The 55,738-nt window shown below is 72.6% G+C and carries 54 protein-coding genes and 1 pseudogene; 36 read left to right on the top strand and 19 right to left on the bottom strand.

Annotated elements, in window-relative coordinates:
- Positions 1-141 precede the first annotated feature (141 nt).
- Together ABT300_RS07950 and ABT300_RS07945 are read left to right on the top strand one after the other, a co-directional pair.
- Complete coding sequence (locus ABT300_RS07950) at positions 142-1,659, top strand: glutamate-cysteine ligase family protein (RefSeq protein WP_351673190.1); 1,518 nt, start codon at positions 142-144, stop codon at positions 1,657-1,659.
- Positions 1,660-1,970: 311 nt separating this feature from the next.
- Positions 1,971-2,771 carry a CPBP family intramembrane glutamic endopeptidase gene (locus ABT300_RS07945; protein WP_351673188.1) on the top strand — a complete coding sequence of 267 codons (801 nt, stop codon included), beginning with the start codon at positions 1,971-1,973 and terminating at the stop codon, positions 2,769-2,771.
- A 23-nt stretch (positions 2,772-2,794) separates the two neighbouring features.
- Here ABT300_RS07945 and ABT300_RS07940 read toward each other — a convergent pair whose 3' ends face one another.
- A complete protein-coding gene (locus ABT300_RS07940) occupies positions 2,795-3,604 on the bottom strand; it encodes a PhzF family phenazine biosynthesis protein (protein ID WP_351673186.1) in 810 nt (269 codons plus the stop codon).
- A 381-nt stretch (positions 3,605-3,985) separates the two neighbouring features.
- On the opposite strand from ABT300_RS07940, the gene ABT300_RS07935 reads away from it, so the two are divergent.
- The 8 genes from ABT300_RS07935 to ABT300_RS07900 all read left to right on the top strand — a co-directional run bounded on the left by ABT300_RS07935 (position 3,986) and on the right by ABT300_RS07900 (position 12,181).
- Positions 3,986-6,703, top strand: a complete 2,718-nt coding sequence (locus ABT300_RS07935) for a winged helix-turn-helix domain-containing protein (protein ID WP_351673235.1) — start codon at positions 3,986-3,988, stop codon at positions 6,701-6,703.
- 229 nt (positions 6,704-6,932) lie between these two features.
- Positions 6,933-8,561, top strand: coding sequence for an MFS transporter (locus ABT300_RS07930; RefSeq protein ID WP_351673233.1), 1,629 nt, complete (start codon positions 6,933-6,935; stop codon positions 8,559-8,561).
- Between the two features lie 64 nt (positions 8,562-8,625).
- Entirely contained in the window at positions 8,626-9,147 is a 522-nt protein-coding gene (locus ABT300_RS07925; RefSeq protein ID WP_351673184.1) for a hypothetical protein, read from the top strand.
- A gap of 184 nt (positions 9,148-9,331) precedes the next feature.
- On the top strand, positions 9,332-9,529 hold the full coding sequence (locus ABT300_RS07920; protein ID WP_351673182.1) for a DUF8691 family protein: 198 nt from the start codon (positions 9,332-9,334) through the stop codon (positions 9,527-9,529).
- A gap of 42 nt (positions 9,530-9,571) precedes the next feature.
- Complete coding sequence (locus ABT300_RS07915) at positions 9,572-10,264, top strand: HdeD family acid-resistance protein (protein WP_351673180.1); 693 nt, start codon at positions 9,572-9,574, stop codon at positions 10,262-10,264.
- 136 nt (positions 10,265-10,400) lie between these two features.
- Positions 10,401-10,832: an SHOCT domain-containing protein gene (locus tag ABT300_RS07910; RefSeq protein ID WP_351673178.1), complete on the top strand. Its 432-nt coding sequence runs from the start codon at positions 10,401-10,403 to the stop codon at positions 10,830-10,832.
- 42 nt (positions 10,833-10,874) lie between these two features.
- On the top strand, positions 10,875-11,303 hold the full coding sequence (locus ABT300_RS07905) for a DUF7144 family membrane protein (RefSeq protein WP_351673176.1): 429 nt from the start codon (positions 10,875-10,877) through the stop codon (positions 11,301-11,303).
- Positions 11,304-11,341: 38 nt separating this feature from the next.
- Positions 11,342-12,181 (top strand): class II glutamine amidotransferase, encoded by an 840-nt coding sequence (locus ABT300_RS07900; protein ID WP_351673174.1) that lies wholly within the window; start codon positions 11,342-11,344, stop codon positions 12,179-12,181.
- Positions 12,182-12,241: 60 nt separating this feature from the next.
- Here the strand turns inward: ABT300_RS07900 and ABT300_RS07895 are convergent, their stop codons facing one another.
- A complete protein-coding gene (locus ABT300_RS07895) occupies positions 12,242-13,024 on the bottom strand; it encodes an SDR family NAD(P)-dependent oxidoreductase (RefSeq protein WP_351673231.1) in 783 nt (260 codons plus the stop codon).
- Positions 13,025-13,296: 272 nt separating this feature from the next.
- Here ABT300_RS07895 and ABT300_RS07890 point away from each other — a divergent pair, with 272 nt between their 5' ends.
- Positions 13,297-13,935, top strand: coding sequence for a PadR family transcriptional regulator (locus ABT300_RS07890; protein WP_351673172.1), 639 nt, complete (start codon positions 13,297-13,299; stop codon positions 13,933-13,935).
- An 82-nt stretch (positions 13,936-14,017) separates the two neighbouring features.
- Here ABT300_RS07890 and ABT300_RS07885 read toward each other — a convergent pair whose 3' ends face one another.
- A complete protein-coding gene (locus tag ABT300_RS07885) occupies positions 14,018-14,446 on the bottom strand; it encodes a type II toxin-antitoxin system Rv0910 family toxin (protein WP_351673170.1) in 429 nt (142 codons plus the stop codon).
- Positions 14,447-14,762: 316 nt separating this feature from the next.
- Between ABT300_RS07885 and ABT300_RS07880 the strand changes: the two genes are divergently transcribed.
- From ABT300_RS07880 to ABT300_RS07870, 3 genes are all read left to right on the top strand, one after another.
- Complete coding sequence (locus ABT300_RS07880; protein ID WP_351673168.1) at positions 14,763-15,467, top strand: Clp protease N-terminal domain-containing protein; 705 nt, start codon at positions 14,763-14,765, stop codon at positions 15,465-15,467.
- Positions 15,468-15,651: 184 nt separating this feature from the next.
- Positions 15,652-16,650: an EamA family transporter gene (locus ABT300_RS07875; protein ID WP_351673166.1), complete on the top strand. Its 999-nt coding sequence runs from the start codon at positions 15,652-15,654 to the stop codon at positions 16,648-16,650.
- Positions 16,651-16,936: 286 nt separating this feature from the next.
- Positions 16,937-17,953: a DMT family transporter gene (locus ABT300_RS07870; protein WP_351673229.1), complete on the top strand. Its 1,017-nt coding sequence runs from the start codon at positions 16,937-16,939 to the stop codon at positions 17,951-17,953.
- 21 nt (positions 17,954-17,974) lie between these two features.
- On the opposite strand, the gene ABT300_RS07865 is transcribed toward ABT300_RS07870, so the two are convergent.
- Together ABT300_RS07865 and ABT300_RS07860 are read right to left on the bottom strand one after the other, a co-directional pair.
- Positions 17,975-18,604 (bottom strand): FMN-binding negative transcriptional regulator, encoded by a 630-nt coding sequence (locus tag ABT300_RS07865; protein WP_351673227.1) that lies wholly within the window; start codon positions 18,602-18,604, stop codon positions 17,975-17,977.
- Positions 18,604-19,287, bottom strand: a complete 684-nt coding sequence (locus ABT300_RS07860) for a pyridoxamine 5'-phosphate oxidase family protein (protein ID WP_351673164.1) — start codon at positions 19,285-19,287, stop codon at positions 18,604-18,606. Before ABT300_RS07860 ends, ABT300_RS07865 begins: the two co-directional genes overlap by 1 nt.
- 35 nt (positions 19,288-19,322) lie before the next feature.
- Between ABT300_RS07860 and ABT300_RS07855 the strand changes: the two genes are divergently transcribed.
- Positions 19,323-20,654 carry an aminotransferase class I/II-fold pyridoxal phosphate-dependent enzyme gene (locus ABT300_RS07855; RefSeq protein WP_351673162.1) on the top strand — a complete coding sequence of 444 codons (1,332 nt, stop codon included), beginning with the start codon at positions 19,323-19,325 and terminating at the stop codon, positions 20,652-20,654.
- A gap of 272 nt (positions 20,655-20,926) precedes the next feature.
- Here the strand turns inward: ABT300_RS07855 and ABT300_RS07850 are convergent, their stop codons facing one another.
- Positions 20,927-21,982, bottom strand: coding sequence for a DMT family transporter (locus tag ABT300_RS07850; protein ID WP_502977891.1), 1,056 nt, complete (start codon positions 21,980-21,982; stop codon positions 20,927-20,929).
- A gap of 38 nt (positions 21,983-22,020) precedes the next feature.
- Here ABT300_RS07850 and ABT300_RS07845 point away from each other — a divergent pair, with 38 nt between their 5' ends.
- Positions 22,021-22,923, top strand: a complete 903-nt coding sequence (locus ABT300_RS07845; RefSeq protein ID WP_351673158.1) for a LysR family transcriptional regulator — start codon at positions 22,021-22,023, stop codon at positions 22,921-22,923.
- An 89-nt stretch (positions 22,924-23,012) separates the two neighbouring features.
- Here ABT300_RS07845 and ABT300_RS07840 read toward each other — a convergent pair whose 3' ends face one another.
- Positions 23,013-23,480, bottom strand: coding sequence for a pyridoxamine 5'-phosphate oxidase family protein (locus tag ABT300_RS07840; RefSeq protein ID WP_351673156.1), 468 nt, complete (start codon positions 23,478-23,480; stop codon positions 23,013-23,015).
- A 136-nt stretch (positions 23,481-23,616) separates the two neighbouring features.
- On the opposite strand from ABT300_RS07840, the gene ABT300_RS07835 reads away from it, so the two are divergent.
- Positions 23,617-24,279 (top strand): cysteine hydrolase family protein, encoded by a 663-nt coding sequence (locus ABT300_RS07835; protein WP_351673154.1) that lies wholly within the window; start codon positions 23,617-23,619, stop codon positions 24,277-24,279.
- Here ABT300_RS07835 and ABT300_RS07830 read toward each other — a convergent pair.
- The gene (locus ABT300_RS07830; protein WP_351673152.1) at positions 24,266-24,784 is read right to left on the bottom strand and encodes a Rieske (2Fe-2S) protein; all 519 of its coding nucleotides are present in this window, start codon (positions 24,782-24,784) and stop codon (positions 24,266-24,268) included. The two genes, ABT300_RS07835 and ABT300_RS07830, sit on opposite strands and share 14 nt — an antisense overlap.
- 190 nt (positions 24,785-24,974) lie before the next feature.
- Between ABT300_RS07830 and ABT300_RS07825 the strand changes: the two genes are divergently transcribed.
- The 7 genes from ABT300_RS07825 (at position 24,975) to ABT300_RS07795 (ending at position 31,144) form a co-directional block, all read left to right on the top strand.
- Positions 24,975-25,730: a HipA family kinase gene (locus tag ABT300_RS07825; protein ID WP_351673150.1), complete on the top strand. Its 756-nt coding sequence runs from the start codon at positions 24,975-24,977 to the stop codon at positions 25,728-25,730.
- Complete coding sequence (locus ABT300_RS07820) at positions 25,727-26,143, top strand: DUF3037 domain-containing protein (RefSeq protein ID WP_351673148.1); 417 nt, start codon at positions 25,727-25,729, stop codon at positions 26,141-26,143. Before ABT300_RS07825 ends, ABT300_RS07820 begins: the two co-directional genes overlap by 4 nt.
- 155 nt (positions 26,144-26,298) lie before the next feature.
- Positions 26,299-27,060 carry a 3-oxoacyl-ACP reductase FabG gene (gene fabG / locus ABT300_RS07815; protein ID WP_319171396.1) on the top strand — a complete coding sequence of 254 codons (762 nt, stop codon included), beginning with the start codon at positions 26,299-26,301 and terminating at the stop codon, positions 27,058-27,060.
- A gap of 30 nt (positions 27,061-27,090) precedes the next feature.
- A complete protein-coding gene (locus tag ABT300_RS07810) occupies positions 27,091-27,852 on the top strand; it encodes an SDR family oxidoreductase (RefSeq protein ID WP_057580630.1) in 762 nt (253 codons plus the stop codon).
- A 236-nt stretch (positions 27,853-28,088) separates the two neighbouring features.
- Positions 28,089-29,669: an ABC transporter substrate-binding protein gene (locus ABT300_RS07805; RefSeq protein ID WP_351673145.1), complete on the top strand. Its 1,581-nt coding sequence runs from the start codon at positions 28,089-28,091 to the stop codon at positions 29,667-29,669.
- A gap of 93 nt (positions 29,670-29,762) precedes the next feature.
- Positions 29,763-30,446, top strand: coding sequence for a uracil-DNA glycosylase (locus tag ABT300_RS07800; protein ID WP_351673143.1), 684 nt, complete (start codon positions 29,763-29,765; stop codon positions 30,444-30,446).
- A gap of 215 nt (positions 30,447-30,661) precedes the next feature.
- Positions 30,662-31,144 carry a hypothetical protein gene (locus ABT300_RS07795; protein ID WP_351673141.1) on the top strand — a complete coding sequence of 161 codons (483 nt, stop codon included), beginning with the start codon at positions 30,662-30,664 and terminating at the stop codon, positions 31,142-31,144.
- Between the two features lie 175 nt (positions 31,145-31,319).
- Here ABT300_RS07795 and ABT300_RS07790 read toward each other — a convergent pair whose 3' ends face one another.
- On the bottom strand, positions 31,320-31,790 hold the full coding sequence (locus tag ABT300_RS07790) for a hypothetical protein (RefSeq protein ID WP_351673139.1): 471 nt from the start codon (positions 31,788-31,790) through the stop codon (positions 31,320-31,322).
- 111 nt (positions 31,791-31,901) lie between these two features.
- Positions 31,902-32,414, bottom strand: a complete 513-nt coding sequence (locus ABT300_RS07785) for a DinB family protein (RefSeq protein WP_351673137.1) — start codon at positions 32,412-32,414, stop codon at positions 31,902-31,904.
- Between the two features lie 126 nt (positions 32,415-32,540).
- Between ABT300_RS07785 and ABT300_RS07780 the strand changes: the two genes are divergently transcribed.
- The gene (locus ABT300_RS07780) at positions 32,541-33,452 is read left to right on the top strand and encodes a Gfo/Idh/MocA family protein (protein WP_351673135.1); all 912 of its coding nucleotides are present in this window, start codon (positions 32,541-32,543) and stop codon (positions 33,450-33,452) included.
- On the opposite strand, the gene lnt is transcribed toward ABT300_RS07780, so the two are convergent.
- The 3 genes from lnt to ABT300_RS07765 form a co-directional block, all read right to left on the bottom strand.
- A complete protein-coding gene (lnt, locus tag ABT300_RS07775) occupies positions 33,370-34,947 on the bottom strand; it encodes an apolipoprotein N-acyltransferase (protein ID WP_351673133.1) in 1,578 nt (525 codons plus the stop codon). The genes ABT300_RS07780 and lnt overlap by 83 nt on opposite strands.
- A gap of 155 nt (positions 34,948-35,102) precedes the next feature.
- Positions 35,103-35,570, bottom strand: a complete 468-nt coding sequence (locus ABT300_RS07770; RefSeq protein WP_351673131.1) for a nuclear transport factor 2 family protein — start codon at positions 35,568-35,570, stop codon at positions 35,103-35,105.
- A gap of 217 nt (positions 35,571-35,787) precedes the next feature.
- A complete protein-coding gene (locus ABT300_RS07765; protein WP_351673129.1) occupies positions 35,788-36,381 on the bottom strand; it encodes a DUF4291 domain-containing protein in 594 nt (197 codons plus the stop codon).
- 178 nt (positions 36,382-36,559) lie between these two features.
- On the opposite strand from ABT300_RS07765, the gene ABT300_RS07760 reads away from it, so the two are divergent.
- Positions 36,560-38,032 carry a hypothetical protein gene (locus ABT300_RS07760; RefSeq protein ID WP_351673127.1) on the top strand — a complete coding sequence of 491 codons (1,473 nt, stop codon included), beginning with the start codon at positions 36,560-36,562 and terminating at the stop codon, positions 38,030-38,032.
- An 88-nt stretch (positions 38,033-38,120) separates the two neighbouring features.
- Here the strand turns inward: ABT300_RS07760 and ABT300_RS07755 are convergent, their stop codons facing one another.
- A complete protein-coding gene (locus tag ABT300_RS07755) occupies positions 38,121-40,181 on the bottom strand; it encodes a restriction endonuclease (RefSeq protein WP_351673125.1) in 2,061 nt (686 codons plus the stop codon).
- Positions 40,182-40,435: 254 nt separating this feature from the next.
- Entirely contained in the window at positions 40,436-41,263 is an 828-nt protein-coding gene (locus ABT300_RS07750) for a DUF6585 family protein (RefSeq protein ID WP_351673123.1), read from the bottom strand.
- A gap of 274 nt (positions 41,264-41,537) precedes the next feature.
- Between ABT300_RS07750 and ABT300_RS07745 the strand changes: the two genes are divergently transcribed.
- Both ABT300_RS07745 and ABT300_RS07740 read left to right on the top strand, forming a co-directional pair.
- On the top strand, positions 41,538-42,497 hold the full coding sequence (locus tag ABT300_RS07745) for a DUF5829 family protein (protein ID WP_351673225.1): 960 nt from the start codon (positions 41,538-41,540) through the stop codon (positions 42,495-42,497).
- 13 nt (positions 42,498-42,510) lie between these two features.
- On the top strand, positions 42,511-42,819 hold the full coding sequence (locus ABT300_RS07740; protein ID WP_351673122.1) for an immunity protein CdiI family protein: 309 nt from the start codon (positions 42,511-42,513) through the stop codon (positions 42,817-42,819).
- A gap of 67 nt (positions 42,820-42,886) precedes the next feature.
- Here ABT300_RS07740 and ABT300_RS07735 read toward each other — a convergent pair whose 3' ends face one another.
- The gene (locus tag ABT300_RS07735) at positions 42,887-43,066 is read right to left on the bottom strand and encodes a hypothetical protein (protein ID WP_306954120.1); all 180 of its coding nucleotides are present in this window, start codon (positions 43,064-43,066) and stop codon (positions 42,887-42,889) included.
- A 225-nt stretch (positions 43,067-43,291) separates the two neighbouring features.
- Positions 43,292-44,167: an undecaprenyl-diphosphate phosphatase gene (locus tag ABT300_RS07730; protein ID WP_351673119.1), complete on the bottom strand. Its 876-nt coding sequence runs from the start codon at positions 44,165-44,167 to the stop codon at positions 43,292-43,294.
- A 360-nt stretch (positions 44,168-44,527) separates the two neighbouring features.
- Here ABT300_RS07730 and ABT300_RS07725 point away from each other — a divergent pair, with 360 nt between their 5' ends.
- The 3 genes and pseudogenes from ABT300_RS07725 to ABT300_RS07715 all read left to right on the top strand — a co-directional run.
- Positions 44,528-45,775, top strand: coding sequence for a Gfo/Idh/MocA family protein (locus tag ABT300_RS07725; RefSeq protein ID WP_351673117.1), 1,248 nt, complete (start codon positions 44,528-44,530; stop codon positions 45,773-45,775).
- Positions 45,772-46,701 (top strand): DUF6807 domain-containing protein, encoded by a 930-nt coding sequence (locus ABT300_RS07720; RefSeq protein ID WP_351673115.1) that lies wholly within the window; start codon positions 45,772-45,774, stop codon positions 46,699-46,701. Before ABT300_RS07725 ends, ABT300_RS07720 begins: the two co-directional genes overlap by 4 nt.
- 43 nt (positions 46,702-46,744) lie before the next feature.
- Positions 46,745-47,255 (top strand): annotated as a pseudogene (locus ABT300_RS07715) (cupin); the annotation flags it as partial.
- Between the two features lie 158 nt (positions 47,256-47,413).
- Here ABT300_RS07715 and ABT300_RS07710 read toward each other — a convergent pair.
- Positions 47,414-48,253: a TVP38/TMEM64 family protein gene (locus ABT300_RS07710; protein WP_351673113.1), complete on the bottom strand. Its 840-nt coding sequence runs from the start codon at positions 48,251-48,253 to the stop codon at positions 47,414-47,416.
- Between the two features lie 49 nt (positions 48,254-48,302).
- Here ABT300_RS07710 and ABT300_RS07705 point away from each other — a divergent pair, with 49 nt between their 5' ends.
- From ABT300_RS07705 to ABT300_RS07695, 3 genes are all read left to right on the top strand, one after another.
- Positions 48,303-49,037 carry a DNA alkylation repair protein gene (locus ABT300_RS07705; RefSeq protein WP_351673111.1) on the top strand — a complete coding sequence of 245 codons (735 nt, stop codon included), beginning with the start codon at positions 48,303-48,305 and terminating at the stop codon, positions 49,035-49,037.
- Between the two features lie 338 nt (positions 49,038-49,375).
- Positions 49,376-50,545, top strand: a complete 1,170-nt coding sequence (gene tuf, locus ABT300_RS07700) for an elongation factor Tu (RefSeq protein ID WP_351673109.1) — start codon at positions 49,376-49,378, stop codon at positions 50,543-50,545.
- 154 nt (positions 50,546-50,699) lie between these two features.
- Entirely contained in the window at positions 50,700-51,491 is a 792-nt protein-coding gene (locus tag ABT300_RS07695) for a spermidine synthase (protein WP_351673223.1), read from the top strand.
- Positions 51,492-51,551: 60 nt separating this feature from the next.
- Here the strand turns inward: ABT300_RS07695 and ABT300_RS07690 are convergent, their stop codons facing one another.
- On the bottom strand, positions 51,552-52,586 hold the full coding sequence (locus ABT300_RS07690) for a DUF8017 domain-containing protein (protein ID WP_351673107.1): 1,035 nt from the start codon (positions 52,584-52,586) through the stop codon (positions 51,552-51,554).
- Positions 52,587-52,840: 254 nt separating this feature from the next.
- Between ABT300_RS07690 and ABT300_RS07685 the strand changes: the two genes are divergently transcribed.
- On the top strand, positions 52,841-53,278 hold the full coding sequence (locus ABT300_RS07685; protein ID WP_351673221.1) for a DUF4442 domain-containing protein: 438 nt from the start codon (positions 52,841-52,843) through the stop codon (positions 53,276-53,278).
- A gap of 790 nt (positions 53,279-54,068) precedes the next feature.
- Positions 54,069-55,738: RICIN domain-containing protein (locus ABT300_RS07680; protein ID WP_351673105.1), on the top strand; the 1,670-nt coding region annotated here is incomplete at its 3' end.

Raw genomic sequence — 55,738 nt, 5'->3', positions numbered from 1 at the left:
TTCCGGTGGCTTCGGGTCGGCGTGACGGCTGATGCCTCCCGTCGGGGACGTTATCGATCGGCAGGGCTGGGCATCATTGCACCTGACCCCGGGACCACCGGCGGCCGCGCCGTCGGCCGCCACGCGAGGAAGGACGCTTCGATGGGGGAGAAGGTCGTGGCAGGCGCGTTCGACCTGTCCGATCGTCAGGACTACCGGGACAAGCTCCGGAAGTGTCTGACGGGGCTCGAGCGGCTCCTGGCCCAGAAGCGCTTCGATCGGCCCAAGAACTTCATGGGTCTCGAGATCGAACTGAATCTCGCGGGTGCCGACGGCCTGCCGAAAATGCTGAATGGCGAGGTGCTGGAGCGCATCGCGAGCCGTGATTTCCAAACAGAACTCGCCATGTTCAACCTGGAAGTCAACATAGCCCCACACCGATTGGACGGCCGGGTATTCGATCGACTTGCAGAGGAAATCAGTACGTCACTGGCATATGCCCACCGAAAGGCGGGCGAGGTCGACGCGGGAATCGTGATGATCGGTATTCTGCCGACTCTCGACCGTGACGACCTGGTCTCGTCGAACCTGTCGGACGTCGATCGCTACACCCTTCTCAACGACCAGATCGTGGCCGCCCGCGGAGAGGACTTCGCCCTGGAGATCGACGGGGTGGAGCGGCTGTCGTGCACCTCGAAGTCGATCGTGCCGGAGGCGGCCTGCACCTCCGTGCAGCTGCATCTGCAGGTGACGCCGGGCCGTTTCGCCGCCGTGTGGAACGCGGCGCAGTCGGTCGCCGCCGCGCAGATCGCCGTCGGCGCCAACTCGCCCTTCCTGTTCGGCCACGAGCTGTGGCGGGAGTCGCGGCCCCCGCTCTTCCAGCAGGCGACCGACACCCGGCCGCCGGAGCTCCAGGCGCAGGGCGTACGGCCGCGGACGTGGTTCGGGGAGAAGTGGATCAGCTCGGCGCAGGAGCTGTTCGAGGAGAACGTGCGCTTCTTCCCGCCGCTGCTGCCGATCTGCGACGACGAGGAACCGCTCGACGTCCTCGACGCGGGCGGGGTCCCCTCGCTCGCCGAACTCGTCCTGCACAACGGCACGATCTACCGCTGGAACCGGCCCGTCTACGGCATCGCCGACGGCGTCCCGCACCTGCGCGTGGAGAACCGCGTCCTGCCCGCCGGACCGACGGTGACCGACGTGATCGCGAACGCGGCCTTCTACTACGGCGTCGTCCGGGCGCTGGCGGAGGAGTCCCGGCCGGTGTGGTCCCGGCTGCCGTTCGAGACGGCCGAGGCCAACTTCGACGCCGCGTGCCGGCACGGGATCGAGGCCCGGCTGCTGTGGCCGCGGCGCGGGCGGCTGGGCGGCCTGGTCGAGGTCGACGCGGTGAGCCTCGTACGCGACGAGCTGCTGCCCCTGGCCGAGGCGGGGCTGGACGCCTGGGGGATCGAGCCGGCCGACCGCGATCTGTACCTGGGAGTCATCGAGGAGCGGTGCCGGCGACGGACCAACGGCGCGTCCTGGCAGGTGGCGACCTTCCACCGGGCGGTGGAGGCCGGTCTGTCGCGGGACGCCGCACTGGCGGCGACCACTCGGCAGTACGCGGAGCTGATGCACGCCGGCGAGCCGGTGCACACCTGGCCAGTGGGGCTGCCCGAGCTTGCGCCGAGCGCCTGACGCCTGAGCCGGCGACGGATCGAGCGCCCGATGCCCGGGCGCCCGACACCTGCGCGGTCGAGCGGCTGACGCCCGAGGACGGGGGTCGCTGCCGCCTGCCCCGCACGGATCGGGCAAGCTGTGACCTCCCACGACGGTGACGTCCCTGCTGGGCGGCCGACGGCGGCACCGCGCCGCACGGCCCGCGAAACGCAGGGGCGCTCTGTACGGGGCGCCCGTCCCTCGTCGTCCTGCCCCGCCGGCCCTCACAGCTTCGTTCGAGAGCCTGGCGGGGCGGCGCCGGGATGCGGGGTCGGCAACCGGAGGCAGGTGTGCAGGTGGAGGCAGGGTCGTTGGCTGATTCTTTTCCGCGGGAACAGCTCTCGCGACGGATTTTCCGTGACGAGACGCTGCTCGTCCTGGGGCTCTCGCTCGGTGCGAGCGGTGTGTCCGCCCTGATCAGTTTCGTCGGCTCGGTCACCAAGCCGGGGGGCCTGAAGGACCAGGCGGCGACCCTCAACGCCTCCGCAGCGCCTGGCCGGCCATGGCTCGACCTCGCCTGGCAGCTGTTCGGGATCGCCACGGCGCTGGTCCCGGTGGCCCTCGTGGCGCACTTCCTGCTGCGCGAGGGCCAGGGTCTGCGCACGCTCGGCTTCGACCGCACCCGGCCCTGGCCGGACCTCGGCCGCGGGGCCGCCGTCGCGGCGGTGATCGGCAGCACCGGCATCGCCTTCTACCTGGCGGCCCGGGGACTCGGCTTCAATCTGACGGTGGTGCCGGAGGCGCTGCCCGACGTGTGGTGGAAGTACCCGGTGCTGGTGCTGTCCGCGCTGCAGAACGCGATCCTCGAAGAGGTCATCGTCGTCGGGTATCTCCTGCGCAGGCTGGGCCAGTTGGGGTGGACGCCGGGCACCGCGCTGGTGGCCAGCGCCGTGCTGCGCGGCTCGTACCACCTCTACCAGGGCATCGGCGGGTTCATCGGCAACATGGTGATGGGCGTGGTGTTCGTCTACCTCTACCGGCGCTGGGGCCGGGTGGGGCCCCTGGTGGTGGCGCACTCGCTGCTCGACATCGGGGCCTTCGTGGGATACGCGCTGCTGGCGGGGAAGGTGGGGTGGCTGCCCACGGCGTGAGCCGCGAGCCGTGAGCCGCGAGCTCAGACCAGCAGCTCGCCCTCGATGACGGTGACCGCGCGACCGGTCAACAGGGTGCGGTCCCCGATCAGTTCGGTCCGCACGCGGCCGGAGCGCGGGGAGGCCTGCAGACCGGTCAGCGCGGTGCGGCCGAGGCGACCGGACCAGTACGGGGCGAGAGCGGTGTGAGCGCTGCCCGTCACCGGATCCTCGTCGATGCCGACGTTCGGGAAGAAGCAGCGGGAGACGAAGTCGTATCCCCGGGCGGGGTCCTCGGCGCGGGCGGTGGCGATGACGCCCCGGCGCGAACAGGCGGCGAGGGCCCTGTGGTCCGGCCGGAGGGCGCGCACCGTCTTCTCGTCGGCCAGCTCGATCAGCAGGTCGCCGACGTGCGGGCCGGTGTCGAGGCAGGCGAGCGGTTCGGCGCCCAGCGCTCCGGCCAGGGCCGCCGGGACGTCCACCGAGGTCAGCGGGGCGGTCGGGAAGTCCAGGGTGATCGAACCGTCGTCGGCGGGCGTGGCCACGAGGACGCCGCTGCGGGTGGCGAACCGGACCGGTCCGGCGTGCACGCCCGTCGTGTGCAGGACATGAGCCGTGGCCAGCGTGGCGTGTCCGCACATGTCGACCTCGGCGGCGGGGGTGAACCAGCGCAGCGCCCAGTCCGCGTCGCCGCCCTCGGGGAGGGGATGCGCGAACGCCGTCTCGGCGTGGTTGATCTCCAGGGCCACGTCCTGGAGTCGGCCGTCCTCGGGGAAGGCGTCCAGGAGCACGACCCCGGCCGGGTTGCCGGCGAAGGGGTGTTCGGTGAAGGCGTCGACGATTCGCATCCGCATGCCGGTGACGTTACGAGGCGGGCGGCGTCGCCGGCCAAGGCCAATCCGCGGTGGGTGGCCCGGTTTCGGTGGGCCGGCGGCCGGGAGGGGGCGGCGACCGGCCCTGCGGGCCGCCCCTGGCCCTCCGCCCCTCTGGCCCTCCGGTCGTGCGGCCTGGGGGCCCTGCGCTCCCGCGGCCCTGTGGCCCCGGGGCCGGCGCGGCGGGGGCGTGGCCGGGCCCCGGCACCGCACCCCTACCGTTTGGCGTCGTCGCAGGTCAGCCGCATCGTCGGCGTAGGGCTCCGCACCTGGCCGCGAGGCTCTCGTGGAGCGCCCGCGGTGCATCCCTGGGATGCTGGGAGGAGCGTTACGCGTGACCTGACGACCTGGGCGGTGAGCGCCATGGCCGGGCTCGAGGAGAGCGATGCGCGACCGACGGGGCCCTTCGTGCCTGCGGGCCCCTACGCCGATCCCCAGGGAGACCCGTTCCTGCGCACGCGGTTCGTCGTCCCGGCCCGTCCGGTGACGTTTCTGCGGCGCGAGCGGCTGGCCGGACACCTCGACGGGGCTCTTCAGACGCCGCTGACCATGGTCAACGGCGCGGCGGGCGCCGGAAAGACCCTGCTGGTCGCCGACTGGGCCGCGGCACGCGAGCATCCCGTCGCCTGGCTCACCACCGACGCTGCGGGACAGGGCCCGGGGATGCTGTGGGCGTACCTGCTGGAGGCCCTGCGCGCCGCCGGAACCGAGCTCCCCGCCGAGATCGGCTGCCCCGCGGACGCGAGCCGGGTGCCCGCCGCGCTGCTGGCCCGGCTGGCCGCCGAGCTGAGCGCCCGGGACCGTCCCGTGATCGTCGTGCTCGACGAGTACGACCGGGTGGTCGACCCGGAGATCGCCGAGCAGCTGGAGTTCGTCCTGCGCCACGCGGGCGGAGGCCTGCGCCTGATCCTCGTCACCCGCACCGAGCCGCTGCTGCCGCTGCACCGCTACCGGGCGGCCGGCGAGCTGACCGAGATCAGGGGAGCGGAGCTGGCCTTCACCGGCGAGGAGGCGGCCGAGCTGCTGGCACTGCACGGGCTGCGGCTCCCGGCGCACGCGGCGCAGGCGCTGGTGGACCGCACCCGGGGCTGGGCCGCGGGGCTGCGGCTGTGCGCCCTCGCCGCGCGCGAGAGCACGGATCCGGAGACGTACCTGAAGAAGTTCGAGGCCGACCGCACGGCGGTCGCCGACTTCCTGCTGGCGGAGGTGCTCCGGCGGCAGCCTCCCGAGACGCAGGACCTGCTGCTGCGGGTCAGCGTCCTCGACCGGTTCCGTCCCGGCCTGGTGAACGCGCTGACCGGGCGTGCCGACGCCGAGCCCATCCTGGCCGGGCTGCATCGGGAGAACGCGTTCGTCGAGCACCTGGAGCGCGACTGGTACCGCCTGCATCCGCTGTTCGCGGAGATCCTCCGTGCCCATCTGCGGATGCGCTCGCCCGGCCTCGAGCCCGAGCTGCACCGGCGGGCCGCGCACTGGCTGCGCGGCTCCGGATCCCTCGCCGCGACCCTGAACCACGGTGCGGCCGCGGGCGACTGGGAGTTCGCCGCGGGCGCGCTGGTCGACGACCTCGCGATCGGCTGGCTCTTCACCGGACTGCGCGTCGACGCGCTCGCCGCGCTGTTCGCCGGGATGGGGCCGGAGGCGGCGAGCCCCGCCGCCCACCTCGTCCGCGCGGCACGCGAGCTGTCCCTGCACGAGCTTGAGCGCGGCCAGGCGCATCTGCGTCACGCGGAGCGGACGCTGGACGAGGTCGGGCGCGGGCTGCTGGACGGGGCACGCGCCGGGGCCGATCCCACGGAGGAGCAGCCCGAGCTGGCGGCGGCACGGTTGAGCTGCGCCCTGCTCGAGGCGCTGGCCGCCCGGCTGACCGGTGCGCCCGCCCGGGCCGAGCTGGCCGCTGCGGCGGCCGACACGCTCCGCCACGAGGTCCCCGCCGAGCTGCTGGAGAAGCACCCCGAGCTCACCGCACTGCTGCTGGCCCACCTGGGTTCGGCGCGGCTGTGGGCCGGGCGGTTCGAGGAGGCGTGCGCCGCCCTGACCAGCGTGGCCGGTTCCGCCGCGGGGGCCGCCACGGCACTCGCGCGCGAGGACGCCCTGGGCCGACTGGCCCTGATCGACTACCTCGACGGCTGGCCCGGCAGGGCGGAACGCAGGGCGCGGGCCGCCGCGGCCGAGACCGAGCGGTACGGCCTGCCCCAGTCGTCCGGCTCCGGCATGGCGAGGCTGGTCCTGGCCGCCGTGGCCGTCGAAGGCGACGACCTGGCCCGGGCCCGGACGCTGCTCGACGAGACCGCCGAGTCGCCCTCCGCGTGGTGCGACCCGGTCATGGAGTCGGTCAGGGCGATCGCCGCCGCCCGGCTGCACCTGGCCCGGGGCGACACCAGGGCGGCGCTCGCCGTGGCGGAGCCGGCCGTTGAGGCCGCCGTGCCCTCGCCCTGGGCGCAGGGGCAGACAGCGCTCGTCGCGTCCGCCGCGCATCTCGCCGAGGGGCGTCCCGAGACGGCGGTCGACGTGCTCCTGGCGGTCCCGGAGGCGCAGCCGGCCTGCGAGGTCGCCGCCGCCCGCGCCCAGCTGGCCGCCGGACGGCCGAAGGCGGCGATCGACCTCCTCGACGCCGTGCGCCAGGAGGGACGCTTCGGGCCGGCGGTGATCGTCCGGGCCCTGCTGGTGCGGGCGCAGGCGGCCAGCGAGGCGGGGGACGCGGCCGCCGCGCACACACTCGTCGGCCAGGCCCTGCGCGAAGCACGCCGCGACGGCCTGCGCCGGCCCTTCGCCGAGGCCGGACCGTGGATCCGCCGCTTCCTCGCCCCGGCGTCGCTGCGGGGGACGGCAGGAGACTGGCTCCACCCGGGTGCGCCGCCCTCCGGCGACCGGCCGCCGCCGCTGGTGGAGGAGCTGAGCGGACGCGAACGGGACGTGCTGCGCAGGCTGGCCCTGACGATGTCGACGGAGGAGATCGCCGCCGACCTGTACGTATCCGTGAACACGGTCAAGACGCACCTCAAGAGCGCCTACCGGAAGCTGGCGGTCAACCGCCGCAACGAGGCGGTGCGCCGGGCCCGCGAACTCGACCTGCTCTGACGGCGAGGCTGACCCGGCGGGGCCGGGCGGGGCCGGGCGGAGCGCGGCGAAACGAGGGCGGCCGGCCGTGGCGAGGGCGGGCGGCCGCCTGCGGCGAGGGCGGTGGCCGGCGCGGGCCCGTCGACTGCTCCCGGGGACGGACGGCGTCGCCGGGCAGTCGACCCCGGACTCGCCCGTGGTGGGTGAGGCGAGGGCGGGGCCGCCCGGCTTCCATGAACCTGTGGACACCGTGACTCGCTGGCGCGCTCTGATGGTCCTCGGCACCGCCCAGTTCCTGATGGTCCTGGACACCTCCGTCATGAACGTCTCGATCAGTCAACTGGTCGAGGACTTCGACACCGAGGTGACGGCCATCCAGGCGGTCATCACCCTGTACGCCCTGGTGATGGCGGCCTTCATGATCATCGGGGGTCGGCTCGGCGACATCCTCGGCCGGCGCCGGCTCTTCCTCCTCGGCCTCGTCGTCTACGCCACGGGCTCGGCCCTCACCGCTGCCGCGCCCACCCTGTGGGTCCTCACGCTGGGCTGGTCGGTCATCGAGGGACTGGGCGCCGCGATGGTCCTGCCCGCCATGGCGGCACTGGTCGCGGAGTCCTACCGGGGGCGGGACAGGGCCGTCGCCTACGGGGTGATCGGCGGGCTCGCCGGCGCCGGGATCGCGGTCGGTCCGCTGCTGGGCGGCTGGGTGACTACGTACCTCACCTGGCGTCTGGTCTTCGCCGGCGAGGTCGTCGTCGTGCTCGTCGTGCTGTGCTTCCGCAAGGCGGTCACGGAGTCGCCCCGAACCGGAACACGACCGCGTCTGGACGGCGTCGGCGCGGTGCTGTCGGCGGCCGGGCTGGCGCTCGGGGTGCTCGGCGTCCTGCAGAGCGGCACCTGGGGCTGGCTCAGGCCCCGTAACCCGCCCTTCACCGTGCTCGGATTCTCGCCGACCGTGTTCGTCGTCGCGGCCGGAGCGGGTGTGCTGGCCGCCTTCGTGCACTGGGAACGGCGCAGGGCGGCCCGGGGCGCCGATCCCCTCGTCCACCTCGCGCTTCTGCACCGGCCCGTGCTGAGATCGGGCCTGCTGTGCCTGCTGAGCCAGAACCTCATCCTCCTCGGCCTGTTCTTCACGATCCCGCTGTATCTGCAGGTCGTGCAGGGCTTCGACGCCTTCGAGACGGGCCTGCGGCTGCTCCCCGTGTCGATCGCCATGCTCGTCGCCTCCACGTGCGCCGCCCGGCTGGGCCGGGTCGCGGGAGCGCGGCGGGTGGTGCGACTCGCGCTGCTGATCCTCGCCGGGGCCGTCGTGTGGCTGCTGGCCACCATCGACCCCGTCATCGACGACGCGCAGTTCGCCGGGGCGATGGCGTTGCTCGGCGTGGGCATGGGTCTGCTGGCCTCGCAGCTGGGCAACGTCGTCCAGTCGAGCGTGGGCGAGGACGAGCGCAGCGAGGTGGGCGGACTGCAGTTCACGGCGCAGAACCTGGGCTCCGCGCTCGGCACCGCGCTCATCGGCTCGCTGCTGGTCGGAGCCCTGGCACAGGCCTTCACCACCCGCGTCGAGAGTCACCCCCAGCTGTCGCAGGAGACCAGCCGCCAGGCCGGAGTCGCCCTGGAGGCGGGCATCAGCTTCGTCCCCACCGATCAGGTGCGCGCCGCCGCCGAGGACGCCGGACTGCCGCAGGCCGAGGTCGACGCGCTGACGGACTCCTACGCCTCGGCGCAGCTCGACGGGCTGAAGGCGGCCATCCTCGCCGCCGGCGGGATCACCCTCGCCAGTCTCCTGGTCACGTCGCATCTGCCGACCGCCGGTACCGGACGTCCTGCGCAGTCCCGGGGCGGCGCGCCGCGGGGTCCCGCCGACGCGTCACGTTGACGGTCCGAACCGCTCGACGTGCCGGAGTCGTCCTCGATCGCACGATCGCCGAAGGGAGGCCGTCATGACCGGGACGGGACACGGCGAGGCGGCCCGGGCCCGTGCCGCCGAGCGCCGGGCGAACGCCGACTACACCGGCGGCGTCTACGGATCCATGCTGGCCTCCTCGGTCGTCGTCGGGGCGGGCGCCTGGGGGTCGTTCCCCCGCCTGGAGCTCATGCTGCTGCTGTTGCTCACCGGCCTCGTGTTCTGGATCGGGCATGTCCACGCCCAGCTGTTCGGTGCGCGGCTGGCGCAGCGCAGCCTGGACCGCCGGGTCGTGCTGCAGGTCTGCCGCGACGAGTGGCCGATCGTCAAGGCCGCGATACCGCCGGCCGTCGCCGTGGCCGTCAGCCCCCTGCTCGGCCTCGACCTGTCGGGCACGTTGTGGTTCGCGCTGGCGGTCGCCGTCGCCGGGCAGGTGGGCTGGTCGGCTGCGGCGGCGCGCCGGGCCGGCGGCTCCTGGCGTCTGGTGTCCACCGCGGCCTCGGTGAACCTCGTGCTCGGCCTGGTGATCATCACCTTCAAGCTGTTCCTGACGCACTGACGTGCCGACGTGCTGGCATGCCGACGTGCCGACGTCATGACGCACCGTCGTTCCAGCGGGTGACGGCGGCGCGGGCGGGACGCCGACTCACCTGCACCGGGTGAGGCCCAGGGCTTCACCGGGGCGGACCATCGCGGTAGAGGGCGCGGTTCGCCTGTCCCAGGCCATCCCGGGGAGAGAGCCCATGCGCTACGAGATCCGTGTGGAAGGACAGATGTCGGACACGCTGACCAGGGCGTTTCCGGAGCTGGAGCATGTGGTCATGTCCGGCCAGACGGTTCTGTTCGGGTGGGTGATCGACGAAGCGCATCTGTACGGGCTGCTGGCCCGCTGTCAGTCCCTGGGGCTGCGCGTCATGGAGATGCGCCAGCTGCCCGAGTGAGGCGCCGGGCGTGCCGTCCCGGCCGGGCGCGAGGAGGAAGTCATGAGCGTGCCGCACGGTTCCGCACCGCAGTCCGCACCCGACCCGCTGTCCGGCGGTCGCGACGGCCGGGGGGACGACCGGTCCGCCCGCGGGCCCGCGGGCGGCGATCCCGCCGACGTGCTGGGCGCCCTCGGGCGCTCCTGGACGTGGATCCTCGGATCGGCGATCGCGGCGTTCGTGCCGGGCCTGCTGATCCTGGTCTGGCCGGACGAGACCCTGCACGTCCTCGCCGTGCTCATCGGCCTGTACCTGCTGGTGACCGGCGTGTTCCGGTTCGTCTCCGCCTTCGGCGGCGGCGACCACGGCGAACGGGTCACCGGGCTCCTGCTGGCCATGCTCTACGTCGTCGCCGGGGTGCTGTGCCTGCGGCACCCGATGCAGACCATCGCGGCGCTCTCGCTGATCGTCGGCGTCCTGTGGCTGGTGTCGGGCATCCTCACCCTCTACACCGCTCTCGCCGCCAAGGACCTGCCGCACCGGGGCGTCGTCATCGGCGCGGCGGTGTTCGCCGTCGTCGCGGGGATCGTGGTGCTCGCGCTGCCGGCCGAGTCGGCCCGCGCCCTGACCCGGCTGCTCGGCCTGTGGCTGGTGCTGCTCGGACTCGTCGAGGCCGGCGTCGCCTTCGCCTGGCGGGCGGCGCTGCGCAGGGCCCGCACGGCGCCGGCGTGGCAGGGGCCGGCCGGCGATCCCTGAGCGATCCGCGCGGCCGCCGGCCACGGTCATTCCTCACCCGCCCCGGGTGAGGACGACGGACTCCCGGGCGCGCAGTCTGAGAACGGCACGCAACGGCCTGCCGGTGTCGGGCGAAAGCCCGGGACGGAGGAGACAGATGAGTGGCGACACCTACCTCGCGTACGACTATCCGCTGCTGAGCGCCTTCTGGACGATGTTGGTGTTCTTCCTGTGGATCATGTGGTTCGTGCTGCTGTTCCGGGTCGTGGTGGACATCTTCCGCGACGACGACCTCAGCGGCTGGGGCAAGGCCGGCTGGCTGGTGTTCTGCGTCGTCCTGCCCTTCCTGGGCGTGTTCGTGTACGTGGTCGCCCGTGGGAAGAACATGGGGCGCCGGGAGATCACGCAGGCCCAGGAGCAGCAGAAGGCCTTCGACAGCTACATCCGCGAGACCGCCAAGGGCGCGGACCGTCCCTCCAGCAGCGTCGACGAACTCGCCCGGCTCTCGGAGATCCGTGCCCGCGGCGACATCACCGACGAGGAGTTCGACAAGGCCAAGCAACTCGTCCTGAGCGGCAACCACCGCTGAGCCGGCGTACTGCGCCGAACCCACACGAATCGAGGCACCGGGATGACTCACTCCACCCACACGCCGTCGGCCGAGCGGCACACCGGCAAGCAGCAGTGGGCCGAAGGTCTGATGATCTTCGCCGCCGTGACGCTCATGCTCGCGGGACTGCTCGACATCTTCCGCGGCATCATGGGGATCGCGGAGGACGACATCTTCGTGACGACCCGCAACTACGTGTTCGCGTTCGACCTCACCGGCTGGGGCTGGATCCACCTCGCGCTGGGCGCGGTCGCAGTGATCGTCAGTCTGGGACTGTTCACGGGAGCGATGTGGGCGCGCGTCATGGGCGTGGGCATCGCCGCCCTGATCGTCATCGCCAACTTCCTGTCCCTGCCGTACTACCCGGTCTGGTCCGTCGTGATGATCGCGTTCTCCGCGTTCGTCATCTGGGCGCTGTGCGTGGTGAAGCCCGACAGGTCCCTGAGGTGACGGCCTACCGCGCGGCGCTTGCGGAAAGGCGGTAGACGATGTGCCGTTGGCTCGCCTACTCGGGCACCCCCGTGCTGCTGGAAGCGATCCTCTACCGGCCGGCGCACTCGCTGATCGACCAGAGCCTGCACGCCCGGATGGGCGTGGAGACGACGAACGGCGACGGCTTCGGCGTCGGCTGGTACGGGCTCGAGGCGGACGACGGCAGTCCGGCCGTCGTCCGGGAGATCGGCCCGGCCTGGAGCAACCGCAACCTGCGGGAGATCGCGGGCCACGTCCGCTCACCGCTCTTCTTCGCCCACATCCGGGCCTCGACGGGCACGGCGGTGCAGCAGACCAACTCCCACCCCTTCCGCCACGGTCGCTGGATGTGGATGCACAACGGGGCGATCGCCGAGTTCCACCGGCTTCGCCGGGATCTCGCGCTCGCCGTCGATCCGCGCCTCTTCCTCGACATCGAGGGGTCGACGGACTCGGAGCTGATGTTCTTCCTGGCGCTCACTCTCGGCCTGGAGGAGGATCCGCCGGGCGCCGTGGCGCGGATGGCGGGCCTGGTCGAGCGGGTCGGCCACGCGCACGGCGTGGAGTACCCGCTGCAGATGACGGTCGCCGTGACCGACGGCGAACGGCTGTGGGCCTTCCGGTACTCCAGCCAGGGAGCCTCCCGGTCGCTCTTCTACAGCACCCGGGTGGAGACCCTCCGGTCGCTGCACCCCGACATGGCGTTCCTGCGCGAGGTGTCCGACGAGACCCGGCTGATCGTCTCCGAGCCGCTGGGTGATCTGCCGGGCGCCTGGAACAGGGTCCCGGAGAGCACCTACGGCGTGGTGCAGCCGGGTCAGGACGAGATCGTCCACTTCACCCCGCTGGCGGCGTGACGCGTGACGTCCTCCGTGCGCGGCCGGGCCCCGACCCGGCGGCGCACGGGGGACGCTCGCTCAGTGGACGGAGAACCCGCCGTCCACGAAGATCGACTGCCCGGTGACGTAGCCGGAGGCGCGGCTCGCGAGGAAGACCGCAGCTCCCGCGAAGTCCTCGGCCAGTCCGTTGCGGCCGACCATCGTGCGCGCGGCCAGTGCGGCCACCCGCTCCGGGTCGGACGACAACCGCGCGTTGAGCGCCGTCATGACGAACCCGGGCACCAGCGTGTTGCAGGTGACGCCGTGCGGCGACCAGGCCTCCGCCTGCGAGCGGGCGAGTGACTCCAGCGCCCCCTTGGACACCCCGTACGCGCCGCTCTGGACGAACGCCCGGTGCGCCTGCTGCGAGGTGATGTGGATGATCCTCCCGAAACCCCGCTCCGCCATCCCGGGCCCGAACCGCCGGCCCAGGAGGTAGGGCGCTTCGAGGTTCACCGCCATCGTGGTGTCCCAGACGTCCTCGTCCAGTTCGCCCATCGGCGGCCGTAGGTTGATCCCGGCGCTGTTGACGAGGATGTCGGGCTCCCCGAAGGGCCGTGCCGCCTGCTCCGCCGCCGCGCGGATCCCGTCCCGGGTGCCGAGGTCGCCGCTCACCCAGGCGGCCCGGCAGCCTGCGGCCGTCAGCTCGTCGGCCGCCGCGGCCAGCTCCGCCTGCCTGCGCGCCACGAGCACCACGCTCGCCCCCGCGCGAGCCAGAGCTCCCGCGATGCCCCGCCCGATTCCCGAGCTGCCTCCGGTCACCACCGCCACCCGCCCGTCCAGCGAGAACAGCTCGGCCAGATAGGCGCCCGAAGCCCCGATGGCGGCGGAGGCTGCGGGGGTGGCGGAGGTCCCGGCGGCGGAGGCCCCGGAGGCCGCGGAGGCCCTGTGCGGGGCGCCTTCCGCGTCGCCGGGCGGCACGCCGGGTGCGGCGACGGGCGTCACGGCGAAGGCAGTGCTGTGCGGGCTGCTCGGGGATGTCATGTCCGCAGCCTAGAGGCCGATCACGGGGGAGGGCCTTGTCAGGCGAGCTTTGCCGATATATCGTTGAGGCATCGCGACAGATCAACGATGAATTGAAGGAGTGGTTTGCGATGCGTACCCACGGATTCGAGCGTGGACATGGCCAGGGCCCCCGACGCGGACGCGGTGGCTTCGGCGGCGAGCGGGCGGCCTTCGGGCCCTTCGGTCCGGGTGGCCCCGGCGGTCCGGGATTCGGTCCCGGCGGCCCCGGCTTCGGCCCGGGCTTCGGCGGCCCCTGGGGCGGACGGGGGCGCGGCGGTCCCAGGGGCAGGGCGCGGCGGGGTGACGTGCGGGCGTCGATCCTGGCCCTGCTCAAGGACCGGCCCATGCACGGCTACGAGATGATCCAGGAGATCGCCGAACGCAGCGGCGGGGCGTGGAAGCCCAGCCCCGGCTCGGTGTACCCCACCCTGCAGCTGCTGGAGGACGAGGGCCTGATCAGCAGCCGGAGCGACGGCGGCAAGAAGCTGTTCTCGCTCACCGAGGAAGGCCGCACGGCGGCCGAGGCGGGCCCGGAAGCCCCCTGGGAGGAGGCCACGCGCGGGGTCGACTGGGAAGCCCTGAGCGAGATCCGCCAGGCCGGCTTCGGCTTGATGGAGGCCTTCGGGCAGGTCTGGAAGACCGGCAGCAAGGAGCAGCGCGAGAAGGCGCTCGCCGTCATCAACGACGCCCGCAAGAAGCTGTACCTGATCCTCGCCGACGAGGACTGAGACGCCTCACGGCGCTGGCCGAGGCGCCCCGCGGAACGGTCCGCGGGGCGCCGTCGCGCGTCGCGCGGCATTCCCGCACAGGTCAGGTCACCAGGCCGCCCAGCTTGCGCAGCGACTCGTTGAGGGCGGCCGTCCCCGAGTCCTTGAGCCTGCCCGCCATCAGCGACACGGCCGCTCCGGTGAACTCGCCGTCGATACGGACCGTCGTCGCGTCCCCGTCCGGGGTGAGGGTGTAGCGGGTGGCCACCGACACGGCCATCGGGCCCTTGCCGCGGATGGCGAGCACGCGCGCGGGCTCCAGCTCCGCCACGGTCCACTCGACCTCGGCCGGGAAGCCCATGAGCTTCATGTTCTCCTGGAATGTCGCCCCCAGTTCGAGGGCCTTCGGGCCGCCCTGGGGGAAGTTGGTGTGGGTCGCGTTCCACTCCCCGTACGCCGGCCAGTCGGTGAGCTGGGCCCACACTTTCTCCGCCGGTGCCTGGATGCGTGCCTCCGCGCTGACTTCGGCCATGCGACCACCTCTTCGTGTCGGGCGACTCGGGCCGGCAGCTCGGCCCGCGACTCGGGCTGCGGTGCGCGGAACGTAACTCCAGGGCCGCGAACATTCAATACTGACGAACCGTCAGGCTTGTGGGACGGGCGACCCGTCCTGCCCGCAGGCGTCGGCCGGCCCGGTCGGCAAGACGGCGCGCTGCCCTGCCAAGGGAGCGGCCCGATCTCATCCGTAGGGAGGAGACGCCGACGGCTCTGGTCCGCTTTGTGTGGGACGGGAAGATGGTTCCTCTCGGGGATGACGGGACCCGGGCGGGACTGATGGGGTGAGGGGTGTGCAACCCCGTATCCCACGGCAGTCCTCGCGCGATCGGACGACCCATGCCACGGGCGGCGTTCCCGGGCTGGCCGCAGAGTCCTCCGCGGCGCTCGCGTCCGCTCGCCGCCGGGCGCTGCGCGACGGAGACCGGCAGATCGACACCGCGCATCTGCTGCACTCGCTCCTGGAACACGACCCCCAGGTCCGGGCCGCCTTCGACGGCGGCCCCCAGCTCGCCCGCCTGTTCGGCTATCTCGTCCAGCGCAGCATCGGCTACGGACTGCGGTGGCAGGGCGGCGTCGAGGACTCCGGTGCCGTGCCGACCGTGCCCGTCCCGCCCGCCGCAGGGGGCCTCGGAGGGCTGCCCTCCCCAGCGTCCGTCGAGGGCTCCGGGGAGACGCCGTACCCCGTCCCCGAGGAGGGCCTCTCCCCGCTCGTCGCGGCCGCGCTGGAGCACGCGCGCGTGCGGGCGGCCGGGCGGGACGGCGCGCCGGCCCGCGGCGTCGATCTGCTGGCGGCGATCGTCGCGGACCCGAAGGCGCGGGCCGTCGACGTCCTGACCCACGCCGGCGTCGACGCCGACGAGCTGCAGCGGCGGATCGAGGACGGTCTCCTCGCCCTCTCACTCCTCGAGCGCGGTCACCAGCCGGAGGGCGGCGCGGCGCAGCCGGCTCCCGAGGGGTGCGGGACGAGCGTCGGGGGCGGCGACCCCGCCCGCTGACCGGCTCGCCCGCCGACCAGCCCTTTCGACGTCGGCCTTCATCGCGGGCCTTCCTCGCCGGCCTTCCTCGTCGGACGCGCGCTCGAGGGATCGGCGTCCGTCATCGGAGGTCGGCGCCCGTCCGACGGCTGAGACAGGTGTCATCTGGGATGACGGTCATGTCATCCCCTGTCATCATGGGCCGGTGGGTACCTCTGTGAGCAGTGTGGGCGGTCGCGCAAAGGGCTTCGGGCTCGGCGTGGCGATCGCGTCGGCGATCGCCTTCGGCGGGTCCGGGGTGGCGGCCAAGCCGTTGATCGAGGCGGGCCTCGACCCGCTGCACGTGGTGTGGCTGCGGGTGACCGGCGCGGCCCTCGTCATGCTGCCCCTGGCCGTGCGCCACCGCGCGCTGCTGCGCAGCCGGCCCGCGCTGCTCGCCGGGTTCGGTCTGCTCGGCGTGGCCGGAGTGCAGGCGTTCTACTTCGCCGCGATATCGCGCATCCCCGTCGGCGTGGCGCTGCTCGTCGAGTACCTCGCGCCCGCCCTCGTGCTGGGCTGGGTGCGGTTCGTGCAGCGGCGGCCGGTCACGCGCGCCGCGGCGCTCGGCGTGGTCCTCGCGGTGGGCGGGCTGGCCTGTGTCGTCGAGGTCTGGTCCGGTCTGGGCTTCGACGCCCTCGGGCTGCTGCTCGCCCTCGCGGCGGCCTTCTGCCAGGTCGGTTACTTCGTGCTGTCCGACCACGGCGGCGACTCGGGCGACGAGGTTCCCGACCCGCTGGGCGTCATCGCCTACGGGCTGTTCGTCGGCGCCGCCGTGCTCACCGTCGTCACCAGGCCGTGGGCCATGGACTGGTCCGTGCTCGGACAGGCCGCCGACATGAACGGCGCCGAGGTTCCGGCCTGGCTGCTGCTCGGCTGGATCGTGCTCGTCGCGACGGTCGTCGCGTACGTCACCGGCGTGGTCTCGGTGCGCCGGCTGTCCCCGCAGGTGGCCGGGGTCGTGGCCTGCCTCGAAGCGGTCATCGCCACCGTGCTGGCATGGGTGCTGCTCGGCGAGCACCTCTCGGCGCCGCAGATCGTCGGCGGGGCGGTGGTGCTGCTCGGAGCGTTCATCGCGCAGTCGTCCGCGCCGGCGAAGGGCTCCGCCGAGCCGGTGGCCTCTGGCGGCCCGGAAAGGGAGTTGTCCGCCCGGGGGACGGCGGCCTAGGGTCTCGATCATGCCTCTCGACGCACGCGTTCTTCCGCCTCCGGCCGCCTGAGGCGGGCCCCTCCGGCGAATCACGCCCGGCACACGCTGCCGGGCGCAACGGTGCTGCCCGCAGACGAAGTCCGAGGTCCGCCGCCCCGCGGCGGCCCCTTCCCGAACTTCTGTGCGGAGAGAACGCGTGTCCTCCTCGAGTGTGTCTTCCCCCGTGCCTTCCCCGGCCTCCTCCCCGGCCTCCTCCCCGGCGTCCGCCCCGGTCTCCTCCTCCGGCGACTCCCGGGCCGACTCCCTGCCCCTCGCACGGGCCCTGCTTTATCTGATCGTCGCCGGAGCGGCCTGGGGCACGGCCGGCGCCGCCGCGTCCCTGGTGTACCGGATCAGCGACCTGGGCGCGGTCGCCCTGTCGTTCTGGCGCTGCGCCGCCGGGCTGGTCCTGTTGTCGGCTGCGCGCCCACTGCTGCGGCGGCGCGCCCGATCCACCCCGTCCACCCGGTCCACCCCGTCCACCCCGTGCACCCGGTCCGTCCCGGCGGACGCGACGGCCGGCAGCACGACGGTCGAGTCCCTCGGCGGGAACGCGCCGGCGCCCCGGCCGCTGCGCCGCAGGGCCCTGCGGACGGCGGTCATGGGAATCGGCCTCGCGGTCTTCCAGACGGCGTACTTCGCGGCCGTCTCCGCCACGGGACTGGCCGTGGCCACCGTCGTCACCCTGGGGGCGGGACCCGTCCTCATCGCGCTCGGCGCACGGCTGACGCTGGGCGAGCGGCTCGGGCGCGGCGGAGTGCTCGCCGTCGCGGGGGCGCTCGCCGGGCTCGGCGTGCTGTTCGCCGGCGGCGGCGACTCGTCCGTGGACCCGCGCGGGGTGCTGCTCGCCCTGGTGTCCGCGGCGGGCTACAGCGCGATGACCCTGCTCACCCGCCGGTGGGGGCGAGGGGGCGGCGCGGACGCCTCCGCCGGCGCCGTGGGGGCGTTCGCGGTCACGGCGGTGTGTCTGCTGCCGTTCGCCCTGGCTGAGGGGCTGCTGCCGCACAGCGCCGACCCGGTCGAGGCGCTGGTGCTGCTGGCGTACATCGCGGCGGTGCCCACGGCGCTGGCGTACGCCCTCTATTTCGCGGGCGCCGCCGTGGTCCGCTCCGCCACGGTCTCCGTGATCATGCTGCTGGAGCCGGTGAGCGCGGCCGTGCTGGCCGTAGCCCTTCTCGGCGAACCCCTCACGGTCACCACGCTCGCCGGGGCCCTGCTGATGCTGGCTTCGGTCGCGGGCCTCGCCCTGGCAGAGGTGCGGGGCGGCCCCGCGCGGGACTGAGGTCCGAGAAGGGCTACGGCGTCACCCCCGTCGCCGCAGCAGGTGCTCGCGGGCTGCGGCGTCGCCGGGGGCGTCGCGGGCGGTCAGCCCGTCGACGATGCGGTCCTGGGTCTCGCGCGGGCGGTGCGCCGCGTACTTGAACTTCGCCCGTACGTCGGTGACGTGCAGCCGGATGCCGCGGATGCCCGGGAGCAGACGGCCGTACGGGGCCTCGCCCACGGTGGGACGGGCGGAGCCTCCCTGGGGCTGGAAGTGGGCCAGCTGGCGGGCGAGCAGGTCCGCCTTCGCGGCGGGGTCGTCCACGATGTGGGCCGTGCACCGGAGTTGCACCGCCGCGTAGAAGCTCGTCGGGGTGCCGTGCTCGGCGGGGGCGCCCGGCGGGGCCTGCCACGGGCCGGGGACGAACACGTAGTCGTCCACCACGCTCAGGGTCACCGTCGGGTTCGCCTCCAGGGCGCTCCACAGCGGATTGGGCCGCGCCAGGTGGGTGACGGCGTCGCCCTCGGCCGGGTCGTAGGCGAAGTGCAGGGGCTGCACGAAAGGGGGCTCGCCCGGCGGGCCGTTGACGGCGAGCTGCCCGAAGTCGTGGGCGGACAGCCAGTCCTGCCACTCGGCCTCGTCGTGGGGCGCGTCCCAGGGGTGGACGAGCATCACCGCGTCGCGAGGTAGTCGGGGAACGCGGTGCCCGGCGCCAGGTCGGCCTCCGGGAGGGGTGCGTCGTAGCCCTTGCGCAGCGGCAGCACGCCGGCCCAGTGGGGGAGGGCGAGGTCCTCCGGCTCGTCGTTGACCCCGCCGGTGCGGGTCTTGGCCGAGACCTCGTTCAGGTCGAGCCGGATCACCGCGGTCGCCGCCAGCTCCTTGCGGTTGGCGGGGCGGGAGTCGGCGGCCCGGCCCGGGACGACGTGCTCGACGAGGGCGTCGAGCGCGGCCAGCTTCTCCGCCGGGTCCGTCACGTCGTGGGCGATGCCGTGCACCACGACCGAGCGGTAGTTGATCGAGTGGTGGAAGGCGGAACGCGCCAGGACCAGCCCGTCGACGTGCGTCACCGTCAGACACACCGGCAGCCCCGGGTCCGCCTGACCCGTCATCCGCAGGGGACGCGAACCCGTCGAACCGTGCACGTAGAGCGTCTCGCCGACCCGGCCGTACAGCGTCGGCAGCACGACGGGCGCGCCGTCGCGGACGAAGCCGAGATGGCAGACGTAGCCCTCGTCGAGTATCGCGTGCACCAGGGCCCTGTCGTAGGAGGCCTTCTCCGCGGACCGGGTGGGCACCGTGCGGTCGGTGGCGGTGTAGGCGGCGGCCTTCGTCGTCGTCTCCGGGGTCCCCTGCATGGCGTTCTCCATTGCACTAGTGCATAATGTTGTTTGTGCTAGGAGAATATCGGATCCAGGGCAGGCGTGCAGCCGAGATTTCCGCGAGCGTCGAGGCGGCGGTGGGCGCCGGCGAGCTCCGGCCGGGGCAACTGCTGCCCCCGATGCGGGAGTTGGCGTCACAGCTGGGAGTGAACCCGAACACCGTCGCGGCCGCCTATCGCACCTTGCGGGAGCGCGGGGTGATCGAGACGGACGGCCGTCGGGGCAGTCGGGTCCGATCGAAGCCCGCCACCATGGGCCGCGAGTTCATCCGGGTGGAGGCGCCGGAGGGGGTACGGGACGTGGCGGCCGGCAATCCCGACACCTCCCTGCTCCCGCCGCTGGCGCCGGCGTTCGCCTGGGCCGCCGCACAGGGCGACCGGGAGCCCGTCCTCTACGGGCACGCGTCGGTCGAGCCCGAGCTGGCGCGGCTGGCCCGCGCCGACCTCGACGCGGACGGCGTGCCGACCGGCCCGGTGGCCGTCGCGTCCGGCTCGCTGGACGCGATCGAACGCGTCCTGGCCGCGCACCTCAGGCCGGGCGACAGCGTGGCCGTCGAGGATCCCGGCTGGGGCTCGCTCCTCGACCTCGTGCCCGCGCTGGGGCTGCGCACGGTCCCGGTCGCCCTCGACGACGACGGACCGCTGCCCGACGACGTGCGCCGCGCGCTCGAGGCCGGAGCGCGCGCCCTCGTCGTCACCGACCGGGCGCAGAACCCCACCGGTGCGGCGATCGGCGCCGCACGCGCGCGTGCCCTGCGGGCCGTGCTGCGGGAGCACCCGGAGACCCTGGTGATCGAGGACGACCACGGTCATCGGATCGTCGACCTGCCCCTGCACCCCCTGGCGGGCGTCACCCGGCACTGGGCCCTCGTGCGCTCGGCTGCCAAGGCCTACGGCCCGGACCTGCGCTTCGCCGTCCTCACCGGGGACGACGTCACCCTGGGCCGGATGCGGGGGCGGCAGCGGCTCGGGCCCGGCTGGGTCAGCCGGATCACGCAGCGGGCCGTGCTGCGCCTGTGGGCCGACGGCACGGTGGACGCGCGCGCGGTGGCCCGGGCGTACGGCGTCAGGCGTGACGCGCTGATCGCCGCGCTGGCCGACCGGGGCGTCCAAGCGCACGGCCGCAGCGGGATGAACGTGTGGGTCCCCGTGCCGGACGAGACAGGAGCGGTCGCCCGTTTGCTGCACGCCGGGTGGGCGGTCGCGCCGGGGGCGCGGTTCCGGATCGGATCCGCGCCCGGCATCCGCGTCACGGTGTCGACGCTGGACCTGCGGGAGATCGAGACACTGGCCGATCTGGTCACCGCGGCGGTCGGCCCTTCCCCGACGCGGAACTACGTCTAGCGACCAGGTCGGAAAGCGGGCCCCGACCGGCATGCCGCGCCCACCCCGCCACGATCCACCCCCGCCACGACCCGCCCCGGCGTGACCCGCCCCGCGACGACCGACCCCGGCGTGACCCACCCCGCCATGACCGCCCCGCGACGACCGACCCCGGCGTGACCCACCCCGCCATGACCGCCCCGCCGTGATGCGGAGCGCCCGGGTGCGGCCCGAAGCGCTCGGCCGCGTCCCGGGGCGCACTCGGACCCCGGGCGCCCTGGGACCCCGGGCCTCTAAGACCCGGGGCGTCGGGCCTGGGTCAGGGCCGCGCCTGCCAGGACGATCGCGGCGCCTACCGGCGTCGACCAGCTCAGGGTCTCGCCCAGCAGGGCGACGCCGGCCGCCGTCGCGATGACCGGGATGAAGTAGGTGACCATCTGGGCCGTCGTCGGGCCGACCTCCGCGACCAGGCCGTACTGGACGAGGAGGGCCAGACCGGTGCCGAGCGCGCCCAGCGCCGCGGTCGCGAGCAGCGGGACGAGCGGGAAGCGGGTCGGGAGATCGGTGAACAGCGGTGTCACGACGGCCAGTTGCAGGGTGGCCAGGAACAGCTGGGCGCCGGTCATCGACAGCGCGGAGGAGCCGGTGTGCGCCAGGGTGCGGCGGAGGTAGATCCAGCCGATCGGATAGCTCAGCGAAGCCAGCAGCGCGAGGGTCGTGCCGCGGGCGTCCAGGCCGTCGAACCCCTGCCAGGCGCCCAGCACCGTGAGAACGCCCAGGAAACCGAGGCCGAGGCCCGCGACGCGCAGCCGGGTCGGCCGGTCCTCCGACAGTGCGACCAGCGAGAGCGCCATGCCCCACAGCGGTGACGTGGCATTGCAGATGCCGGCCAGGGTGGAGGGGATGGTCAGTTCCGCGAACGCGAAGAGGGAGAAGGGCACGGCGTTGAGGAGCAGCGCGGCCACCGTCAGATGCGCCCAGGTACGGGCCCCGCGGGGGAGCCGCTCCCGCTTCACCGCCATCGCGACCGCCAGCACCGCCGTGCCGAAGGCCAGCCTGCCGAAGGTGACCTGGAACGGCGCGTAGCCCCCGGTGCCCACCTTGATCAGCAGGAAGCTGAAGCCCCAGATCAGCGACAGCGCGCCGAAGCGCAGACGCCAGTCGAGGGAAGGGCGGGCCGGATCCGGAGCGCAGGCCCGGGCGGGGGAGCGGTCTGCCGCGGGCAGGCCGGGAGAGGGCGCAGCCGGGGCGGGCGCCGGGTGGGTCCGTGCGGCGGGCGGCGGAGGGGTCGACGTGGTGGGCGCGGTGGTCATGGCATCAACGATCGTCGACACCATCTCGTAGCACAATCGAGAATTTTCCAGCAATACCTCGTAGCATTGCTTATATGTTGAACCTGGAGCGCCTGCGGACCCTCGACGCCCTCGCCCGGCACGGCTCGGTCAGCGGCGCCGCGACGGGCCTGCACATCACCACCTCGGCCGTCTCCCAGCAGCTGGCCAAGCTCGAGCGGGAGGTCGGCCAGCAGCTCCTCGCCAAGCACGGACGGGGCGTGCGGCTGACGGACGCGGGGCGGCTGCTCGCCGACCACGCGTCCCGGATCCTGTCCCAGGTGGAGCTCGCCCAGTCCGACCTGGAAGCCCAACGCGGGCAGGTGGCGGGGGAGTTGCGACTGTCCGCCTTCCCGACCGCGGCCCGTGGACTCTTCCCCGTCGCGCTCGCCGAACTGCGCAAGGCGCACCCCGCCCTGCGTCTGCGCTCGAGCGAGCTGGAGCCGGAGCGGGGCGTCGCCGGCGTGGTGCGCGGCGACCTCGACCTCGCCGTCGTCCTGGACTGGTACAACAAGCCGATGCCGGTGCCGGACGGCCTGGTCAAGGCGCCCATCCTCGACGACCCGGCGGAGGTCGCGATGCCGGCCGATCATCCTCTCGCCGGCCGGGACGAGGTGGACCTCGGGGAGTTCGCCGAGGACGAGTGGATCACCTGGGGCGAGGGGGAGTTCTGCCATGAGTGGCTGATGTTCACCCTGCGCTCGCGGGGCGTCGAGCCGATCGTCGGCCACCGCGCCGCCGAGACGCACACCCAGCTGGGGCTGGTGGCCGCCGGACTGGGAGTGTGCATCGCCCCTGTGCTCGGCCGCCAGCCCGTGCCCGAGGGCGTCGTGACGGTCCCGTTGCGGCAGCGGGTGCGCCGCCATGTGTACGTGGTCTGGCGGGCGGACGCGGACCGCCGCCCGTCGATCAGAGCGGCGGTCCGGGCGCTCAAGGCCGCGGGGGACGCCGTCGGCTGACAGCCGGGCGGCGCCTGCCCTCTTCGCCCGCCCCCGAAGACCGGCGGAGAGGGCGGGCCGAGAGGGCAGGCGCGGACGGGCGGACGCGCCTACGCGCCGCCCAGCTTGCGGAAGTCCCAGGAGACGATCTTCTCCGGCGTCAGCCGCACCCACGCGTGCCGGCCGTCGTGCGGCATCGCGTCCAGACCGAAGTTCTTGCGCGCGAACCGCGTCTCCACCGCGTCGAGTTCGGCGCACAGCTCCCCGGTGCGCGGGATCTCGCCCACGAACTCCACGACGCCGGACAGCTCGACGCCGCGCAGCGCGTCGTACTCCTCACCCGTGTCGATCACGATCGCCACCCGGGGATCGCGGCGCAGGTCCGCCCAGCGCTTGCTGCGCACGACCGAGTACAGCCACAGCGCACTGCCGTCCCAGAGAAACCACAGGGCGCTGACATGGGGCGCGCCGTCCGCGGACACGGTCGCCACCCGGCACGTGCGCTGGAGTGTGAGGAACGCGTCCAACTCGCCCGGCGACATCATGATCTTCCGGCCCCGGCGCTGTGTGACGGTCATCCGGCCCCCTCATTCTGCTCTTGTGCGTACCTGTGCTGCCTTTTCTGAAACTCCGTCAGAAAAGGATGGGACTTCTTCCTTCTCCACGCAATGGCGGTTACTGTCGCCCGCCCCACACCGACGCCAGGGGGAGCCCATGCCGTCGTACGAAGAGCTCAGCGACCTCCTCGACCCCGCGAGCACCGTCCTGATCACGGTGGAGTGCCAGCAGGGGGTCGTGGGACCGGGCGCCGCCCTTCCCCAACTCGCCGGCGCGGCACGGGAGTCGGGGGCCCTCGGCAACGTCGCCCGGCTGGTGTCGGCGGCCCGGGCGAGCGGTGTCCAGATCGTGCACGCCGTCGCCGAGCGCCGCCCCGACGGGCGGGGCGCCAACCGCAACGCCCGGCTGTTCCACGCGGCCGAACGCCTCCCGGTCCAGCAGCTCGCCGGAACCGACGCGACCCGCCTCGCGCCGGAGATCGAGGTCGCCGAACAGGACCTCGTCGTACGGCGGTTGCACGGACTGTCGCCCGTCCAGGGCACCGACGTCGACGCACTGCTGCGCAACCTGGGCTGCCGCACCCTGGTCGTCACCGGGGTCTCCGCCAACGTCGCGATCCCGAACACCGTGTTCGACGCCGTCAACCGCGGCTACACGGCCGTCGTGCCGTCGGACGCCATCGCGGGGGTGCCCGCCGACTACACCCCCGCGATGATCCGCCACACGCTCGCCCTGGTCGCCACGATCGCGACGACCGCCGAGGTGCTGGCCTGTCTCCGCCGGACTCGCCCGGCGGAGCCGGGACTCAGGCCAGACTGATCGAGTCGCCGGTGACGCTGATCGACACCTCGGGCAGCGACTTCTTCGCGGGACCGCTCTTCACGCTGCCGTCCGCGATGGAGAAGTTGCTGTTGTGGCAGGGGCAGTTGATGACGCCGTCGGAGATGGACTTCACCGCGCAGCCCGCGTGCGTGCACACGGCGGAGAACGCCTTGTACGTGCCCGCCGTCGGCTGGGTGACGACGACCTTCTCGGACTCGAAGACCTTCCCGCCGCCCTCGGGTATGTCGGCGGTCTTCGCGAGCGCGGCGCCGGCCCCGGCGTTGTCCCCGCCGCCCGTGCCGCCCGTGCCGCCGGTGCTCGCGGCCTCGCTGCTGCCGGTGGAACCGGTGGAACCCGACGTGCCGGACGACGACGTGCTCGACGAGTCGTCGTCGGAGCCTCCGCACGCGGTCAGCGCGACGGAGAGCCCTGCTGCTCCCGCGGCTGCCACGACGGCACGGCGGGCAGGCCCCGACGCGGACTTGATCGATGCGCTGGTCATGCTGGGGGGTCCCTTCCAGAGGGTGCGTGGATCTGCCGAGAGGTACGGGCGGCGGACGCCCCTTGTTCAGCGCCCCCGCCAAGTCCGGACAGTGTCGAGATATTGACCTGTTCGACATGAGCACGGCGTAAGCCCGAGCTGTCGTCCACCTGTCGGCCGCGCATCATGCCAGGCCCAGTAACCTGGGGCGATGCTCAAGGAAGTCACCGCGACCCGCTATGTCACGCCCCTGCGGGAGGGCGGCTCCCTGCCGGGGCTCGTCGAGGCCGACGATCTCGGTCTGTACGTCATGAAGTTCACCGGCGCCGGCCAGGGCCGCAAGACGCTCGTCGCCGAGGTCGTCTGCGGTGAGCTGGCCCGCCGCCTCGGCCTGCGGGCCCCCCGGCTGGTCACCGTCGAGCTCGACGTGCTGCTGGGCCTCGGCGAACCCGACCAGCAGGTACAGGAGTTGCTGAAGTCGAGCGGCGGGACCAACCTCGGCATGGACTTCCTCTCCGGAGCCCTCGGCTTCGACCCCCTCGCCTTCGAGGTGAGCGCCGAGGACGCCGGCCGCATCGTCTGGTTCGACGCGCTCGTCAACAACGTCGACCGGTCGTGGCGCAACCCCAACCTCCTGATGCACCGCGGCGACCTGTGGCTCGTCGACCACGGCGCCACCATGATCTGGCAGCACAACTGGCCCACCGCCGAGCGGTCCGCGGCTCGCGCGTACGACGCCGGCGACCACGTCCTCGCCCCGTTCGCGCCGGACGTGCGGGCCGCGGCGGCAGAGCTCGCGCCGCTGGTCACCGCCGACCTACTCGCCCAGGTCACCGCGGAGATCCCGGAGGTCTGGCTGGCGGGCGAGCCCGGGTTCGACACACCGGACGCGCTCCGGCGCGCCTACGCGGCGCCCCTCCTCGCGCGGGCCGCCGACGTCCACGAACGCATCGAGGGGATCAAGTGACCGACCGCCACATCATCCGGCCCGGCCAGGGCGGCGACCGGGACGTCTTCGAGTACGCGCTGCTGCGGGTCGTGCCGCGCGTCGAGCGCGGCGAGTGCATCAACGCGGGCGTGCTGGTGTACTGCCGCGGCCGGGACTACGTCGGCGCCCGCACCCATCTGGACGAGGCCAGGCTGCTGGCGCTGGACCCGGACGCGGACGTGCCGGGCGTGCGGGCCGCCCTGCGGGCCGTCGAGGGCGTCTGCGCGGGCGGCGCGTCGGCCGGTCAGGCGGCAGGCGACGACGCAGGCCGGCGCTTTCGCTGGCTGATCGCGCCCCGCTCGACGATCGTCCAGCCGGGCCCCGTGCACACCGGGCTGACGGCCGATCCGGACGCCGAGACGGAGCGGCTCCTGGAACTGCTGGTGAGGTAATGGATCACACCGGCGTCGTGTGGCGTTGACACCGGGTGCCAGGGCTTCTAGCGTCACGTCTGCCGAAGGTACTAAGCGGTCGCTCACCAGTAGGGCGCATCCGGCGCCCGGCATCCGGGCGTATCAGGCTTTCTCAAGGGCGAGGAGAACCAGCAATGTCCACCACTGAGCAGCGGGTCGCTGTGGTCACGGGCGCGGCGCGCGGCATCGGAGCCGCCACCGCCGTACGGCTGGCCGCCGAGGGCCGCGCGGTCGCCGTCGTCGATCTGGACGAGGCCGCCTGCAAGGACACCGTGGAGAAGATCACCGCGGCGGGCGGCAAGGCCGTCGCGATCGGCGCCGACGTCTCCGACGAGGCCCAGGTCGAAGCCGCGATCGCGCGGATCGTCGACGAGCTCGGCGCGCCCACGATCCTCGTCAACAACGCGGGCGTGCTCCGCGACAACCTGCTGTTCAAGATGAGCGCCGCCGACTGGGACACCGTCCTGAACGTGCACCTGCGCGGCTCGTTCCTGATGACGAAGGCCGTCCAGAAGCACATGGTCGACGCGGGCTTCGGCCGTGTCGTCAACCTGTCGTCGTCCTCGGCGCTCGGCAACCGCGGCCAGGCCAACTACTCCGCCGCCAAGGCCGGTCTGCAGGGCTTCACCAAGACCCTCGCCATCGAGCTCGGCAAGTTCGGCATCACCGCCAACGCCGTCGCCCCCGGCTTCATCGCCACGGACATGACCGCCGCGACGGCCGCCCGCGTCGGCATGGGCTTCGAGGAGTTCAAGGCCGCGGCCGCCACCCAGATCCCGGTCGCCCGCGTCGGCGAGCCCGACGACATCGCCAACGCGATCGCCTTCTTCACGAACGAGGCCGCCGGCTTCGTCTCCGGCCAGGTGCTGTACGTCGCCGGCGGACCGCTCGACTAACGCCACTAGGGACACCTGGGGATCACCGACATGACTGAACTGCCCGCACTCTCCGGCAAAGTCGCCCTCGTCACCGGCGCCAGCCGCGGCATCGGCTACGGCGTCGCCGAGGCGCTCGTCGCCCGCGGCGACCGGGTCTGCATCACCGGCCGGGGCGAGGACGCCCTCAAGGAGGCCGTCGAGCAGCTCGGCGCCGACCGGGTCATCGCCGTCGCCGGCAAGGCGCACGACGAGGAGCACCAGGCGGCCGCCGTCGAGCGCACCATGGCCGCCTTCGGCCGGATCGACTTCCTGGTCAACAACGCCGGCACGAACCCGGTGTTCGGGCCGATCGCCGACCTCGACCTGAACGTGGCCCGCAAGGTCTTCGAGACCAACGTGGTCTCCGCGCTCGGCTTCGCCCAGCGGACCTGGCACGCCTGGCAGAAGGACAACGGCGGCGCCATCGTCAACATCGCCTCCGTCGCCGGGCTCTCGGCCTCGCCCTTCATCGGCGCCTACGGCATCAGCAAGGCCGCGATGATCAACCTGACCGTCCAGCTGGCGCACGAGTACGCGCCGCGCGTGCGCGTCAACGCCATCGCCCCGGCCGTGGTGAAGACCAAGTTCGCCCAAGCCCTGTACGAGGGTCGGGAGGAGGAGGCCGCCGCCGCCTACCCGCTGGCCCGGCTCGGCGTGCCCTCCGACATCGGCGGCACCGCCGCGTTCCTCACGTCCGAGCAGTCGGACTGGATCACCGGCCAGACGCTCGTCGTCGACGGGGGCATCTTCCTCAACGCCGGCGTGGGCTGAGACCGGCTCCGGCCGAACCCGCCCGGGCCGGGCGGGAGCTCCTTCACGGGCGTCGTTTCCCTGACGGAAACGGCGCCCGTGTCGTCGTATTCGGGGACATATGAGTCGTGGACACGGGGGTGACAACGTCGTCATACCGAGAGTGATCAAGAACGCCTGACGGGCGCGGGTTCACGTCGCCCGGCGCTGCGGTATGGTCTGCCAACCCTTGGCATGGCAGATCGAGGAGCGTGCGCGTGTTCAACCGGAACCGATCCGTGCAGCAAATGGCGGCAATCGTGTCCATATCCCTGGTGGCCGGGTGCAGCCTCCTGGGAGAAGGAGGCTCCGACGATGCCGGACCGATCGTCGTGGGCACCACCAGCGCGCCCAGCACGCTGGACCCCGCCGCGGCCTGGGACGGCTCCTGGGAGCTGTTCCGCAACATCTACCAGACGCTGCTGAGCTACCCCACGGGCGCGACGACTCCCCAGGCGGACGCCGCCGAGTGCGTCTTCACGGACAGCTCGAACCGCACCTACAAGTGCGAGCTGCGCGAGGGTCTCACGTTCTCCAACGGCGACAAGCTCGACGCGAAGGCCGTGAAGTACTCGATCGACCGGATCAGGGCGATCAACGCGAACACCGGGCCCAACGGGCTGCTCGGCACCCTGGACAGCGTCCAGGCGAACGGCGAGCGCGAGGTGGTCTTCAAGCTGAACAAGGCAGACGCCACCTTCCCCTTCGTGCTCGCCACCCCCGGCATGTCGATCGTCGACCCCGACGACTACCCCGCGAAGGCCCTGCGCAAGGACGACGGCATCGTCGGCTCCGGACCGTACCGGCTTCAGTCCTACGAAGAGGGCAAGCAGGCCGTGCTGGTGCGCAACGACAACTACAAGGGGTTCGCCGAGCGCAGGAACGGCGCGGTGACCATCCGCTACTTTCAGGACTCCGGGAAGATGGTCAAGGCCCTGCGCGCCAAGGAGATCGACCTCACCTACCAGGGCCTCGCCGCCGACGACATCATCGACCTCGGGCGCAAGGGCGGCGACAACGAGGGCCTGCAGCTCATCGAGGCCGCCGGCAGCAACATCAACTACCTGGTGTTCAACCCCAAGGACCCGTGGTCGAACAAGCTGGCCGTGCGCCGCGCGATCGCCCAGGTCGTGGACCGCGCCGCGATCGCCCACAAGGTCTACAAGGACACCGTCGACCCGCTGTACTCCATGGTCCCGGCCGGTCTGACCGGCCACACCACCGGCTTCTTCGACTCCTTCGGCGACCCCGACCCCAAGAAGGCGCGCCAGATCCTCGAGGACGCGGGGATCAACGAGACCGTGCCGCTCACCTTCTGGTACACCTCCGACCGCTACGGCTCCGACACCGCTCTGGAGTTCAAGGAGCTCAAGAGCCAGCTGGAGGCCTCCGGCCTGTTCTCCGTCACCCTGAAGAACCGCCCCTGGAACAGCTACGTGCTCGGCTACCAGAAGGGCGAGTACCCGGTGTTCGGGCGGGGCTGGGCCCCGGACTTCCCCGACGCCGACAACTTCATCTCCCCCTTCGTCGGCGAGCAGAACGCGCTCGGCACGCCCTACCCGGCGAAGGAGATCACCCAGGTGCTGCTGCCCCGCTCCCGCGAGGTGAGCGACCGCGCCAACGTGACGAAGGACTTCGAGCAGGCCCAGCAGATCCTCGTCAGGGACGCCCGGCTGCTGCCGCTGTGGCAGGGCAAGCAGTACATCGCCTCGTCCGAGGACGTCTCGGGCGCCGAGCGGTCTCTCGACCCGTCGACGATCATGATGGTGTGGGAGCTGTCGCGGAAGACCAGCTGGTAGTCCGCGCCGCCGGGACACCCCGGGTCTCGTTGTCAGTGGTCGCCTGTAGGTTCTGTGCTCTGAGGAAATGACCGCACGACGAAGGACGTTGACGTGACCGACACCGCCATGCTGCCCGAGTCCTGGCGCGGGGTTCTGGGCGACGAACTGCAGCAGCCCTACTTCAAGGAGCTGACGGAGTTCGTCGAGGAAGAGCGGGCGAACGGCCCCGTCTACCCCCCGCGCGAAGAGGTGTTCGCCGCGCTCGAGGCGACGCCGTACGAGAGCGTGAAGGTGCTCGTCCTCGGGCAGGACCCGTACCATGGCGAGGGCCAGGGGCACGGCCTGTGCTTCTCGGTGCGTCCCGGGGTGAAGACCCCGCCCTCCCTGCGGAACATCTACAAGGAGATGCAGCAGGAGCTCGGCGCCCCCATCCCGGACAACGGCTATCTGATGCCGTGGGCGCAGCAGGGCGTCCTGCTGCTCAACGCGGTCCTCACGGTCCGCTCCGGCGAGGCGAACTCGCACAAGGGCAAGGGCTGGGAGAAGTTCACCGACGCGGTGATCCGCGCCGTGGCCGACCGGCCCGACCCGGCCGTCTTCGTGCTGTGGGGCAACTACGCGCAGAAGAAGCTCCCGCTGATCGACGAGACGCGGCACATCGTCGTCAAGGGCGCACACCCCTCGCCGCTCTCGGCGAAGAAGTTCTTCGGCTCCAGCCCGTTCACCCAGATCAACGAGGCAGTGGCGCAGCAGGGCCACGAGCCGATCGACTGGACGATCCCGAACCTGGCCTGAGCGCCTTGTCCGGCGCCTGACCGCCCTGCCCGGCGCCTGACGACCGGCCGCCTGGCCTGACCGGCTGACAGGCTGGCCCGCCCCGCCGTCCGTCCGGCTGTCACGCCCGCAGGCCGCCTCGGGCCGGTTCCTCCGCGGACCGGCCCGGTGCCGCCTGACCCGGTTTGCCGCACCCTGCGGCTAGCGTCGTCGCAACGACGCAAGGAGGCCGAGAGGTGGCGGAGCGACAGGGGCAGACGGCGCCGGACGCCCTGCTGACACGGATCGGGCAGGTCGTGATGCTGCACCACGGGGGAGACCGTGAAGAGGCCCGCAGCCGCCTGCTCGACCTGTGGACCGAGCTCGGCGAGGACGGCGACCCGCTGCACCGCTGCACCCTCGCCCACTACCTGGCCGACACCCACGACGACCCCTTGGACGAACTCGCGTGGGATCTGCGGGCGCTCACGGCGGCGGACGAGCACGCGGGCTCGGCCGAGGCCCGCGCGCTGTACCCGTCGCTGCATCTCAACCTCGCGGCGGACTACGTCAAGCTCGGCCGTGCCGAGGCCGCCCGCACCCATGTCCGCAGGGCCCGCAGAGCGGCCGTGGCCCTGGCGGACGACCGCTACGGCGACGGCGTGCGGGCGGCGATCAGCAGGATGGAGCTGAGGCTGGGGGAGGGGCGGGGCGACTGGGACCGGGACGGCAACGCGTGAGGTCCGGCGGCTCGCGGCGAGCCGTGCGTGAGGGGCGAGGAGCGGACGAGGGCTCGCGACGCGCGACGCTCACCGGCCGGCGGACAGCAGACCGGCGTCCTGCACCGGCTGTCCGTCCCCGAGAGCGTCGGGCCAGCCCCCCGCCCCCTGCCTCCCGACTCCCCGGCCTCACGGCTCACCGTCCGTAGGTCCTCTCGCAGATCACCGCCTCAGGACTGTCTCCCCGCCAGCCGCCGTACTTCTCGCCGAGTGCGCAGACGTCGGCGCCGCCGCGCACCTCGGCCGCCACGTCCGGCGGCTCCACGCGCGGCTGGGCGTGCCTCGGACGCTCCGGCCGGCCCGGCCGCTCCTGCGGACGGGAACGGGAGCCGGGAGCCGGCCCGCCCCCCGCCGACCGCGGCCGCCCGGCCGACGGCGCGGACGGCTCCGGCTCGCGGGGCGGGCCGGCCAGCTCCAGCGCCTCACGGGCCGGCGCCTGCACGACCTGCGTCCCGGCCCGGCCGTCCGGCTCCGGCACTGGCGGCTGGAAGGGGGCTGTGGCAGCCGGACCGGGCGCGGCCGGATGCTGGACGGTCACGCACCCGGACAGCGCCGAGAAGGCCATGGCGGCCAGAAGCGTCGCGGTGGTCGTCGTCGATCGATGCACCCGCGCAACTCTGGTGCTTCCGGCCGCCCGGGCGACAGCGGACAGGCGCAGGTTGCTCCGCACGGGTGATCCCGCGCCCCTTGCGAGGGAGGCGGGCCGCCCGTGCTGACGTCATTCCCCCGTGGCGCCGTCGAGCTGCTCGCGGAGCAGGTCGGCGTGGCCGTTGTGCCGGGCGTACTCCTCGATCATGTGCGTGTAGATCCACCGCAGGCTGAACGGCTCGTCGGTGGACCTGCTCTTCCCCACGGAGAGCTCGTCGAGAGCGAAGTCGGCCGCGTTCTTCCGCGCCACCTCGATCTCGGCCTGCCAGGCGGCGTGCGCCTGGTCCCAGGTGTCCTGCTCGGTGAGGTGGAACTCGCCGTCGGGGTCCTCCTCGCTGAAGAAGAGCGGGCCGGGGTCGTCGCCCACCAGCACCGCGCGGAACCAGCCGCGCTCCACCTCCGCCATGTGCCGCACCAGACCCATGAGGGACAGTTCGGAGGGCGGCACCGCGGCGGTGCGCAGCTGTGCGTCGCTGAGACCCTCGCACTTCCACGCGAGCGTCTGGCGGTGGTAGTCGAGCCAGCCTTCCAGCATCGGGCGTTCGTCGGCGTTCTGGGCGGGTTCGGTGCGCTGCGTCGTCATCCCCGCATGATCGTCGACGCCGCCTCGGCGGGCCAAGCCGCCCTGGTCACGAATGGGGCGTCCGCTCGACGCCGAGGGCAGGGCCGTATGCTGCCGTGCAGGCAGGCAAGCAGTGGAGGAGCTCCCGTGAAGGTCGGCTGCATCGGACTCGGAGACATCGCGCAGAAGGCGTACCTGCCGGTGCTGGCCGCGGCCCCCGGGATCGAGCTCCACCTGCAGACCCGCACCCGGGCCACCCTCGACCGGGTCGCCGACGTCCACCGCGTGCCCGACGAGCAGCGTCACCGCGACCTCGACGCGCTGCTCGCGGCCGGCCCGGACGCGGCCTTCGTCCACGCGCCGACCGCCGCCCACCCCGAGATCGTCGCCCGGTTGCTCGAGGCGGGCGTCCCGACGTACGTCGACAAGCCCCTCGCCTACGAACTCGCCGACTCCGAACGGCTCGTGGAGCTCGCGGAGGAGCACGGCACGTCTCTCGCCGTCGGCTTCAACCGGCGCTTCGCACCCGGCTACGCGCAGTGCGCCGACCATCCGCGTGAGCTGATCCTCATGCAGAAGAACCGGATCGGACTGCCCGAAGACCCGCGCGCGATGGTCCTCGACGACTTCATCCACGTCGTCGACACCCTGCGTTTCCTGGTGCCCGGACCGGTCGACGACGTGACCGTGCGCGCCCGCGTCGAGGACGGACTGCTGCACCACGTGGTCCTCCAACTCGCCGGCGAGGGCTTCACCGCTCTGGGGGTGATGAACCGGCTCAGCGGCTCGAACGAGGAGATCCTGGAGGTGTCCGGGCAGGACACCAAGCGGCAGGTCGTCAACCTCGCCGAGGTCGTCGACCACAAGGGGCAGCCGACCGTGCGCCGCCGCGGCGACTGGGTCCCGGTGGCCCGCCAGCGCGGCATCGAGCAGGCGGTGTTCGCGTTCCTCGACGCCGTGTGCGCGGGCCGGACGCTCAGTGCCCGGGACGCGCTGGCGACTCATGAACTGTGCGAGCGGGTGGTCCGAGCGGTGCAGCAGCGGTCCGCCGCAGCCTGACCGTGCGCGCGCCCTCCGAGAGCGCCGTCGCCGCGAGCACCAGCAGCGCCAGATGGACGGGCCAGTCCCCGTACCGCACGTACGGGGTGACGCCGTCGGCGAGCGGAACCTCGTAGACGGCCGTCGTGCTCGCCTGAGTGCCCAGCCAGGAGCCGACGCGCCGACCGCTCGCGTCGTACACGGCCGAGACGCCGGTGAGGGTCGCGTGGACGAACGGCCGCCCCGTCTCGGCGGCGCGCAGCGCGCCCAGCGAGGCGTGCTGCGCGGGCGCCCAACTGTGCTGGAACGACGAGGTCGACGACTGGGCCACGAGGACGTCCGCGCCGTCCTCGGCGAGGCGACGGCTCATGTCGGGGAACGCCGTCTCGAAGCACACCATCGGCCCGACGCGCAGCCCGGGGCCGGCGTGCATCACGACCTGCCCGGCGCCGCGCCGCCGGTCCTCACCGGCCGCCTTGCCGACGGACGTGGCCCAGCCCAGCAGGGAACGGGCCGGTATGTACTCGCCGAACGGCACCAGCCGCATCTTGTCGTAGCGGTCGCCGGTCGGACCGGCCGGGCCGACGAGGATCGAGCTCTTGTAGATGCCGGGCCGGTCCGAGCGGCGGGCGTCCACGTTGACGAGGATGTCGGCGCCGGTCGCCCGGGACAGCGTCGCGAGCCGCTCGGCCAGATCGGGCCGCTCGGCGAGGTCGTACCCGACACTGCTCTCGCCCCAGACGATCAGATCGACGTCCTGCCCGATCAATCGGCGGGTCACCTGCTCCTCGCGGTCGAAGCGCAGGTCAGGGCCGTCGATCATCCCGGGCTGCACGACCGCGATCCGGGCCTCGCCCTGCCCCTCGCCGTCGGGTCGCGGGGTCCATATCCACGCGGCCGAGGCGGTGGCGGCGGTGGCCACCAGCCCGGCGACGGCCGGCGCCCGGGACGCGGGCAGCGCGATCAGCACGGCCGCCGCCACGTTGACCGCGACGACCAGGAAGCTGAGCAGCCACACCCCGCCGACCGAGGCGAGCCGCAACGCCGGCTGCACCTGCCACTGACTGGCCCCCAGCATGCCCCACGGGCCGCCGAGCGCCTGCCAGGAGCGGACGAGCTCCACGGCCAGCCAGCCCGAGGGCAGGACGAGGAGCGCGCACAGCACCCGGCCCCGGGTGGGGACGCCCTCGTCCGCCAGGAGCCGGCGCACCAGCCAGCCCCACGGCGCCCAGAGGCCGCCCAGCAGCACGGCGATCACGAGCGTGAACACATGCAGGTCCGGCAGCAGCCAGTGGTGCATGGCCAGCATGAAGCCGAACCCGCCGCTCCAGCCGTCGTACGCGGCCCGCCTGAACGTCGGCGCGGAGCGGATGAGCAGGATCCACGGGACGAGCGCGAGATACGCCCACCACCACAGGGCGGGCCCCGGGAAGGCGGCCACGGGCAGCGCGCCCGCGAGGGCCGCCACGGCCGTGCGCCGCCGGGGGGAGGTGAGCCAGTGTCCGAGCGTCTTCATACGACACCTCCCTACCCGCACTGAGCTTCAGTGTGCGCTCCGCGAACGATCTCGGACAGGGCAGGCGCCGGACTTGGCCGAACCCGATGCCTCAGCCCGGCGAAGCGCGCCGGTGCCCTCTCCTCGGACGGTGACCCGGGCCGGCCCGTCGCGGCTCAGTCGGCCATGCGGCGCCACTTCTCCTGTACGGCCACCTCCCGCACCCGCCACCCGTCGGGCGTCCGCAGCAGACCGAAGGAGTACCGGCCCCCGCACACGAAGTCCGGCGCGCCGGCCGGCGACCCGTTCTCCCCGGGCGCGAACCGCATCGGGTTGACGTAGTCGGCCTGCACCCGGGCGGTGTCGCCCGCGTCCTGCTCCAGCGTCCCGAAGCGCACCCGGCGGTTGACGATGAGATGCTGCCTCATCGCGAACACCCGCAGACTGTCCGCGAGCCAGGAGGCGACGCTCCCGGCGTCTCCCTCGATGCCTCCGGCCGAGCGGTAGTCCGCCCGCCCGTCCGGGGTGAACAGGTCGCGGTACGCCGTCCAGTCCCCGTCGTCGACCGCCACCGCGTAGTCGGTGACCAACCCGTCGACGGCCAGCCGGTCCATCACGGTGGCGAGCTCCACACGCTGCGTCATGGGCCCGAGTGTTGGGCATGCGAGCTGCTCAGCCAAGGCCTGTGCCGGGATCGATGCGGGCCGGACGAAATCCGGTCACCCAGCAGCACCGACCGACCCGCCCACCAGAAACCGAAGTTCCACACCCGAGCCCAGCCCGCCAAGCCCACCGTCGTTCACGGACCTTGGCCATCAAGTAACCCGGGCGCGGTGCTGGCGGTGGCGCCCGTGTCGCCGGTCAGGGAGACAGGTGGGTCAGGAGTTCTGCTTGGGTGGGGTACTCCTGCTCCTGGGGGAGCAGTTGGGCGGCTGAGGCCAGTCGGCCGTCTTCGACGAGTGCGTGGATCTCGTGGGCGAGCGGAGTCACGTCGGCTATGGACACGATCCACTCGTCCGCGTAACGCGACGACGCCTCACCCGAGAGCCCCAGTTGCAGTGAGCGGTACGGCAGGGGTTGCAGGTGCAGATCGCGTTCGGGGTCCCACTGCACGCGGGCCGGTGCGCGCTTGAGGTCACGCTGCCAGGCGTCGCGATCGGGATGCAGTCCGCGGACGTAACTCGACAGGCAGGCGTGGCGCAGCGCCCAGTCGAAGCCGTCGCGAGTGATCTCGACGGCGAGGACGGTCTCCTGGTCCCCCTTCGTGCCCCAGCCGGAGCGGTACATCATCCACAGGAAACTGGGCTTGATCCACGTCATGCGGCCAGGCCTCCACGCGGCCGGGAAACGGCCGTCCCGGATGGCGGGCAGTCCGATCTCGGGGGAGTACGCCTGGTAGACGGTGATCGTGGACGCTGTGTGGAGCGCGCGGATCCTGCGGAGCGGTTCTTCCATGGCGTACAGCGTGGGCTCGGTCAGCGCAGGCGACCACCGAATTTCGCCCCGTTGCTCCGACGGCATACCGGTTCCAGTTCGCCGATGGCCCTGATCTGCATCGCTTGCGGAGTGTGTGAGGACGACCGTGCATGGGAGACTCGGCGGTCAGCTCGCCGCGTCAGAAGGGTCGCTTGCCGTGTCGGACGTCACGCCGGTGCCGGTTCATCTCGACAAGGCGGTGGAGGGACTCGCGGAGAACCCCGCGCTGCCGCCCGAGCTCGTCTGCCGTCTGTTCGCCCACCGCAAAGGCTTCGGCAGCGTCGCCAAGCGTTCGGACCTGACCGACGACATGATCGCCGAGATCATCGCCATGGACGATCATTGGCTGATGCATGCGCTCGCGCTCAACGGCAGCCTCCCGCATGCCTTTCGGATGACGTTGGCCGAGCACCCGGATCCTGCGGTACGCGCGGCATTGGCGGTCGGCGCGGGCGCTGCACCACGAGAGCTGTTCGAGCGGCTGCTCGGCGACCCCGACCCGCGGGTGCGCGAGCACCTGGCGGAAAGCGATCACGTGCCGACGGATCTGCGCGCCCGGCTGGCGGCCGACCGGGACCCGCAGATCCGGACGGCACTCGCCCAGTGGTGGACGCAGGCTCCGGAGCCGGTGCGTCGGCTCCTGCTGACCGATCCCGAGGACGCGGTGCGCGCAGGAGCCTGCGCGACCTACTATCGACGGCTTCCCCATCCTGTCCCGCCTGCCGACCTGTTGCCGGCGCTGCTGGCCGACCCGGTCACGCGGGCGGGAGCGGTGCGGCACTGCACGCTGGACGCCGACACGGCCCGTCGGCTGGCCGACGACCCGGACGCCGACGTGCGCCAGGAACTGGCGGAACACCCCGACCTCCCGCCGCCCCTGCGCGACGTTCTCGCCGAGGACCCGAGCCCGCTGGTCGCGCTCAGCGTCTTCGCCCGTCAGGACACCCCACAGTCCACCCGCGCCGCGATCCACGCACGGATCTCGTCCGACGAGCCCCCGGTGAACTGGATCACCGACCTCCAAGACCTGGACGACGATGCTCTCGAACTGCAGCTCATGGGCGAGCAGGCGTGCCGGATGCTCCGGACGCTGCGCCTGCCGTGGGTCACCGCTGACCCGTTGCCCTACGCGGACTCGCCCTACGTCTGCTTCCGCGCCTCCGCCGCTCTGTCCGACGATCTGCCTGAGTCGGTCGTGGCCCGGTTGCTCGACGATGAGGAGAGCAGCGTCCGCACGGCGATGGCGCTGCATGTCCGGGACCGGATCGACCCCGCCACCGCCGAACGCATGGAGCGCAGCCACCGCCCGGAGAAGAAGACCCGGTGGCGTCCGGCCGATGACTTCCCCCTCCCGGCGGACGTCCTTCGGCGTCTGGCGTCCGATCCCGACCCGAGGATGCGGCAGTTGGCCCCGCGAGACCTCGACCTGCCGGTGGAGCTCGTCCGTCGCCTTGCCGCCGATCCCGATGCAAGGGTGCGTCGCGCGATCGTGACCCATCCCCGGCTTCCGACCCGCGACCTCACTGAGCTGTTGGCCGACTCGTCGGAATCGGTCGCTGCCGCCGCAGCCGCCCAGCCCCGCCTGCCGCTCCCAGCCATGCACCGACTCCTCGCCCTGGCAGGCTTGTGAGGGACGTGGCTCCGCTCGACCACGACATCCCACCTATGAGTGAGCCGCCGTGATCTGAACACTCGGCGGTCCGGATGCTGGATGATCCCTACTCCACCTCGATGCCGAAATCCCGGACGAGTTCCTCCAGGCCGCCCGTGTAGCCCTTGCCGCCCAGGACGAAGTCCCAGTCCCCGTTCGGCCTTCGGCGGAAGGAGCCGAGCACCAGGGCGGTTTCGCGGGGTCGGCCGTCGGAGACGTCCAGTCGTCCCAGCTCGGCGAGCCCTGGATCGAGCAGTCGGATGCCTGCGTCGGTGAAACCGGAGAGGTCGGCGTCCGGGTTGACCTCCGGGTCGATGGCCGCCACGAGCACGAACCGGTCGGCCTCATCGGGCAACCCGTCGAACGAGACGCAGATCGCGGCCTTGTCGGGTGCGTCGGCGGGAAGGGCGCGCACCGAGCCGTCGGGCGTCTGCGGGTTGTTGAAGAAGACGAAGTGGTCGTCGCTGAGGACCCGGTTGCCACGGCAGACGAGAGCACACACGTCCAGGGCGACGCTTCCGGTCCACGACATGCCCAGGACGTTGTAGTCGTCGGGCAGTCGGGTGTCCGCAGTCGTGGGCGCCGGCTGTGCCGAACCGCGCTGACTTCCCTCACCCAGTCGTCCGCGCAGTCCGTGGCGGTGCAACAGGTCGACGAGTTCCGCGCCCGAGACGAGTTCCAGCGGCTTGCCGTTGGCGAAGGTGTGCGAGCCGGGGCCGAATCCCGATGTCGTCACGAGGACGCCCTTGTTGGCGCCGGCGTCCTGAACGGTTCCGTACAGGTCACGCACGGCGGTGGGCGGCACGGTGTTGCGATAGCGCTTCACCTGCACGACGATCTTGCCGCCCCGGATCGGCGTCGGATCCAGCGCGTCGACGTCCACACCGCCGTCGTTGGAGCGCTGGGTGGTCACCGCCTGCATCCCCATGGCGCGGAAGAGATCGGCGACGAGATTCTCGAAGGCGATCGGGTCCATGGCGAACAGGTCGGGCTCCGCGTCGCTGCCGTGGGCGACGACGCGGTTGCCGACGTCCTGCGGTCGTCTGCTCGGCCGCACCGGCGTGAGCTGGTCGGGGCGAGCCGAGAGCTGGCCGCGCAGTGCGTCGGCCAGGCAACTGGTCGCGTCGACCTGAGCCAGGTGCAGGTCACGGAACGTGGCGCGCGAGGCCATGACGGTGGCGAGGAAGATCTGGCCCGGTCGGCCCGTCGTGGGATCGTGCCCGTCGACGAAGCCGTTCACCGTCACGGACTCCAGCGCACCCAGCTCGTCCGCGCCGAACAGCTCGTGCAGAACGAGCAGCATGCACTGGGCCAGAACCTCCCGGTACAGTGCCCGGCGCTGGCCGACCGGTCGGGGCGTCTCCTTGTCCTGGTCGGCCCCGGACAGGTATCTGACCGCCTTGACCTCGGGGACGATGTCGTAGGCGGGCAACTCCCAATCCAGCACCAGTTGCCGTGCTGCGGGGTCGTAGGCCGCTGCCACCTGACGTGGGAAGCCTTCCGGCCACGCCGTCGAGGCGTAGAGGGCGGCGGAGAAGTATTCGATCACGGAATCGGGATCCCGGCGCCTCACGCCGTCCGTTGTCGCGTCGATGCCGGCGTTGTGTCGTCGCACATCGGCCAGCTGGGCATCGACCCACTGCTGGTACTCCCGCTGGTACGACGCCAGTTGTCGCTGTCGCTGAGTCTCCGCGGCCTGGGCTGCCTGCCAGTCGCGCTCGAAGCGCGCCCGCGCTTCGGCCTGTGCCTGGGCCCTGCGACTCGCGGTCCAGCCGCTCTGGGTCTGGTAGTGCTGGAAATCCGGCATCGGCACCGGCTGCGCCAGCGGTCCCGGCGCGAAGGGCTGCACTTCCTCGGGTCGCCTGAGAGAGGAAGCCCTGAAGGCCTGAGCCCGGCAACCCGAGGCGAGCAGACGCTGTAACGCCGCGACCTGCGCGTCCAGTTCTTCCGTGCGTCGCAGAGCCTCTGCCTGCCGGTACTCGCGGTGGCTCTGGGCAGCTCGCCGCTGATAGGCCCGCTCCTGCTGCTCTTGCTGTCTGCGCCGTCTGGCTTCGGCCTCCAGCTGGCGCTGTTGCTGCCGTTGCATCTCGGCCCAGATGCCGACCGAACCAGTAGACCGACGACTCATGTGCTGCAGGCCCTCCCCAGGGGCGGGGGCAGCCGAAAAATGGGTTGGTTGTCCCCGCAACCAGTTGTCACGAGACGACTCTATCCAGCAATCGCCGTCGCGCACATCCACTCGTCGAACGTAGTCCGATCGGGTCGTCTGTGCAGGTCAACGTGACTCGAGGGTAACCACCACGCGGTTCGGGTCGCAGTGCCGAATCCGGCGACCGACAGACGGGACGCGGCGGTCGAAGCGGTCGCCGGCGCGGACCTGACTCACCCGGCCTGTCGCGCGGCCCGCAGCATGGCGTCCGCCACGGTGAGGAACAGCACCGGGTCCGGCACGCCGGAGACCGGCTCCCGCACCGGCTTGCGCTCACCGTTGACCACGACGCAGATGGTCGATCCCATCAGTTCGACCTCGCTGACCCTCTTCCAGTCCAGGACCGTGCCCCCGTGCTCGAGCCCGGCCGGGCCCACGGTGAACGGTCCGAACTGCAGGCGCTCACCGGCCTGCAGCAACTCGGCGAGTTCGGCCAGCCGGGCCGTGGCGTCCTCCTGCGCGATCCGGTTCTGGACGGCGGCCCAGCTGTGGGCGATCTGGGAGCCGATCTCCTGCGCGCCCGGAGTGTCGCCCGACACCGTGAAGTTGCCGGCCGGCATCTGGACGTACACGGTATGGGTGGTGGACATCTTGACCCCGTTGCGGACGAGGTCCGTCGCGTGCCGCTGGCATCCGGTGATCTCGTCCCAGGTCCCGGCGATCGGCGACTGCGAACCGTACTGGTAGACGACGCCACGGTCGAAGACCGCACACCAGGCGACCGGTCTGAACCGTGCGGCCAGCGGGACGGAGATCGCCCCGAGGAAGGAGCCCCCGCCGAGGATGATGAAGAGGATCGCGTTCGTCCACTCGCTCTCATCGCTGATGACGAAGACCATCATCACGCAGAACGCCGTGACCAGCAGGAACATGAATGAAGCCCACCAGGCGACCGAACTGGTCCGGGAGCGAAAGGCGTACCGGCCGGATCCGAGTTGCCGCTGCGCCGCCGCACCGGGCACGGTCGCAGGGATCTCGTCCCACAGGTTTCGAGCCGTCATCGTCGCTCCCACCGTGCCGCTGTTCTCCAACAGGCCTGCAAACAAGGCGAGTTGAGGTTTTCCATGTCACGCGATGCTATGGCGTGTGGCCGGAAACCGATAGACGGCTGCGGCCGTGGGATCCGGCGGGTCCGAATGTCTTGGCAGGACGCGTTCGCAGGGAGCCTCCGGCGGAAGCCTCGGCAGGACGCCTTCGCGGTCGTCCGGAAAGGAACCACGGCCGGGTCCTGGCCGTCCTACGATCGCTCGCATGCTGATGCGTCGGACCTTACGGATGATCGTCGTGCTCGCTGTGACCCTCGCCGGAGCGATCGGGGGTGGCGTGGGCACGGCGCAGGCCGAGGGGAGCCGACCCTCGGACGACCGGCAGCTGTTGTTCTACAACCACTCCTACGGAGTCCTCGACCGGGAGACCGCCGACGCGGTCGAACACTCCGACTACCTCTCGGACTTCGCCGACTTCCAGGTCCGCACCACCACCGGGACCGGCGGACAGACGTGGACCGGCCGCTATCTGATGGGCCGCGAGACCTACCTGGAACTGTTCGGAGTCAGTGACATCGCCGGCCGGGACGGCGCCCTCGGCTCGGCCGGGCTGGGGCTGTCGACCGAACGGGAGGGGGACCTGGCGACGGTCGCCGAGCGCCTGAGGAGCGAGGGGGTCGCGGATCCCGTCGAGTTCCTCCAGACCCGGGACTTCGGCGACGGTGTGCCCGTGCCGTGGTTCGACGCCGTCCTCACCACCGCCGAGTACGACGCGTTCGGGGCCTGGGCGATGGAGTACCGGCCCGAGTACTTCGCCGATCCTCGCGGCAACACCGAGCCGGCGAGCTTTCCCGGTGACGTCGGCAGGGAGCGCTACCTCGGCGACGGCTACCGCACCCGTCTGATGCGTGACGTGACGTCCGTCCGGCTCGCGGTCACCGAGGGCGACCTCGCCGACACCGTGCCGCTGCTGCGGGCCGGGGGATTCGTCGTCCGCAACGTGACGGGCGGCGGCGTCGTCGCGGAGTGCGGCGGCACCACGATTCGGCTCGACCCGGTGCCGCGTGACCAGGCCGGGCTGCGTCGCGTCGACATGTCGCTCAACCGGCCCGTGGCCGACCGGCACGTCGAGAGGATCGGTCACTCGACCCTGGTCGTGGGCCCCGGCAGCCGTGCCGTGTGGACCTTCGCCGACGACGCCGACGAGGTCCTCGGGAGCGCCGGCCCGGCGAGGACGCCCACCGGGTGAGGGAGGATGCCGTGTGACCCGATCCCTGAGGTTCTTCTTCGAGGCCGGCGTGGACACTCCGTTGTGGCCGCAGGACACGCGCAGTGAGTACGGCTACCCCGTCGAGCTGTGTCGGCTCCCGATCAGCCCGGCGACCAGGACGGAGCTGGCCAGGCTGTCCGACTGGTATCAGTCGTCGATCGACTGGTCCTACCCGCCGAATCCGTCGCCCTGGCCGGAGGGGGAACGCGAGCGCTTCAAGGAGCAGGCGCAGGCGGCCCTGGCGGCTCTGCGGCGCGAGTTGGGCGCGGAGTGGACCGTCCGCGACGAGAGTCTGCTCTGACGACGGGTGACGGTGGGCGACGGCGGGTATCTGCGGGTATCGGCGGCGACGGTGGCGGTGTGGGGGCTCAGGCCGCCTTGACCACTTCGCCGCGGATCGCCGACGCCCACTCCACCACCAACAGCTCGTACTCCGCCCGCTCCTGGGTCGACAGCGACCCGCCGGCGCGCATCCAGAGCGCCCGGATCCGCTCGTTCACCTCGGCAGCGGACCGCACGGAACCAGGGGAGACAGAAGTGGGGGACATGGGCCAAGCCTAGGCGCAAGAACTGACACTGCGCTACCGGACGGCTACGCCCGCCGATATGGGCTTGGTCACGGCTGATCGATCAACCGGGCCGACCCTGCGGCGAGTTCACCTGCCCCGCCGTTCCGCGTCCCGAACCCGGCCCGAACCGGCCCGATCCGGCCCAATGCGGTCCGGCCTGGTCCGACCCGCTCTGGCCGAGCAGGGACGGACCGGGCCGACGCGTCAGCCCGCCGACTCCGCCGCGTGCGGGCTCAGCGCGCCCGTCGCGACCAGGGCGATGATCACGACGCCCAGGACGACTCGGTAGTAGACGAACGGCATGAACGACTTGGTGGAGATGAACTTCATGAACCAGGCGATGACGGCGTATCCGGACGCGAACGCGATGACCGTCGCGAACAGCGTCGGCCCCCACGCCACATGGCCGCCCTCCAGCGCGTCCTTGGTCTCGAAGACTCCGGAGGCCAGCACGGCCGGGATGGCCAGCAGGAACGAGTAACGCGCCGCGGCCTCGCGCTTGTAGCCCATGAACAGACCGCCGCTGATGGTGGCGCCGGAACGGGAGACGCCGGGGATCAACGCGCAGGCCTGGCAGAGGCCGAAGATCAGGCCGTCCTTGACGCCCAGGTTCTCCAGGGTCTTGCGCTGCTTGGGCGCGCGGTGCTTCCCGCCGGTCTCGTCGCGTGCCGCGAGACGGTCGGCGACGCCGATCACTATGCCGACGACGACGAGCATGGTGGCGGTGATCCGCAGGTCGCGGAAGGGCCCCTCGATCTGGTCCTTCAGGGTCACGCCCAGCAGGCCGATCGGGATCGAGCCGACGATCACCAGCCAGCCCATCTGGGCGTCGTGGTCCTTGCGCATCGTCTTGTCGAACAGCGACCGGCTCCACGCCGCGATGATCCGGCCGATGTCCTTGCGGAAGTAGATGAGGACCGCGGCCTCCGTGCCGATCTGCGTGATCGCCGTGAACGCGGCGCCGGGGTCCTTCCACCCGGAGAACGCCGCGGTCAGCCGCAGGTGCGCGCTGGAGGAGACGGGGAGGAACTCGGTCAGCCCCTGGACGAGTCCGAGGACGAGGGATTCAAACCAAGACATGAGGTTACGGAGTCCAAGTGCCGATCGGAGAGGGGCGACGGCGACGGCAGGCAGCCGCGGCCGTCGATTCAAGACTGTGCAAAGGAAGGGTAGCGGTCTCGTGTGCCGCCTCGTTCACAGGGGTTTCGGGGGACGCCGCGGCCGCCGCCCGCCAGACGTCTGCCGCTGGCCCGCCGCCCGCCCGTCGCTCGCCCGCCGGTGTGCGGCGGGGGTATGCGCATGGTTGACCCGCCGCCCGGCCGCCGCATACGTTGCTGCCGACGGGAAAGCGCTTGCTGTGCATCTGTCCTGCACGCTTCCCGATCGTCGCTGGCCCGCCCGGCTGAACGGCCGCACGTCACAGGAGTGCTGATCACGTCCATGTCCACCACCACTCCGCCCCGCGTCCCGCTCGACGGCCGCCGCATCCGGGCCGCCGTGATCGGCGTCGGCGCCATCGGCCGCGGTTCCCATCTGCCGGCCCTCCAGGAGCTCGCCGCCGAGGGCGAGACCGAGGTCGTGGCGGCCGTTGACATCGATGCCACCGCCGTCCGGGCGTTCTGCGCGGACGAGGGCGTCCCGCACGCCTACACCGATCTGGAGCTGATGCTGGCGGAGCAGCGACCCGACCTCGTGACCATCTGCACCCCGCCGACCCTGCACCGCGAGCAGAGCATCGCCGCGCTGCGGGCGGGCGCCTGGGTGTGGTGCGAGAAGCCGCCCGTGCCGACCCTCGCCGACTACGCGGCCGTGGAGGCGGAGGAGGGCGCACAGGGCGGCCCGTACTCGTCGATCGTCTTCCAGCACCGCTTCGGGTCCGGGACGCGGCATGTGCGGCGGCTGCTCGCCGAGCAGGCCTTCGGACGGCCGCTCGTCGTGCACTGCCAGACCACCTGGTACCGCGACGCCGCGTACTACGCCGTGCCCTGGCGCGGCCGCTGGCAGACCGAGGGCGGCGGCCCGGCCATGGGCCACGGCATCCACCAGATGGACCTCATGCTCGACCTGCTCGGCCCGTGGAGCGAGGTGCGCGCGATGGCCGGCCGGCTCGTGCACGACGTGGAGACGGAGGACGTGTCCACCGCGCTGGTCCGCTTCGAGAGCGGCGCCCTGGCCACGGTCGTCAACAGCGTCCTGAGCCCCGACGAGGTCAGCCGGATCCGCATCGACTGCGAACGGGCCACCGTCGAGCTCACCCACCTCTACGGCCACTCCAACGCCGACTGGCGCGTCACCCCCGCCCCCGGTGTCCCGGACGACGAGGCGGCGGGCTGGCGGGACTTCGGCGCGGACGTCCCCAGTTCCCACCTCGCGCAGCTGCGGGAGCTGGTCGAGAGCATGCGCGCCGGCCGCAGGCCGCGCAGCAGCGGCGCCGACGGACGCACCAGCCTGGAGCTGGTGACCGCGCTGTACAAGTCGGCGTTCACCGACGCCACGGTGCGACGGGGCGAGATCGGGCCCGGCGACCCCTACTACACGGCGCTGCACGGCGGCGCCCCGGGCTGGGCGCCCGGCACGAACACGGACGCGGGCACGGGCACGGGCAGGGACACGGGCGGCACGGGCACTGTCACCGGCACGGGCTCGGGCGACGCCCCGGACCCGGCGCGGGCGGAGGCGCCCGCGTGAGCGGGGAGCTGCGGCTCGTCCACGCCCACGGTGACCGGGTCACCGTGACCGACCCGGTCACCGGCGTGGAGCTGCTCGCCTACGTCTACCGACCGGAGGCCGCCTGGGAGGCGCCGAAGCCGTACGTCCACCCGGTGCGGACCCTGGCCGGCGACGTCGTCACCGACTACCGCCCGAACGACCACCGCTGGCACAAGGGCCTGTCGCTGACCGCCTCCCACCTCTCGGGGGCCAACCTGTGGGGCGGCAACTCGTACGTCCACGGCGACGGTTATCTCGAACTGCCCGAGCGGGTCGGCTCCATGACGCACGCGGGCTTCGACGAGGTCGCCGCGAGGGACGGCCGGGTCGTCATTGCCGAGCGTCTCGACTGGCGGCCGCACAGCGGGGAGCTCTGGGCGCAGGAGTCGCGCCGGATCGAGGTGCACGACGTCGACCACGGCTCCGGTTCCTGGGCGCTGACCTGGACCAGCGTCGTCGTCAACCGCCGGGAGGAGCCGCTGCGCTTCGGCAGCCCGACCACCGCGGGGCGGGAGATGGCCGGCTACACGGGCTTGTTCTGGCGCGGCCCGCGGGGCTTCCGGGACGGCCGGATCATCGGCCCGGACGGGGAGGGGCCGGAGCTCATGGCCTCGCAGAGCCCGTGGCTCGCGCTGTCCGGCGAGCACGACGGCGCCGACGGCCACGCCACCGTCGTCTTCGCGCACGCCCCCGAGAACGACCACGACGGGGCCCGGGGCGCACACCCCGCCCACTGGTTCGTCCGCAACGAGCCCTTCGCGGGCATCGCCCCGTCCTGGGCGTTCTTCGACGAACTGGAGCTCGCCCCCGGCGAGACGCTCAGCCGCCGCTATCGCGTCGTCGTGGCCGACGGCGCCTGGGAGCGGCCGGAGATCGTCAAGTACCTCGAGGAGCACCCCTGGTGAGCGGCTACGCGGGCCTGCCCGGCGGCGTCGCGGTGTCGCAGCTGCGGTCGCCTGGTTCACGCCCGGCACGATCCACCGGCTGGTCCACGAGGACGACCTGCGCATCACGGTGCTGATGCAGAACAGCGGGCTGCCCGAAGCGGGCGACGCGGTGCTGACGCTGCCCCCGCGCTACCTCGCCGACCCGGAGACGTACGCCGCCGCGACGGCGATCCCGGCCGGCGTCCCGGAGGCGGAGCAGGCCAGGATCGCCCGGGACCGGCGCGACCTCGCGCTGGAGGGCTACCAGGCGCTGCGCGAGGCGCCGGACCCCGCCGGCCGCCCTGGCCGAGTTTCACCGGGCCGCCGCCGCGCTCGTGCGGCCGCGGCTCGCCGCATGGCGTGAGCGCCGGCTCCGCGGTGCGCGGGCGGCGGCGCAGACCACGGCGGAGCAGCTCGACCGGCTCGCGGACGGTGACGTCTCCTACCTCGCCGAGGCGGTCGTACGGGCCGAAGAGCCGTCGGCGCACGGGAGGTTCGGGATGTGCGGCCGACTGGACGTGTACCGGGCGTAGACCCCTGCGGGAGCCGGGAGCCGGGAGCCGGGAGCCGGGAGCCGGGAGCCGGGAGCCGGGAGCCGGGAGCCGGGAGCCGGGAGCCGGGAGCCGGGAGCCGGGGAGGGGGCTGCTACGGCCGGCGGGGCGTCGGCGGCCGGTCCGGGCCGGTCACCGGGTCACGCCCGCCGCAGGTGGTGGCGCTTGCGCCAGGCGACCGCCGCGCCGCCGACCGCCGGCAGGGCGATGCAGCCGAGGGCGATCAGGAAGGCCGGCGAGGTGGGGGAGGAGGCACGGGCCCCGGCGACTACGTACGCGGCCGTGTTGGGGACCGAGCCGAGCGCGGTCGCGATCAGGAAGGACGGCCAGCTCATCCGTGAGACGGCGGCGCAGTAGTTCGCGGCCGCGAACGGTATTCCGGGAAAGAGCCGGGCCGCCAGCATCGAGCGCAGGCCGTGCCGGCTGAGCTGCCCGTCCGCCGCGGTGAGCAGCCGTCCGCGCAGCAGCGGCCGCAGGGCCTCCTGACCCAGCAGGCGGCCCAGTCCGAAGGCCGTGCCGGCCCCCAGCACCGTGCCCGCCAGCGCCGCCGCGACGCCCCACTGCGAGCCGAACAGCGCGCCCGCGGCCAGGTTCAGCAGCGGTCTCGGCACGAACGCCACCGTGCACAGCCCGTACGCCACCGCGAAGACCACGGCCGCCGACGGGCCGCCCAACTGCGGTGGCCAGCCGTCCGCGAGCAGCTTCTGCGGCTCGAAGAGCAGCACGCTCGTGGCGGCCGCGGCGAGCAGCGCGACCAGCAGAGCCAGGCGGGACCAGGGCGAGAGCAGCACCGCGGTGCACCGCGCGGCGAGAGCGCCGGGCGCGCGGACCGCACCGGTGTCGCGGGCGACGACCGGTGGGGCGGCGGGCGTGGCGACGCCGGGGCCCAGGGGGAGGACGGCGGGGACGACGAGCTCCGTGGCGATGGCCCGGGGAGGGGCCGTGGCGGTGCCGCCAGAGCTGGTGGTGGCATCGAGCATCCAGCGACAGTAACTGACGCAGATGTGTGATCGCCGTATGGTGCGTCTCATGACCGTCACAAGTGCGGGCGCTCCCGACGTGCCGGACAGCGTTCTCGCCGACGTCGTGCTGGAGCGGCTGACGTCCGTGTACGGCGCCGCCGCCGATCCCGGCCGGGCGGCGGCGATGAGCGCGTACATGAAGGACGTCGCCCCGTTCCTGGGCCTCCCCACACCCGACCGCCGGACCCTGTCCCGCACGGTCCTGGCGGGAACCCCGCGCCCCGGTGAGGACGACTGCACGGCGATCGCGCTGCGCTGCTGGGCGCTGCCGCAGCGCGAGTACCACTACTTCGCCGTCGACTACCTGCGCCGGCACGCGGGTCGCCTGTCCTCCGCCTTCCTGCCGACGGCCCGCCGGCTCGTCGCCACGACGTCCTGGTGGGACACGGTGGACCTGCTCGCCGCCCATGTGGTCGGCGCCCTCGTCGCGGCCGATCCCCGGCTCACCGCCGACATGGACGCCTGGATCGCGGACGACGACCTGTGGGTCGCCCGCACCGCCCTGCTCCACCAGCTGACCTACAAGGACCGCACGGACGCGGACCGTCTGTTCGCCTACTGCCTGCGCCAGTCCGGGCACCCCGACTTCTTCGTGTGCAAGGCCATCGGCTGGAGCCTGCGCGAGTACGCCAAGACCGACCCGGAGGCCGTCCGCGCCTTCCTCGTCCGCGAGCGGGGCCGGTTCGCGCCGCTGAGCGTGCGCGAGGCGCTGAAGAACATCGGCGGCGTCCCGACCGGTTGAGGGCCGGCCGCCGACCGGGCCGCCGAATCGCCAGACCGCCAGACCGCCAGACCGCCGAATCGCCAGACCGCCGGAGTGCCGAACCACCGAAAACCCTTCGACACCGGACGAACGGTCCGCGATGATCGACGACATGTTCCGGTATGCCTTCCTCCTCGCCGCATCCGCAGTAGCGGATGCCCCGAAGGCTGCCGTCCCGCCTGTCCCGGCCGCTGTCGACGGCGCCCGAAGCTGACCCTCTCCGGATCGTCCGGCGGACCCCGCAGGGGGAGGGTCGGGCAGTGACCCGGGGTCCGCGTTCCTCTGGAACTCCTACGGACACGCTTCGAGGTACAGCCATGCCCAAGACCGCCTACGTGCGCACCAAGCCGCACCTCAACATCGGCACCATGGGTCACGTCGACCACGGCAAGACCACCCTGACCGCGGCCATCACCAAGGTCCTCGCCGACCGCGGGACCGGCGCCTTCGTGCCGTTCGACCGCATCGACCGCGCCCCGGAGGAGGCCGCGCGCGGCATCACCATCAACATCGCGCACGTCGAGTACGAGACCGACACCCGGCACTACGCGCACGTCGACATGCCGGGCCACGCCGACTACGTCAAGAACATGGTCACCGGCGCCGCGCAGCTCGACGGGGCGATCCTCGTCGTCTCCGCGCTCGACGGGATCATGCCGCAGACCGCCGAACACGTCCTGCTCGCCCGGCAGGTGGGGGTCGACCACATCGTCGTCGCGCTCAACAAGGCCGACGCCGGGGACGAGGAGCTCATCGACCTCGTCGAGCTGGAGGTCCGCGACCTGCTCACCGAGCACGGCTACGGCGGCGACTCCGCGCCCGTCGTCCGGGTGTCGGGGCTGCGGGCGCTCGCGGGCGACCCCCGGTGGACGGCGTCGGTCGACGCGCTGCTCGACGCGGTGGACACCTATGTGCCGCTGCCCGAGCGGTATCTCGACGCGCCGTTCCTGCTGCCCGTGGAGAACGTGCTCACCATCACCGGCCGCGGGACCGTCGTCACCGGGGCGGTGGAGCGGGGCACGGTGCGGGTGGGCGACCGGGTCGAGGTGCTGGGCGCGGGCGTCGACAGCGTGGTGACGGGACTGGAGACGTTCGGCAAGCCCATGGACGAGGCGCAGGCCGGCGACAGCGTCGCGCTGTTGCTGCGCGGTGTGCCGCGCGACGCGGTGCGCCGGGGTCATGTGGTGGCCGCCCCCGGCAGCGTGACGCCCCGTCGCAGGTTCTCCGCCGAGGTGTACGTGCTGTCGACGCGGGAGGGCGGCCGTGCCACGCCCGTCTCGACCGGATACCGGCCGCAGTTCTACATCCGCACGGCGGACGTCGTCGGGGACGTGGACCTGGGGGAGGCCGCCGTGGCGCGGCCCGGTGACCGCGTCGCCATGACCGTCGAGCTGGGCCGGGAGGTCCCGTTGGAGCCCGGGCTGGGCTTCGCCGTCCGCGAGGGCGGGCGCACGGTGGCGGCGGGCACGGTGACGGCCGTCCTGTGACCACGGCCCGCACCTCGTAGCAGGACGGGGGGACGGCGGACGCGCGCCGCGGTCCCCCCGGCACAATGAGAGCGTGAACGACCAGGCGAGCCGGCAGGCGAACGACGACCCCGTACCCGTGACCCGAGCCGTCGACCACGGCGTCGCCAAGCTGATGCCCGACGTCGACCGGCGTCGGGCCTGGCTGCTGACGGTCGACGGGGCCCCGCAGTCCTACGTCGACCTCGACGAGCCGGCCCATCTGGAGTTCGAGTACACACGCCGTCTGGGCCATGTCCTGGACACCGTCGCCGAGCCGGGGCGGCCGCTGGACGCGCTGCATCTCGGCGGCGGCGCGCTCACCCTGCCCCGGTACCTGGCCGCGACCCGCCCCGGCTCCCGGCAGGACGTCGTCGAGTTCGACCACGGCTTGCTGGACCTGGTCGCCGAGTGCCTGCCCCTGCCGGCCGGGGCGCGCATCGCCCTGCACGCGGCGGACGCGCGGGCCTGGCTGGAGGCGGCGCCGGACGAGTGCGCCGACGTCCTCGTCGCCGACGTCTTCGGCGGCTCGCGGGTCCCCGCCGCGCTGACGTCCCTCACCTACGCCCGCCAGGCCGGACGGGTGCTGCGCGGTGACGGCGTCTACCTCGCGAATCTCGCGGACTCGGCGCCGTTCGGCTTTCTGCGCTCCCAGCTCGCCAACCTGGCGGCGGTCTTCGAGGAGCTGGTGCTCATCGCCGAGCCGGGCGTGCTGCGCGGCCGCCGGTTCGGCAACGCGGTCCTGGCCGCCGCGCACCGCCCCCTCGACGTGACCGCGCTGGCCCGCCGCACGGCCTCCGACGCGTTCCCGGCCCGGGTCGAGCACGGCCCCGGCCTGCGCCGTTTCATCGGGGACGCGCGCCCGGTGCGGGACGAGGACGCCGTGCCGTCGCCCGAGCCGCCCGAGGGCGCCTTCGGCATCGGCTGACCGGCGCCCCTCGCCCGGCCCCGCCCGGGACCCGCGCCCCCGTGGTCCGCGGTCAGCTTCCTAGTTGTGCGTCGGGGTTCCGTGCAGGCGAACGGTGCTGAGGATCTGCATGATCGTGGCGTTCGGGAGCTCGTCCTTCACGCCCTTGGCCCCGTAGAGGTTCACCGACACGAAGTCGCCCGTGGAGTTCTTGAAGCCGAAGGTGATCGCCTTGCCGTCGCTGTCGCACTTGCCCTTCTGGGGCGTGTTCGTCGACCGGGCCCACGCGTAACTGCCCTTGATGCCCGAGGCGGTGGTGAAGGCGGTGGCCTTCTTGTCGAAGGTGAGGCTCTTCTTGTCCGGCTCGGTGTAGCCGCCGAACACCCACCAGGCGGGCGTGTTGATCGCGATCTCGTCGGTGGTCTTGGCGCCGTCGGCGCCCTTGGAGCCGACCACGGCCAGTGCGGTGTCCTCGGTCTTGCCGTCCTTGTCGGAGTCCGTGGAGCACCACTTGGACTTCAACTCGGCCGTGCCGCCCTGAAGGATCCGGTCGTAGCCGTCGGACTTCGTCTTGTCCTCCCACTCGAAGCCCTGGCTCAGGCCTGGCGACTGGACCTCCCAGTCCGCCGGCACGTCGTAGGCGAGGCCCCACTTGGGGTTCACGACGACCTTCCAGCCGGCGACGGTCGGCTTCTCGGTCTCGTTGCTGCGCGGGTTGTCGTCCGTGCCGGACGAGGCGGAGGCCGAAGCGGAGGCGGAGGTCGTGGGGCTCGGGCTGCCCTTGCCCGCGTCGGTCTTCTCGTCGTCACCGCCGCCCAGCACGAGGAAACCGGTGACTCCGGCGGCCACGACGACGGCGGAGGCCGCGACGATCGCGACCAGCTTCGTCCGGTCGCCTCCGCCCCCGCCCCCGGCTCCGCCGTTGCCGGGCGGCGGCGTGGGCGCGCCCGCGGGCGACGGGGCGCCCCACTGGGGCTGCTGGGCATAGGGGTTGGGCTGCTGCTGGTAGCCGGGCTGCTGATACGGGTTCGGCTGCTGGTATCCCGGCTGCTGGTACGGATTGTTCTGCGCCTGCGGGTTCTGCTCTCCCCCGGGCGGCTGCTGTCCTGGCCACATGGCCTGAAACCCTAGTGCTGCGCAGGACACGTTTCGGTCACCGCCCCTTGTCAGGGACGTACCGAATCGGGGTTCCGCCGGAAGGACCACGCGAACGGTGTCCGTGATCTCCCGGATTGCGGTGACGGCCGTTCGTGTCCCGGCGGCGCGCGGATGTCGTCGACGTCACCGCGAATCGGGGTGCGGGGCTCGTCACACCGGTATGGCCAGTCGAAGCTACTCGTAGGTAACCTCCGGGTATGAGCGCAGACCAGATGTCCGTCGGCGAGATGCTCGCCGCCACCGTGCCCATGGCCCGGACCCTCCACCTCGAGTTCCTGGAGGCCGGGCCGGAGAAGGCCGTGGTCGTCCTGCCGGACCAGGGCGAGTTCCACAACCACGTGGGCGGCCCGCACGCCGGGGCGATGTTCACGCTCGGCGAGTCCGCCAGCGGCGCGATCGTCCTCGCCGCGTTCGGCGACCAGCTCTCCCGGGCGGTGCCGCTCGCGGTCGGCGCCGAGATCGCCTACCGCAAGCTCGCCATGGGCCCGGTCACCGCCACCGCCACACTGGGCCGTCCGGCCGCCGAGGTGATCGCGGAGCTCGACGCCGGCGAGCGCCCCGAGTTCCCGGTCGCCATCGAGATCCGCCGCGCCGACGGGGCCGTCACCGGCGAGATGACCGTGATCTGGACCCTGCGTCCCAACGGCTGAGCCGGATTCGCGCACCGGCGGGGCCGGGCGCTCCCGGGCATGCGCCCGCCCCCGCCTCTGCTCCCGTGCCGCGTCGCACGGTCGGCCACGTCGCCGGTGTGGTGACGGCGGCCCCATGCGCCCCGCGCCGTGCATCGTGCGGCCCGCCGAGAGCTCCCGCCCGGCGGCGGTCGGCCCGAACTCACCGCCGAGGCCCGGCCCGGCGCCCTCCAGGGCCTGGGGCGCCGTCAGGCCGAGGACGCAGCCCCCGATCGCCTGCATGTGCGGGCGCGGGCGACAGGCGTGGAGTGTCAGGCCCGGAAAGTCGGGGCCGGAGGCGTGGGGCGCGGGCGTGCGGGGCGCTGAGGGCCGGGCGCTGGGCGCTCTTGCCGATGATGCTGAGCGGCGGCGGTGACGGCGGTGCGCCGAGAGCCGCCTCGGGGGTTCCTTCGGTCCGGTCTCGTCGGCTCCCGGACGGATGCGCAAGGGTCGCCGCGACAGACCCGGGGTTGGAGATTTCGTGCGCCATCCTGCTTTCCATGGGCACAAGTTGAGTCCGGCCGTCCGGTGCGGTTTCGAAAACCGGTGCGGATACCGCCGGTAACTTTTCTGAAATTCCCCCGCTTTGAACTTGGGTCACTCGAACTCCTTGTTTCCCGTGAGGCGCGTGTGCGAAGGTGAGCCTCCCCTTACGGATGGGCCAGATCCGGCCAACGCGCCTGGTCAGGCCAAAGGTACGCACCAATCAGGCACCTGCTTTCCGACGACGTCCTCTTCCGTGCCGTTCGTCGGCTTGGAAGGAATTGGTTCCGTGCAATCCCCCAACCCCCCACGCCCGCCCCACCCGCCCCGACCCGGCTGGACCCCCGGGGATTCCGACCCCCAACTCATCGCCCGACTGGCCGGCGACGAGGGGCGGCACCGCGCGATAGCCCTGCTCTTCGCCCGTCACTGGCGGGCCGCCCACGACTACGCGACCGTCTGTCTGGCCGGCACCGAGGACACGGCGCGCCTGGTGGCCGCCGCCGCGTTCCACGAGGTGCTCGGCCGCCTCGCGGGCGGGCGCACCGCAGGCGCCCTGCGTCCCCAGCTCCTCGTCGCCGTCCGGGAGACCGTCCGGGAATGGGCCGGCGCCGAAGGGGTTTCCGCCGTTCTGCCGGAGCTGCGGAAAACCGTCGGCGGCCGCGGACTGCGCGCCGCGCGACCGGTGACCGCGGAAAGGCGGCAACTCGCGGAACGCGCTTTCCAGTTGCTCCCGGCGGCCTCTCAATGCCTGTTGTGGCACACCGAGGTCGAGTCGGAACCCATAACCGTACCGGCTGGTCTGTCGGGCATGGACGCGGTCACCGCGGCAGCAGTCCTGGAACAGGCGCGGGAACAATTCCGGGCGGGCTGCGTACGCGCGCACCGGGAACTCGCGCCGACCAGTGAATGCCGCTTCTACAACCGTCTCCTCGACGTCCCCCTGCGTCGCGGCGGAACCCTGCTGCCCGATGTCCGGCACCATCTCGCGCACTGCCGTTTCTGTCGGCACGCCGCCGAACAGCTCAGCCACTTCGACGGCGGACTGGACGTCCTGCTCGCCGAGACCGTGCTCGGCTGGGGCGCCCTGCGCTACCTGGAGTCGCGCCCCGCCCGTACGGCCGCAGCAGGCGCCGCTCCCCGGCCCGCCCCCGTGCGCCCGCTCGCCGGCGCCGGCCGTCATCGCACCACCTCGGCCGGCCTGCTCGCCCTGCCGGGCAGGCGGCCCAGGGCGGTGCTCGTGGGCGCAGGACTCACCGCCCTCGCGCTGGTCGCGACCGTCTTCGTGGCCAGGGGCTGGACGGTCGACACCGGCGTCCCCGCCCCCGGAGCCACCTGGGGCGCGCCCGCCGGCGGGATCAGCGCCCCGGGCACCGCCCCGCAGGGCGGCTCGGGCGCCTCCGGCGGCTCGGCAGGCTCGGCAGGCTCGGGCAGCCGTACGTCCTCCGCCTTCCCGTCCGCCGCGTCCGCCTCCCGGTCCGCCGAGATCGCGCAGGGCAGGCTGCGCAGCCCGGACACGGAACTCTGCCTCGACGTCCGGGGCGGCCGACCGGCGACCGGAGCGGCCATCGTCCTCACGTCGTGCTCGCAGGCCGCCACCCAGCGGTGGTCGTACGAAGAGGACGGTCTGCTGCGCAGCTCCGCCGACCCGACGCTCTGCCTCGCCGCCGACCCGCACAGCCGCACGACCGCCCTGGCCGGCTGTCTGGTGCACTCCGGCGAGACGTTCTTCGACCTGACCGTCCGCGGCGAGCTCCTGCTGCGCCGCAACGACGACCTGGTCCTCGCCCGTGACGCCGACGGCTCGGGACGGACCCTCGCCGTCGCCCCACGGGACGGTTCCGCCGGTCAGCGGTGGCTGTTCGACACGGCCGCCCCGTCGGCGGGGGAGCCCGGCCCACAGGTCCGCGGTCCGGCGGAGCCGCCCGCCCCGACGACGGCGCAGCCGCCGGCGGAGCC

It is taken from the genome of Streptomyces sp. NPDC001027 (assembly GCF_040299045.1).
GTDB lineage: Bacteria > Actinomycetota > Actinomycetes > Streptomycetales > Streptomycetaceae > Streptomyces.
This window is presented reverse-complemented; position numbering and strand designations above follow the sequence as displayed.

Coding starts and splice junctions, on each gene's coding strand:
- ABT300_RS07925 (WP_351673184.1), top strand. CDS start 8,626: ATGACCGGGACGGGACACGGCGAGGCGGCCCGGGCCCGTGCCGCCGAG.
- ABT300_RS07940 (WP_351673186.1), bottom strand. CDS start 3,604: ATGCGGATGCGAATCGTCGACGCCTTCACCGAACACCCCTTCGCCGGC.
- ABT300_RS07765 (WP_351673129.1), bottom strand. CDS start 36,381: ATGGAAGAACCGCTCCGCAGGATCCGCGCGCTCCACACAGCGTCCACG.
- ABT300_RS07860 (WP_351673164.1), bottom strand. CDS start 19,287: ATGCAGGGGACCCCGGAGACGACGACGAAGGCCGCCGCCTACACCGCC.
- ABT300_RS07770 (WP_351673131.1), bottom strand. CDS start 35,570: ATGACGCAGCGTGTGGAGCTCGCCACCGTGATGGACCGGCTGGCCGTC.
- ABT300_RS07705 (WP_351673111.1), top strand. CDS start 48,303: ATGACCGTCACAAGTGCGGGCGCTCCCGACGTGCCGGACAGCGTTCTC.
- ABT300_RS07935 (WP_351673235.1), top strand. CDS start 3,986: ATGGCCGGGCTCGAGGAGAGCGATGCGCGACCGACGGGGCCCTTCGTG.
- ABT300_RS07915 (WP_351673180.1), top strand. CDS start 9,572: ATGAGCGTGCCGCACGGTTCCGCACCGCAGTCCGCACCCGACCCGCTG.
- ABT300_RS07825 (WP_351673150.1), top strand. CDS start 24,975: ATGCTCAAGGAAGTCACCGCGACCCGCTATGTCACGCCCCTGCGGGAG.
- ABT300_RS07745 (WP_351673225.1), top strand. CDS start 41,538: ATGATCGTCGTGCTCGCTGTGACCCTCGCCGGAGCGATCGGGGGTGGC.
- ABT300_RS07690 (WP_351673107.1), bottom strand. CDS start 52,586: ATGTGGCCAGGACAGCAGCCGCCCGGGGGAGAGCAGAACCCGCAGGCG.
- lnt (WP_351673133.1), bottom strand. CDS start 34,947: ATGAAGACGCTCGGACACTGGCTCACCTCCCCCCGGCGGCGCACGGCC.
- ABT300_RS07885 (WP_351673170.1), bottom strand. CDS start 14,446: ATGGCCGAAGTCAGCGCGGAGGCACGCATCCAGGCACCGGCGGAGAAA.
- fabG (WP_319171396.1), top strand. CDS start 26,299: ATGTCCACCACTGAGCAGCGGGTCGCTGTGGTCACGGGCGCGGCGCGC.
- ABT300_RS07950 (WP_351673190.1), top strand. CDS start 142: ATGGGGGAGAAGGTCGTGGCAGGCGCGTTCGACCTGTCCGATCGTCAG.
- ABT300_RS07730 (WP_351673119.1), bottom strand. CDS start 44,167: ATGTCTTGGTTTGAATCCCTCGTCCTCGGACTCGTCCAGGGGCTGACC.
- ABT300_RS07845 (WP_351673158.1), top strand. CDS start 22,021: ATGTTGAACCTGGAGCGCCTGCGGACCCTCGACGCCCTCGCCCGGCAC.
- ABT300_RS07725 (WP_351673117.1), top strand. CDS start 44,528: ATGTCCACCACCACTCCGCCCCGCGTCCCGCTCGACGGCCGCCGCATC.
- ABT300_RS07830 (WP_351673152.1), bottom strand. CDS start 24,784: ATGACCAGCGCATCGATCAAGTCCGCGTCGGGGCCTGCCCGCCGTGCC.
- ABT300_RS07890 (WP_351673172.1), top strand. CDS start 13,297: ATGCGTACCCACGGATTCGAGCGTGGACATGGCCAGGGCCCCCGACGC.
- ABT300_RS07905 (WP_351673176.1), top strand. CDS start 10,875: ATGACTCACTCCACCCACACGCCGTCGGCCGAGCGGCACACCGGCAAG.
- ABT300_RS07785 (WP_351673137.1), bottom strand. CDS start 32,414: ATGACGACGCAGCGCACCGAACCCGCCCAGAACGCCGACGAACGCCCG.
- ABT300_RS07810 (WP_057580630.1), top strand. CDS start 27,091: ATGACTGAACTGCCCGCACTCTCCGGCAAAGTCGCCCTCGTCACCGGC.
- ABT300_RS07920 (WP_351673182.1), top strand. CDS start 9,332: ATGCGCTACGAGATCCGTGTGGAAGGACAGATGTCGGACACGCTGACC.
- ABT300_RS07865 (WP_351673227.1), bottom strand. CDS start 18,604: ATGCTCGTCCACCCCTGGGACGCGCCCCACGACGAGGCCGAGTGGCAG.
- ABT300_RS07755 (WP_351673125.1), bottom strand. CDS start 40,181: ATGAGTCGTCGGTCTACTGGTTCGGTCGGCATCTGGGCCGAGATGCAA.
- ABT300_RS07840 (WP_351673156.1), bottom strand. CDS start 23,480: ATGACCGTCACACAGCGCCGGGGCCGGAAGATCATGATGTCGCCGGGC.
- ABT300_RS07710 (WP_351673113.1), bottom strand. CDS start 48,253: ATGCTCGATGCCACCACCAGCTCTGGCGGCACCGCCACGGCCCCTCCC.
- tuf (WP_351673109.1), top strand. CDS start 49,376: ATGCCCAAGACCGCCTACGTGCGCACCAAGCCGCACCTCAACATCGGC.
- ABT300_RS07735 (WP_306954120.1), bottom strand. CDS start 43,066: ATGTCCCCCACTTCTGTCTCCCCTGGTTCCGTGCGGTCCGCTGCCGAG.
- ABT300_RS07900 (WP_351673174.1), top strand. CDS start 11,342: ATGTGCCGTTGGCTCGCCTACTCGGGCACCCCCGTGCTGCTGGAAGCG.
- ABT300_RS07910 (WP_351673178.1), top strand. CDS start 10,401: ATGAGTGGCGACACCTACCTCGCGTACGACTATCCGCTGCTGAGCGCC.
- ABT300_RS07695 (WP_351673223.1), top strand. CDS start 50,700: ATGCCCGACGTCGACCGGCGTCGGGCCTGGCTGCTGACGGTCGACGGG.
- ABT300_RS07835 (WP_351673154.1), top strand. CDS start 23,617: ATGCCGTCGTACGAAGAGCTCAGCGACCTCCTCGACCCCGCGAGCACC.
- ABT300_RS07685 (WP_351673221.1), top strand. CDS start 52,841: ATGTCCGTCGGCGAGATGCTCGCCGCCACCGTGCCCATGGCCCGGACC.
- ABT300_RS07750 (WP_351673123.1), bottom strand. CDS start 41,263: ATGACGGCTCGAAACCTGTGGGACGAGATCCCTGCGACCGTGCCCGGT.